The organism is Mesorhizobium sp. M0854, from assembly GCF_040319815.1.
Lineage (GTDB): Bacteria > Pseudomonadota > Alphaproteobacteria > Rhizobiales > Rhizobiaceae > Mesorhizobium.
In genome coordinates, this window is record NZ_JAMYOL010000020.1 from 1 (window position 1) to 57,671 (window position 57,671).

47 protein-coding genes and 1 pseudogene (1 of these 48 running past the window's edge) are annotated in these 57,671 nt (G+C 61.2%); 24 read left to right on the plus strand and 24 right to left on the minus strand.

Annotation, left to right across the window (positions count from 1 at the left end; all coding sequences use genetic code 11):
• Positions 1-148: 148 nt before the first annotated feature.
• On the minus strand, positions 149-2,233 hold the full coding sequence (locus NKH99_RS24020; RefSeq protein WP_352541688.1) for an ABC transporter substrate-binding protein: 2,085 nt from the start codon (positions 2,231-2,233) through the stop codon (positions 149-151).
• Between the two features lie 119 nt (positions 2,234-2,352).
• A complete protein-coding gene (locus NKH99_RS24025) occupies positions 2,353-3,819 on the minus strand; it encodes an alpha-glucosidase/alpha-galactosidase (RefSeq protein ID WP_352541689.1) in 1,467 nt (488 codons plus the stop codon).
• Between the two features lie 198 nt (positions 3,820-4,017).
• Between NKH99_RS24025 and NKH99_RS24030 the strand changes: the two genes are divergently transcribed.
• The 5 genes from NKH99_RS24030 to NKH99_RS24050 all read left to right on the plus strand — a co-directional run bounded on the left by NKH99_RS24030 (position 4,018) and on the right by NKH99_RS24050 (position 7,618).
• Entirely contained in the window at positions 4,018-4,893 is an 876-nt protein-coding gene (locus NKH99_RS24030; RefSeq protein WP_502896436.1) for an AraC family ligand binding domain-containing protein, read from the plus strand.
• A gap of 375 nt (positions 4,894-5,268) precedes the next feature.
• The gene (locus NKH99_RS24035) at positions 5,269-5,403 is read left to right on the plus strand and encodes a hypothetical protein (protein ID WP_352501351.1); all 135 of its coding nucleotides are present in this window, start codon (positions 5,269-5,271) and stop codon (positions 5,401-5,403) included.
• Positions 5,400-5,837 carry a CBS domain-containing protein gene (locus NKH99_RS24040; protein ID WP_352472517.1) on the plus strand — a complete coding sequence of 146 codons (438 nt, stop codon included), beginning with the start codon at positions 5,400-5,402 and terminating at the stop codon, positions 5,835-5,837. Before NKH99_RS24035 ends, NKH99_RS24040 begins: the two co-directional genes overlap by 4 nt.
• A 113-nt stretch (positions 5,838-5,950) precedes the next feature.
• Positions 5,951-6,877, plus strand: coding sequence for an NADP-dependent oxidoreductase (locus tag NKH99_RS24045; protein ID WP_352449638.1), 927 nt, complete (start codon positions 5,951-5,953; stop codon positions 6,875-6,877).
• Positions 6,878-7,306: 429 nt separating this feature from the next.
• Positions 7,307-7,618: a UBP-type zinc finger domain-containing protein gene (locus NKH99_RS24050; protein WP_352501352.1), complete on the plus strand. Its 312-nt coding sequence runs from the start codon at positions 7,307-7,309 to the stop codon at positions 7,616-7,618.
• Positions 7,619-7,762: 144 nt separating this feature from the next.
• Here the strand turns inward: NKH99_RS24050 and NKH99_RS24055 are convergent, their stop codons facing one another.
• From NKH99_RS24055 to NKH99_RS24065, 3 genes are all read right to left on the minus strand, one after another.
• Positions 7,763-8,932, minus strand: coding sequence for a GNAT family N-acetyltransferase (locus NKH99_RS24055; protein WP_353015897.1), 1,170 nt, complete (start codon positions 8,930-8,932; stop codon positions 7,763-7,765).
• The gene (locus NKH99_RS24060) at positions 8,929-9,924 is read right to left on the minus strand and encodes a sterol desaturase family protein (protein ID WP_353015898.1); all 996 of its coding nucleotides are present in this window, start codon (positions 9,922-9,924) and stop codon (positions 8,929-8,931) included. The genes NKH99_RS24055 and NKH99_RS24060 overlap by 4 nt, the downstream gene beginning before the upstream one ends.
• 239 nt (positions 9,925-10,163) lie before the next feature.
• Positions 10,164-12,092 (minus strand): heparinase II/III family protein, encoded by a 1,929-nt coding sequence (locus NKH99_RS24065; protein WP_353015900.1) that lies wholly within the window; start codon positions 12,090-12,092, stop codon positions 10,164-10,166.
• A gap of 116 nt (positions 12,093-12,208) precedes the next feature.
• On the opposite strand from NKH99_RS24065, the gene NKH99_RS24070 reads away from it, so the two are divergent.
• Both NKH99_RS24070 and asnB (NKH99_RS24075) read left to right on the plus strand, forming a co-directional pair.
• On the plus strand, positions 12,209-13,450 hold the full coding sequence (locus NKH99_RS24070; protein ID WP_353015902.1) for a glycoside hydrolase family 5 protein: 1,242 nt from the start codon (positions 12,209-12,211) through the stop codon (positions 13,448-13,450).
• A 168-nt stretch (positions 13,451-13,618) separates the two neighbouring features.
• Positions 13,619-15,544 carry an asparagine synthase (glutamine-hydrolyzing) gene (gene asnB, locus NKH99_RS24075; protein ID WP_353015904.1) on the plus strand — a complete coding sequence of 642 codons (1,926 nt, stop codon included), beginning with the start codon at positions 13,619-13,621 and terminating at the stop codon, positions 15,542-15,544.
• Here asnB (NKH99_RS24075) and NKH99_RS24080 read toward each other — a convergent pair.
• Positions 15,518-16,636, minus strand: a complete 1,119-nt coding sequence (locus tag NKH99_RS24080) for a glycosyltransferase family 4 protein (RefSeq protein WP_353015906.1) — start codon at positions 16,634-16,636, stop codon at positions 15,518-15,520. The two genes, asnB (NKH99_RS24075) and NKH99_RS24080, sit on opposite strands and share 27 nt — an antisense overlap.
• Positions 16,637-16,805: 169 nt before the next feature.
• Here NKH99_RS24080 and NKH99_RS24085 point away from each other — a divergent pair, with 169 nt between their 5' ends.
• Positions 16,806-18,245, plus strand: a complete 1,440-nt coding sequence (locus NKH99_RS24085) for a lipopolysaccharide biosynthesis protein (RefSeq protein WP_352501358.1) — start codon at positions 16,806-16,808, stop codon at positions 18,243-18,245.
• Positions 18,246-18,290: 45 nt separating this feature from the next.
• Here the strand turns inward: NKH99_RS24085 and NKH99_RS24090 are convergent, their stop codons facing one another.
• From NKH99_RS24090 to wecB, 3 genes are read right to left on the minus strand one after another with little or no spacing between them, the layout of a single operon-like run.
• A complete protein-coding gene (locus NKH99_RS24090) occupies positions 18,291-19,094 on the minus strand; it encodes a WecB/TagA/CpsF family glycosyltransferase (RefSeq protein WP_031211886.1) in 804 nt (267 codons plus the stop codon).
• A complete protein-coding gene (gene wecC / locus NKH99_RS24095) occupies positions 19,091-20,422 on the minus strand; it encodes a UDP-N-acetyl-D-mannosamine dehydrogenase (protein ID WP_352569040.1) in 1,332 nt (443 codons plus the stop codon). The genes NKH99_RS24090 and wecC overlap by 4 nt, the downstream gene beginning before the upstream one ends.
• Positions 20,415-21,569, minus strand: coding sequence for a non-hydrolyzing UDP-N-acetylglucosamine 2-epimerase (wecB, locus tag NKH99_RS24100; RefSeq protein ID WP_352769429.1), 1,155 nt, complete (start codon positions 21,567-21,569; stop codon positions 20,415-20,417). The genes wecC and wecB overlap by 8 nt, the downstream gene beginning before the upstream one ends.
• Before the next feature lie 201 nt (positions 21,570-21,770).
• Here wecB and NKH99_RS24105 point away from each other — a divergent pair, with 201 nt between their 5' ends.
• A complete protein-coding gene (locus NKH99_RS24105; RefSeq protein WP_352472505.1) occupies positions 21,771-23,213 on the plus strand; it encodes a glucosamine inositolphosphorylceramide transferase family protein in 1,443 nt (480 codons plus the stop codon).
• 18 nt (positions 23,214-23,231) lie between these two features.
• On the opposite strand, the gene NKH99_RS24110 is transcribed toward NKH99_RS24105, so the two are convergent.
• A complete protein-coding gene (locus NKH99_RS24110) occupies positions 23,232-24,545 on the minus strand; it encodes a VpsF family polysaccharide biosynthesis protein (RefSeq protein WP_352472504.1) in 1,314 nt (437 codons plus the stop codon).
• A gap of 167 nt (positions 24,546-24,712) precedes the next feature.
• Here NKH99_RS24110 and NKH99_RS24115 point away from each other — a divergent pair, with 167 nt between their 5' ends.
• Positions 24,713-26,263: a GumC family protein gene (locus NKH99_RS24115; protein WP_352472503.1), complete on the plus strand. Its 1,551-nt coding sequence runs from the start codon at positions 24,713-24,715 to the stop codon at positions 26,261-26,263.
• An 8-nt stretch (positions 26,264-26,271) separates the two neighbouring features.
• Positions 26,272-27,378: a glycosyltransferase gene (locus NKH99_RS24120; protein WP_352472502.1), complete on the plus strand. Its 1,107-nt coding sequence runs from the start codon at positions 26,272-26,274 to the stop codon at positions 27,376-27,378.
• A gap of 94 nt (positions 27,379-27,472) precedes the next feature.
• On the opposite strand, the gene NKH99_RS24125 is transcribed toward NKH99_RS24120, so the two are convergent.
• Positions 27,473-28,333, minus strand: coding sequence for an alpha/beta hydrolase (locus tag NKH99_RS24125; RefSeq protein WP_352472501.1), 861 nt, complete (start codon positions 28,331-28,333; stop codon positions 27,473-27,475).
• 238 nt (positions 28,334-28,571) lie between these two features.
• On the opposite strand from NKH99_RS24125, the gene minC reads away from it, so the two are divergent.
• Genes minC through minE form a run of 3 tightly spaced genes read left to right on the plus strand, consistent with a single transcriptional unit; the run spans position 28,572 to position 30,395 of the window.
• Positions 28,572-29,291: a septum site-determining protein MinC gene (gene minC / locus NKH99_RS24130; RefSeq protein ID WP_352472500.1), complete on the plus strand. Its 720-nt coding sequence runs from the start codon at positions 28,572-28,574 to the stop codon at positions 29,289-29,291.
• Positions 29,292-29,310: 19 nt separating this feature from the next.
• The gene (minD, locus tag NKH99_RS24135) at positions 29,311-30,126 is read left to right on the plus strand and encodes a septum site-determining protein MinD (protein ID WP_352472499.1); all 816 of its coding nucleotides are present in this window, start codon (positions 29,311-29,313) and stop codon (positions 30,124-30,126) included.
• Complete coding sequence (gene minE, locus NKH99_RS24140) at positions 30,123-30,395, plus strand: cell division topological specificity factor MinE (protein ID WP_353015909.1); 273 nt, start codon at positions 30,123-30,125, stop codon at positions 30,393-30,395. The genes minD and minE overlap by 4 nt, the downstream gene beginning before the upstream one ends.
• A gap of 284 nt (positions 30,396-30,679) precedes the next feature.
• On the opposite strand, the gene NKH99_RS24145 is transcribed toward minE, so the two are convergent.
• From NKH99_RS24145 to NKH99_RS24170, 6 genes are all read right to left on the minus strand, one after another.
• Entirely contained in the window at positions 30,680-31,999 is a 1,320-nt protein-coding gene (locus NKH99_RS24145; protein ID WP_353015911.1) for an ABC transporter substrate-binding protein, read from the minus strand.
• 94 nt (positions 32,000-32,093) lie between these two features.
• Positions 32,094-32,942: a carbohydrate ABC transporter permease gene (locus NKH99_RS24150; RefSeq protein WP_352541703.1), complete on the minus strand. Its 849-nt coding sequence runs from the start codon at positions 32,940-32,942 to the stop codon at positions 32,094-32,096.
• A complete protein-coding gene (locus NKH99_RS24155; protein WP_502895679.1) occupies positions 32,939-33,856 on the minus strand; it encodes a carbohydrate ABC transporter permease in 918 nt (305 codons plus the stop codon). Before NKH99_RS24155 ends, NKH99_RS24150 begins: the two co-directional genes overlap by 4 nt.
• Before the next feature lie 19 nt (positions 33,857-33,875).
• Entirely contained in the window at positions 33,876-34,967 is a 1,092-nt protein-coding gene (locus NKH99_RS24160) for an ABC transporter ATP-binding protein (protein WP_352449658.1), read from the minus strand.
• 49 nt (positions 34,968-35,016) lie between these two features.
• On the minus strand, positions 35,017-36,528 hold the full coding sequence (arfA, locus tag NKH99_RS24165) for an arabinosylfuranosidase ArfA (protein ID WP_353015913.1): 1,512 nt from the start codon (positions 36,526-36,528) through the stop codon (positions 35,017-35,019).
• Positions 36,529-36,712: 184 nt separating this feature from the next.
• Positions 36,713-37,639: an ArsR/SmtB family transcription factor gene (locus NKH99_RS24170; protein WP_353015915.1), complete on the minus strand. Its 927-nt coding sequence runs from the start codon at positions 37,637-37,639 to the stop codon at positions 36,713-36,715.
• A 250-nt stretch (positions 37,640-37,889) separates the two neighbouring features.
• On the opposite strand from NKH99_RS24170, the gene NKH99_RS24175 reads away from it, so the two are divergent.
• From NKH99_RS24175 to NKH99_RS24190, 4 genes are read left to right on the plus strand one after another with little or no spacing between them, the layout of a single operon-like run.
• Positions 37,890-38,768, plus strand: coding sequence for an ABC transporter permease (locus tag NKH99_RS24175; RefSeq protein WP_352501364.1), 879 nt, complete (start codon positions 37,890-37,892; stop codon positions 38,766-38,768).
• Entirely contained in the window at positions 38,765-39,586 is an 822-nt protein-coding gene (locus NKH99_RS24180) for an ABC transporter permease (RefSeq protein ID WP_352821405.1), read from the plus strand. Before NKH99_RS24175 ends, NKH99_RS24180 begins: the two co-directional genes overlap by 4 nt.
• A gap of 22 nt (positions 39,587-39,608) precedes the next feature.
• Positions 39,609-40,751, plus strand: a complete 1,143-nt coding sequence (locus tag NKH99_RS24185) for an extracellular solute-binding protein (RefSeq protein WP_023675643.1) — start codon at positions 39,609-39,611, stop codon at positions 40,749-40,751.
• A complete protein-coding gene (locus tag NKH99_RS24190) occupies positions 40,744-41,919 on the plus strand; it encodes an ABC transporter ATP-binding protein (protein WP_352472489.1) in 1,176 nt (391 codons plus the stop codon). Before NKH99_RS24185 ends, NKH99_RS24190 begins: the two co-directional genes overlap by 8 nt.
• A 19-nt stretch (positions 41,920-41,938) precedes the next feature.
• Here NKH99_RS24190 and NKH99_RS24195 read toward each other — a convergent pair.
• The 7 genes and pseudogenes from NKH99_RS24195 to NKH99_RS24225 form a co-directional block, all read right to left on the minus strand.
• Positions 41,939-42,915 (minus strand): annotated as a pseudogene (locus tag NKH99_RS24195) (branched-chain amino acid ABC transporter permease).
• 1 nt (position 42,916) lies between these two features.
• The gene (locus NKH99_RS24200; protein ID WP_352501369.1) at positions 42,917-43,804 is read right to left on the minus strand and encodes a branched-chain amino acid ABC transporter permease; all 888 of its coding nucleotides are present in this window, start codon (positions 43,802-43,804) and stop codon (positions 42,917-42,919) included.
• Between the two features lie 102 nt (positions 43,805-43,906).
• Positions 43,907-44,899 carry an ABC transporter ATP-binding protein gene (locus NKH99_RS24205; protein WP_352449665.1) on the minus strand — a complete coding sequence of 331 codons (993 nt, stop codon included), beginning with the start codon at positions 44,897-44,899 and terminating at the stop codon, positions 43,907-43,909.
• Complete coding sequence (locus tag NKH99_RS24210; RefSeq protein WP_353015919.1) at positions 44,896-45,921, minus strand: ABC transporter ATP-binding protein; 1,026 nt, start codon at positions 45,919-45,921, stop codon at positions 44,896-44,898. The genes NKH99_RS24205 and NKH99_RS24210 overlap by 4 nt, the downstream gene beginning before the upstream one ends.
• Complete coding sequence (locus NKH99_RS24215; protein WP_353015922.1) at positions 45,911-46,885, minus strand: ABC transporter permease; 975 nt, start codon at positions 46,883-46,885, stop codon at positions 45,911-45,913. Before NKH99_RS24215 ends, NKH99_RS24210 begins: the two co-directional genes overlap by 11 nt.
• A complete protein-coding gene (locus tag NKH99_RS24220; RefSeq protein WP_352449667.1) occupies positions 46,885-47,913 on the minus strand; it encodes an ABC transporter permease in 1,029 nt (342 codons plus the stop codon). Before NKH99_RS24220 ends, NKH99_RS24215 begins: the two co-directional genes overlap by 1 nt.
• A gap of 107 nt (positions 47,914-48,020) precedes the next feature.
• Positions 48,021-49,664, minus strand: a complete 1,644-nt coding sequence (locus NKH99_RS24225; RefSeq protein ID WP_353015924.1) for an ABC transporter substrate-binding protein — start codon at positions 49,662-49,664, stop codon at positions 48,021-48,023.
• A 329-nt stretch (positions 49,665-49,993) separates the two neighbouring features.
• Between NKH99_RS24225 and NKH99_RS24230 the strand changes: the two genes are divergently transcribed.
• The 6 genes from NKH99_RS24230 to asnB (NKH99_RS24255) all read left to right on the plus strand — a co-directional run.
• Positions 49,994-50,719 (plus strand): LuxR family transcriptional regulator, encoded by a 726-nt coding sequence (locus NKH99_RS24230; RefSeq protein ID WP_352683165.1) that lies wholly within the window; start codon positions 49,994-49,996, stop codon positions 50,717-50,719.
• Positions 50,720-50,892: 173 nt separating this feature from the next.
• Positions 50,893-51,792 (plus strand): proline iminopeptidase-family hydrolase, encoded by a 900-nt coding sequence (locus NKH99_RS24235; protein ID WP_353015927.1) that lies wholly within the window; start codon positions 50,893-50,895, stop codon positions 51,790-51,792.
• A 486-nt stretch (positions 51,793-52,278) separates the two neighbouring features.
• Entirely contained in the window at positions 52,279-52,527 is a 249-nt protein-coding gene (locus NKH99_RS24240; protein WP_353015929.1) for a hypothetical protein, read from the plus strand.
• A gap of 252 nt (positions 52,528-52,779) precedes the next feature.
• Positions 52,780-55,518: an AMP-binding protein gene (locus tag NKH99_RS24245; RefSeq protein ID WP_502900101.1), complete on the plus strand. Its 2,739-nt coding sequence runs from the start codon at positions 52,780-52,782 to the stop codon at positions 55,516-55,518.
• Complete coding sequence (gene nadE, locus NKH99_RS24250) at positions 55,515-56,498, plus strand: NAD(+) synthase (protein WP_353015947.1); 984 nt, start codon at positions 55,515-55,517, stop codon at positions 56,496-56,498. Before NKH99_RS24245 ends, nadE begins: the two co-directional genes overlap by 4 nt.
• A 3-nt stretch (positions 56,499-56,501) precedes the next feature.
• Positions 56,502-57,671 carry the 5' portion of an asparagine synthase (glutamine-hydrolyzing) gene (asnB, locus tag NKH99_RS24255; RefSeq protein WP_353015933.1) on the plus strand. The gene runs 852 nt beyond the window's last position, so the window shows 1,170 of its 2,022 coding nt (coding positions 1-1,170); the start codon lies at positions 56,502-56,504; its stop codon lies off the right edge, out of view.

Genomic DNA, 57,671 nt, shown 5'->3' on the forward strand with positions numbered 1-57,671 from the left:
TTTTTTTAATATACACGGGCCCAGAAATACCAACCGGGGGGGGGCGGTCGGTTTGGGGGCGTGGCCGCTTTTTTTGTGGTTCGGTTGGTTGGTTTGCGGGGGCCGCGCAACGTGGGGGGGCCGGAGTTCTCAGTCAGGGGAGGTAAACCTAGTTCATCGGGCCCTTGTCTCCGGGCTTGCCGGGAAGCTCTTCGGGGAACAGCTCGTACTTGGCCTGCTTGTCGGCAGCGACAAAGACCCGCTCGCGGACGATCGAATCCTCGGCCCAGTTGAACATGAAGATCGGCGTGCCCTGCGGGATGTTGGAGAAGCGTTTGTTGATGATCAGCGCGCCGGGATATTCCGTCAGGCCGACATTGTAGACGTGCTCGGTCGAGATCTTCTGGAACTTTCTCATCAGGCTGGCGCGCTCGTCATTGTCCGCGGACGAGACAAACTTGTTGACGATGTCGACGAGGTCCTTCTCGAAAGGCATCATATCGACCTCGCCGTTTTCCGGCGCACGATGGTCCCAGCTGGTTCGTGGACCGACCGGGGCCAGCTGATCGGTATTCTGGACGACGGAAGTCAGCTCCTGATCGTTGCGCCGTACCAGCCAGTCGAAGCGGCCGGAGTATTGCGAGGCATCGCGCTGGGTGCCGTTGAGTCCGTTCAGCACGATCCGCAGCCCTAGCTTTTCCATCTGGGCGACGACACCTTCGGCAAGGCTCTTGTCGGTGGTGTAGTCGTTGTTGACGAGCATCACGATCTCGACATTCTTGCCGCCGGCGGTACCTGCAGGAAAATTGACGAAGCCGTCGCCATCCGTGTCCTTCAGGCCTGCCTTGGCGAGTTCCGCCTTGGCGCCTTCGAGATCGAAGGGGTAGTAGACCGTCGACTTCCGGTCGTAGAAGCTCGTGCCCGAGGATAAGCCGCCCGGATAGATGGCAGTGAACGGACCCTTGACCAGCGAGTCGCCGAGCGCCTTGCGGTTGAGCGCCATGGTGACGCCTTTGCGGAAGTCCTCGTTGCGGTTCAGCTCGCGTATCGCCTGTCCGCGCTCGTCGGGGTTGCCCCAGCCATTGGCTGAGAAATTCATGCGCAGATTATAGCCGATCAGCCGCGCGCCGAACGCAAGCCGTGCCGGTGCGTCTTTTTGCGCCGCGCGCTTCAGCGAGGCGACGAAGTTCTCTGGCTGCTCCAGATTGGAGAAGTCGCCCGCCCCCGATACCGCCTGAACGTCGCGGTCGGCCCAGGTCGACAATTTGTAGTGCAGTTCATTGAGATACGGCAGCTGGTTGCCCTTCTCGTCGACCTTCCAATAGTACGGATTGCGACGCATGACGATGATGTCGTCGGGGCGGTATGCCACCGGCACCCAGGCACCCATCACCGGCATGTTCATATATTCCGGCGGGAACGCGTTCTTGAACTGCTCGTAGGTGTTCTTCGAATATTTCGGATGCTGCGGCTTCAGGATATGCGACGGGCCCGGACAAAAGGTGCCGTAAGCCATGGCGTAAAGGTATTGTTTCGGAAAGGCGTCCTTGAACGTCCACTCGACGGTGTAGTCGTCGATTTTCTTCAACGTCGTGCCGACGCCGAAGGTCTCCTGCGTCGCGCCGTTCAGCGGCGACACATTGGGGTCGATCACCTCGTCGTCCCAGTAGAACATCACATCGTCGGCGTTGAACGGAACGCCGTCCGACCATTTGGCGCCTTCGACCAGATGCATCGTCAGCGTGTGGCCGTCCTTCGACCAGTCCCAGCTCTTGGCGAGGTTCGGCAGCGGCTCCGTGTCCTTGGCCTCGACCTGGAACAGCGGCGCGGTGCGCGTCAGGCATTCGGAAAGGCCGATGTCGATACCGCCCCAGCCTTGCGTCTGGCCGGCGCCGTAGTTCCAGCCCTCCGGCCGGCCGCCGATGACATGACGCATCGTATCACCGTAGACACCGACGCCGTCCGGCATATTGCCGGTCTTGAAGACCAGCGGCTCCTTCGGCAGCCGGTCCTTGACCGGCGGCAGCTTGCCTGCCTTGACGTATTTGTCGGTGACCCAATCGGGTTCGTGGTATTCCGGAAGTGCCTTGAACTCCAGGATGGAGTCGCGCGCGACGTATTTGATCTTTCCCTCGGCGGGAAATTGCGCGGGCACCGGCGGCACGGTCGGCTCGGATGCATACGCGTTCAGCGCCGAGGCCGAGACGCTAAGCGCCAGCCCGGCGAGAATGCCAATGTTTCGAAAATTCCTCATCGTCTCTCCTCCCTGTTGTTCAGGAGCGCGTTGACGCCGCTCCATTTCTCCTCGAACGAATGTACAGACGGGTGCGGAAAATCCTCCCGAAAGCTTGCCGCGATCCGTTCTGGCGAAATTCAGACGGCCTGCTTGAGAGCCGTTTTTTCCGCACGCAATTCCTCGATCGAACGGACGTCGCGCCTTGCCGCACCGGCCCATTCGCGGGTCTTGATCCTGGATTTCGAAAGCCGTTCCTTCGCGGCCGGCACCGCATCGGCATATTGCGGCAGCCAGCGAGCCTGGGCGACGACCATTTCGTCCACCATTTGCCAAACCTCTTCCGGCGTCGAAACCGCGCCGACCAGCGGGTCGTGCAGGACCGCGAGCTTCAGCAGGTCGACATCGCCGGAGATCGCCGCATGAACCGACATGCGCTGGACGTTGATCGAGGAAATGCAAGTGGCGGCGCAGGCCTCCGGCAGCGTGATGCCGGAGGCCATGTTGATACCGAAGCGGTCGACGAAGCCGGGCGACTCGATGATCGCGTCCTGCGGCAGGTTGGTGATGATGCCGTTGTTCTTGACGTTGAAATGGCCGCGGTAAACGCGGTTCGTCTCCAGCGCCTCGAGAATGTGGCTGGCATGCTCGTTGGAGCGCTTGGCGGGGTCTATCGGCCTGGCGGCGGATTCCAGAAATTGCGGGAACTCCGTTTCGAACCAGTTGCGTGTTTCGGTCGAATAACGAAGGTAGCCGCCGGTCTCGCCGTGAATCCAGTCGGACATGTCGATCCAGCGGGTGATTTCGTCCGGCCGCTTGCGATACCAGGGCAGGTATTCGGAAAGATGGCCGTTGCTTTCGGTCGAATAGACGCCGAAGCGCTTCAGGACATCGATGCGCAGCTTTTCCTGCTGCGAATAGACCGGATGCGCCTCGAAGGCGGCAACCAGCTCGTCCTTACCGATCTTGCGGCCGTTGAGACGCAGGTCGATGAACCAGGTCTGGTGATTGATGCCGGAGCAGACGTAGTCGAGATCGGTGCGCGACTTGGCGCCGAGCACTTCGGCGATCTGGTCGGCGCCATGCTGGACGCCGTGGCAGAGGCCGACGGTATCGACCCTGCCATATTCGATCGCCGCCCAGGTGTTCATGGCCATCGGATTGGCGTAGTTCAGGAATTTCGCCCCGGGCTCGGCGACTTCGAGGATATCCTTGCAGAAATCGAGGATCACCGGAATGTTGCGCTGGCCATAGAGGATGCCGCCGGCGCAGATCGTGTCGCCGACGCACTGGTCGATGCCATACTTCAAGGGAATGCGGATGTCGTCCGCATAGGCTTCGAGACCGCCGACGCGAACGCAGCTGATGATGTAGCGTGCGCCCTCGAGGGCAGCACGGCGGTCTGTCGTTGCCGTAACCTTGGTCGGCAGCCTGTTGAATTCGACGACCCTGTCGAGGATCGACTTGATCATCTGGAGGTTGCGCTCGCTGAGATCGGTCAATGCGAATTCGACATCCCTGAATTCAGGAACGCACAAAATGTCGGTGAAGAGCTTCTTGGTGAACCCGACGCTTCCCGCACCGATGATAGCGATCTTGAAACTCATCAGCCTCACCTCGACCTGATCGAACGCTAGGGCAAAGGCGGCGAAAAGAGGCTGGCCCGCCTGCGACGCTATGCAGGCTGGAATCCAGCACTTCCTCCCATCCGCTCTTTGACCGCGGTTTCTTTTGCTTTTCTCGAGGGATTATGCGCCTTATTCGGCACGCGACCAGAGAAGGATTATGCTTTTAGGGGTAATTTTGTGCTGCGGAACTTGATCGACATCGGGCCGGCGGGCAGGACGGTATCGCTGCCGCGCGGGCGCCAGCGCCTACACACCATGCCGACAAGCACCGGCTATGAAGTGCGCGAGAACGAGGTCTACGACTGGGATGGGCGCAAGCGCGGCCTGACGCCGTTTACCGTGCTCCAGCATACGATCAGCGGCACCGGCCGATTGCGCTACGAGAACCGGAACTACCGCCTGCAAAAGGGCGACACTTTGCTGGTTCTCGTGCCGCACAACCACCGTTACTGGCTGGCCAAGGGCGAACGCTGGGAGTTCTTCTGGATATCGATGAACGGCGAGGAGGCACTGCGCATCCACAGGTCGATCCTTGCCGCCGTCGGTCCGGTGCTGCGGCTGCAGCCCTCGACGATCGATCATCTGGCTGATTGCAGTGTGCGCCTGATCACGGGCGCGGTCTCGCCGGGAGCCGCCTCGGCCGTCGCCTATGAAGCAGCCATGGCGCTCTACGACGATGTCTTCGGCTCGCATGCCGTCACCGACGACAAGAGCGCCATGCAGCCGGTCATCGATCACATCAGGGCCAATCTCGACAGGCCGCTCCGCGTTGCCGATCTCGCTGAGATCAGCGGCCTGAGCCGCGCGCATTTCTCGCGCTGCTTCGCCGAGAGCGAGGGACTTCCGCCCGCCGAATTCGTGCTGCAGCAGCGACTGCAGCTCGCGGCGAAGTTGCTGACGAAGGCCGATTTCCTGCCGGTCAAGGAAGTCGCCATCATGTGCGGCTTCGAGGATGCCAATTATTTTTCGAAGGTCTTCCGCCGCCTCTACGGCATCAACCCGACGCAGTTCCGCACCAACGGGATGTATGCCAGCCTGGGAACCGCCCGATAGCCCGATAGATTGGCACCGCGCTTGGCATCGGATGCGGGAACGCTTTTGCTTCCCCTCGGTTTAGGACAAGAGAGCCTGCTCGCCGCTGCGGCACCCCCGCTCTGGCGGAGATCAGGCCACAGATGTCAGGGAGTGATCGATGAACAACCCCGATCCGAACAACCCGAATCCACTGCCGGACAATCCCAATCCGGAGCCGGCCCGGCCGCCTGCCCCGCCGGAGACTCCGCCGGGAGAACCTCCAGGCGTACCCCCGCCCTCGCCGGATCCAATTCCGACGCCGGACCAGGAGCCGATCGGAGTTCCTCCCGGCACGCCTTCCGAAATTCCTTCGGAACCGACCTTTCCCGGGCCGACCGCCTGAAGGGCAGTCGGGTGGAGGATGGCAAGGGTGATTTCGGCGAAGCGCTCGAAACGGGTCTTGCCATGGAACGTTTTGCGCTGGCGCTCATTCACCCTTTCATCCTGGAAACCGGCGGCGGGCCCTGCAACCAAGGGAGGTTAAAATGAAAGTTGGCAACTGCATGACAAAGGACGTCGAGATCGCCAGTCCGCAGCAAACCCTGCGCGATGCGGCTGAAATGATGGGTCGCCTCGACGCCGGCGCAATGCCGGTGGGCGAGAACGATCGGCTTGTCGGCATGGTAACCGATCGCGACATCGCAATCCGCGGCGTCGCCCAAGGCAAGACACCTGACGCCAAGGTACGGGAAGTGATGAGCACCGAGGTCAGGTATTGCTTCGAAGACGAAGACGCAGAGGATGTTCTGCGTAACATGGCTGACCTGAAAGTGCGCCGCTTGCCGGTGCTGAACCGCGACAAGCGCCTGGTCGGCATCGTTTCGCTGGGCGACCTCGCCACCAACAGCGAGACGGCGACAGCAGGTGAAGCGCTGAGCGGCATCTCGCAACCCGGCGGCGAGCATTCGCAAACGATACACTGACGGCGCACCACCGGCCGGCCTTTGCTACGACCGAACCGCCGGCTGGATAGACGCCGGCCTGCCGGCGAAACTGTTCAGAGCGAACTGGACTGCAACCCGACGAGGAGCAAGCCATGATTACGATGAAGGCCGTCCGTATCCACGATTTTGGTGGACCGGAGGTTCTTTCGCTGGACGCGGTTCCGTTGCCTCAGCCGCATGACGACGAGGTCACGCTCAAGGTCTACGCGGCAAGCGTCAATCCCGTCGACTACAAGGTTCGCGAGGGCTCTTCGGGCGCGGATCTGCCCGTCACGCTCGGCCGCGACGTATCCGGCGTGGTGGAACTGTGCGGCACGCGGGCCCATACGCTGAAGAAGGGCGATCCGCTATATGCCATGCTCGGCAACGACCGCGGCGGCAACGCCGAATATGTCGTCGTGAAGGCAACGGAGGCGGCGGCGAAGCCGCAACGCTTAAGCCACGCCGAAGCCGCCGCCGTGCCACTTGCGGGCCTTACCGCGTGGCAAGGCCTTTTCGATCACGGCGGCCTCAAATCCGGGCAGCGGGTCCTTATCCATGGCGGCGCCGGCGGCGTCGGTCATCTGGCGGTGCAGTTCGCAAAGGCCGCGGGCGCGTTTGTCGCGACGACTGTGTCCGCGCAGGATTTCGATTTCGTCCGCGCGCTTGGCGCCGACCAGGCGGTCGATTACAAGAACCAGCGCTTCGAGGAGCTTGTCGAGGACGTCGACCTCGTCTTCGACCTGGTAGCGGGTGAAACACAGGACCGCTCGTGGGACGTGCTCAAGCCCGGCGGGACGCTCGTCTCAACGCTTTCCGAACCGTCGGCGGAGAAGGCCCGCCTGCATCGGGCTCGCGGCGTTTCCTATTTGACCAAGCCGAACGCGGCGCAGCTTGCCGAGATCAGCCGCCTCATCGACGCCGGGAAGGTCAGGCCATTCGTGCAGGCAATCTATCCTCTTGAGGAAGTCGCCAGGGCCGAGGAACAGCTCGAGAAGCAGCACACGCGCGGCAAGATTGTGCTTCAGGTAGCTGCCTGAGCACTCGCCGAACAACAGGCCGCGGGCCAGTTTGCGGAGTGCTCGGACACAGGCCGTTTTCTGCTGTCCAGAAGCCCGGCGGCCGAGAGTTTGACACAGGACGGCCCGCCGGGCCTGGCCGGCTTAGGCAGGTGCCGGCTAAAGCAGCATGCGCCGGGTTTGCCGGGATGCGCAAATCAAACAAATCAAGGAGATGCAACGGATCGTGAGGCACGTCGCGACGACACCGTCGCACGGCTGCGATCAGTTAACTGCGAAGCGAAGGACATAGCGTTTTCCGACAGGCGGGCCAGGTTCCTACCGGCCGCAAGCCGCAAAAACCGCTTCAAACTGTCGGAAACCGGCGATAGGTTCGAACCATGTCTCAACCCGCCAATATCTCGCGCGAAACGGCAGTCTCGCCGTGGCGCCACAACTGGTCAGGAGCGTATGATGGCAGACGAATGCAGGCACGCCGGGGACATTCGCGGCGTGACACCGAGCGCGCTCGGCTGCGAGGAATGCCTGAAGAGCGGTTCGCAGTGGGTGCATCTGCGGCTCTGCCGCACATGCGGCCATGTCGGCTGCTGCGACGACTCGCCCAACCGTCATGCCACCAAGCATTTTCGGGCAACCGGCCATCCTGTCATCGAAGGCTACGATCCGCCGGAAGGTTGGGGATGGTGCTACATCGACGAAATCTTCCTCGACCTCGGCGACCGCACCACGCCGCAAAACGGTCCGATACCGCGCTTCATTTGAGCTTTTTGCGAGCGGGCCGTTTCCGTGAAACGATGAACCGTTCTAAAGCATGTCGCGCAAAAGTGTGCAGCGGTTTTGCGATAACGACATGTTAAAACAAGAATCTAAAGCGCGTTGCATGAGGCCGATCGAACGCGACGCGCTTTAGTCCAAGGCTGCTTCGGCTTGAGCGGGCGCATCGCGTCCCTCTGGTGGTGCCGATGACCGCTCGCGCATATGCCTGACCGTCTGGAGAACACGATCGGCAAGAAGTGCAAGCGCGCCCTGTGCCGTGCGCGTCCCGATGACGGATTCCAGCGTAACCGCCTGCGTTGAGAATTTGTGTTTGAACGACTCTGCGCCACAGAGGAAATCGACCATGCTCAAACCGTGATCTATCGACCACTGCACGTAATCCATCAACAGGATCACACCCGGCGACGCCCGGCCGAAATCCGGATCGAACGTCGTCACGAAGGCCATCATCACGTCGTGCTGGACGAAATTGATCGACACCGCGACCATCACGCCATTGCATTCGAGGACGAAGATATGCAGCACGCCGGCGCGCGCCAACGCACCGACGAGCGCGGCGAGTACCGGGACGCCCTCTTCGAACAGGTCTGACTCACGCATGCGCTCGGTCAGCCATTTCCGCTTCAAGGCCGCGAGGCGCTCCAGTACCGGTTGCAGCGGCTCGTCGGGGGCAAGCAGGCGAAATCTCACCTGTCCGGTTTCTTCCAGCGCTTTGATGCCGCGCCGATAGTTCTGGCGCGTCTTTTTCGACTGGCCCGCGAACCATGCCGCTCCGCTTTCCCATTGTCCGGCAACGCGATAGCTGACTTCCGTTCGGTGAAACGGACGAAGCCTGATGCCGCCGGAAGCTCCTGGCGTGAAAATTTTGCGGGCCGCCGCATCCGGTGAGAGACGATTGATCAAGGCAAGGTCGAAGCCGCCGGCATCGCAGAGTTGGGTCCATAGCTCCTGCAGCGCCGATAACGAGCATTCCGGAGCAACGAGAATATCCCCATAGTCGGTATAGCTGCCGGCCGCCCATTCGAGAAACCGCAGCCCCCTGCGCCTGCCGATCGCCAGCGGAACGACAGCAACGAGTCTCTCGCCCTTCCAGACCAGGCCGATCCGCAACGCGCGCTGGTCACGGCGTTGTACGGTACTCCACCATGCCGAAATCCAGGCATGGCTTTGAAAGATCAGCCCGTCGGTACGATGCCAAAGCTCCATCCAAGCGGCTTCGACCGCAGCCAGGCGATCCGCCGAACGGACGATTTCCAGGCGCTCCGCGCCTAGGACGTCGATGGAAACAGCGGTGTTCATGAAGGAGAACTGTCCTGTGGCTGCGCGACCACATTGGGCCGTCTGTGAAACAGTCGCATGACATGCCTTGCCATCTTCTTGAGCGGCAGGATGTAGAGCCCAAAGAGCGACTGGTAATCGCGCACATCGCGATCGACCAGGCCAAATTTCAGGTCTTCATCGGGCTCCGGGACAAATTGCGTTCCGAACAGACGATCCCAGAACGAAAAAAGCAGGCCGAAATTCTTGTCATAATGACGAGGGTCGATGCTGTGATGCACCTGGTGCCAGTGCGGACACAGGATGATGTTGTTCAACGGGCCGAACGATATCTTGAGATGCGTATGGCGAACAAAGTCCATCATCAGGATGTTGCGGATGACGTAGACGTTGATGCCGAAGATAGCGACCTCTACCGGATCGAGTGCGATCAGGCTCCAGATCCCGAAGCAGATGCCCGGGATGACGCCATCCCACATACGGTTCATCAGATCGTCCAGCGGATGAACCCGGTCCTTGGTGATCCCCACCATCACCTCGGCCGAATGATGTACCTTGTGCAATTCCCACAGGAACGGGAAACGGTGCTGGGCGACGTGGTAGAGGTAGTATGAAATATCATAGGCGACCAGCATGGTTGCGGTGAAGATGACGATCGTCACCGGTCCCGCCCGGCCGCCGAGAAGCGGCGCGTGGATGTTAAGGAGCCAGCCAATTGCCTCGCGTGTGCCATAGCCCACCGCGACGACGAAGGTGACGCCGGCAGGAATAAGCAGGAAAGGCATCATCGCCCGTTTCGTGATCCAGAACATGGCGTCGGCTCGCGCCGACGGGTGCAGGATGACTTCCTGTGGGAAGGCGAAGTCGAAAAAGTCCCTGAGGGACTTATGTTCGGCAGTTCGCCAGTAGGCGATCACCGCGCTGCCCAGTGCGGTGAGGAGAAGCAGGCCGAGCGTGGTCAGATTGACGTTCGAAAGCTTTTCCACAATCGCTCTGGCAAATTCGGAAAACATTGATGCAGCGGCTCCTGGTCGTAAGAAGGCAGTCTGGGGGTCGTAAGAAGGCGATCTGGCGAATAGCAAAGCACAAAATTCCCGCCAAACTCGCTACGCCGCCTGCAACCAGTGGCTGTTGCGGGGCGCAGCGGGCAAAGCAGGCTGGATGGTGCGAGACTAGCAGATCAACGGTAACGAAACCGCTAAATGTCCAAACGTAATTAATGTCGAATACGGCTGGAACTCACGCGGCAACTCTACGTTGGCACCGGTTTTTGCTGTCGCGGCGGGTGAATTGGGGCAAGATGGATATCGATCCCGGCTTCGCCCACTTCACCGTGCCAGGCGAGGCGTTCGGCTTGCTGCCTGCTGCCAAAACGCAGTGAAACCCAACCGCCTTGGCCCGGCATGTCACCGCCGGCGCCGATATCGAGCACAGCATCAGGAAAGCGGATGGCCAACAGTACCTCGTCGCCGCGCAATACCGTGACCGTATCTTCGTGCCGCTCGGCATGGAGGCCGGCGGCCAGTTGGAAGACGATCTCGGACTGGCGCCTGCCGCCGAGCAGTTGGTCGGTGATGAGGATGCCATCGGCCTGGCGCGCCAAAGTGCGCTGATGCACGACGCCGAAGCGGCTTCTATAGCCGTCATGCCGGGCGCTCAGCCTCCAGTGCGGTTCCGGTTCGCTCTCCACCAGCGCTGCGACTGCCTTGTGCGACCAGTTGAAATTTCCAGCGATGGTGCTTTGACTCTTGCCCTCGATGTTCAGCGTGTTGTGCGCCGGTGTGGAGCGGAACCAGTCGCGCCATGCGCCTCCCGAACCGTAGAGCCAAGTGCCGGGATCGACCAGCACCGGCTCATCGTCGATGCACAGGGTGAGCGACAGCGCGTCGGCATGGCCGTGCGCCGCTATCGAGAGATAGCCGAGCGGTCCATGGTCGAACGTCAGTTCGACATTGCGGCCATTCATTGCTCCGCGCCAGACGGAGAGCCCGCCTTGCGTGAATGTCTGCAAGCCATGCACCGTGGGCGCCGGGCCTGACGGCGCACCAAAGAAAAGCGAACGAAAATCGTCAGGCTCCGGCGCGTTGCCCGGCGTCCCCAGTAAGCCGTGGATGGCGGCCGCGACGGATCGGATATAGTTCGGCTCGTCGCCCAGCTTCAGCACATGGCCCTCATCGTCGTCGCCGAAGCGGGCGGCTTTCTGTGGCAGCCAGCCGACGAAATTGGCGAAGGCGCCCAGACGCGCTTCGACGGCCGAGGGAAACGGCGTTCCCGCCTGGCGCGCCGCGGCGGCGCACAGCAAGATGAGTTCGGCGCTGAAGGCTGCATAGGTCGGCGTTTGCTCGGCACCGGCGCCGTCGGCAAGAATCTGCTTGTGCGTCTCATTTAAGAGCGCGCTGCGGGCAATTTCGGATTCGGCCCCGAGCGCCAGGCCAACCAGATATTCGCCAGCCAACTCTGCGACGAGATGGTTGTTGGCGGAGGAATATCGCGACGGAAACCGCGGCAGCCAATAGGCGCTTGCCGCGAGTATCTCACCGGCTTTCCGCAGCGTCGCCGGGTCAAGCCGGTCACCGATAAGGTCCAGGGTGACGATCAGGCTGATGGCTCGCAGCGCTACTTCGATGCCGGAAGCCCAGCCAATGCCTCGGTACGGCGGATTGGCGGAATGCCAACTGCCGATTGCCGCCTCAATGGCACTCCGGGATCGATTGTCCTCGCTGAGGAGCAGGTGTGCAGCCAGTACTGGCAATTGCTGCAGCCGGTTGATCTCCCAGACATATTTTATATCGCCAAGGTCGCCGCCATCGCGAAAATCGATATCGAAAGTATGAGCCTCGGCGCCAGGCCAAAGCCTGCCGGTTACCGGATCAAGACGCCAAAGCTCAGCAGGAAACAAACGATCGGGCTCACGCTTTGGCCATGTCCGCCCGAGTGCCGAAAACCGGCCATGAAGCATCTCTTGCGCGGCCGCCGCTATGGCCTGCCGTTGAGCGTCGGTCGCTGCCAGCGCAGCATGGCGAAATCCGGGCAGCACTGGGTGCAACTGCGGCGATGGATAGCGCTCCCACCCATCATCGCGGCGGCGCGACGCGATCCTTCGACGTTGCTCGCCCAGCCGGTGCAACACCTCGGCCGGTCCCATGCTGCGCAATCGGTTGATGTACCAGCCGATTCTCATGCACGCCCCGTCAACGTTTCGGTCCTTGTATACCATGCCGTCGAAAAGCTGCGGGCCGGCAATCTTCTTTCCCGTTCGTTGCGGTTAATATCTCCCGCGAGCATGCGGAGGGAGCGATGCGAAAAGCGGTGTATTTTGTTGCCTGGGTGCTCGCCTTGCTTGTGGCGGCCGAGGCAGAGCCCATCCCTCTCAAGCGCGGCGTTGGCGTGCATCAGTGGCTCAACTGGTCGCCGGTGGCGAAAGACGGAACCTACGTTTGGCCGCCCTATCGCAGCGAAAAGGAGTGGCTTGCGGAAAGCAGGCCGCTCACCGACTGGCCGGCCGGGGAGGTGTTTGCCCACATCCGATCGATGGGCTTCGACTTCGTCCGGCTGAGCGTCGATCCCGGCCCGCTGCTTGCCAGCGGGGACGCCAGGCGGCAGCAGGCGCTGGACATACTTGCCGCCGCCGTCGAGCGGATCACGTCGACCGGCCTCAAGGTGGTTTTCGACCTGCATGGCGTCACTCAGGTTCCCGACTACAGCATGGAGATGATCTATGGCGGCGCCGACAGCGAGGGCGTTGCCCGCTATCGTCAAATGGTTGTGGCGGTCGCCGCCATGCTGGTCAAGATAGGCACCGACAAAGTCGCCCTCGAACCTTACAACGAGCCCGCATACTACCCTTGCGATGCGAGCGGCAGCGATCACTGGCAGCGGATCATGGCAGGGACCGTCCACGACATTCGAGCGGTCAGCAGCGAACTTACCATCGTTGCAACCGGCGCCTGCGGCGGCAGCATTGCCGGATTGGTCAACCTCAGCCCCGGCTTTGATGACCCAAACCTCTATTACAGCTTCCATATGTATGAGCCGCACAGCTTCACCCACCAGCGGCCCGATGACACGATCAGCTTTGCTTCGGGACTTCCCTGGCCGGCCGACAGCAGTACACCCGAAGTGGTGACCGAAACCCTTAGAGCGCGGATGGAAGCTGCCGGCTTGAGCAGGGTCGAGCAGGTCATGAACATGGCCACCGCGCGCCAAGCAATCGCGAACTATTTCGAGCAGAACTGGGGCCAGAGCCAACTGGAGGCCAGCTTTCGCCAGGCTGTCGACTGGGCTGAAGGCCATGGCATTCCCAGCCGGCGGCTCTTCATGGGCGAATTCGGCGCTATCCTCATGTCCGCGGACGGCCGCATGGGCGCCTTTGAGGCCGACCGTTCGCGCTATCTCAAGGCAGTGCGCCGAGAGGCCGAACGCTTCGCGATCCCATGGTCTGTCTGGGAGTTCTCCAATCCCTATGGGATGAGCCTCATCCCGCCCGATGGTCCCCCGGTTCCCGACCCGGAGATGCTGCAGGCATTGGGCCTGCCATAGGTGCCATCACTCGCCCTCACCAGCGAACAACCGGTGGCAACCCCTGACGGCCAGGCTCGATCGAGGAACGGCCCATGGCAGCTTTCTCCCGGTTGGGTTGTATTGGCACGAAGTGTTTAACACATTTGTTGTACTGAGTGGGGAATGCGCGCGCCTAGGGGGGGAACAATGTGTGGAATTGCCGGATGGATCGGGCGAAGGGCTAAAAATCCACAAGAGCGGGCCGCCAGAATGTCAAACGCATTGCGGCATCGCGGTCCCGATGCCGAAGGCACCGAGATATTGGACCTGAATACCGGCGAGCAACAATTGGCATTGGTTCATCGCCGCCTGGCGATCATTGACCTAGCGCCCGAGTCGAATCAGCCGATGCAGATTGAGGACGGTCGTCTCAAAATAATTTTCAACGGCGAGATATATAACTACATCGAGCTGCGCCAGGAACTGATCGGCCTTGGCCATCATTTTCGAACGCGCTCCGATACCGAGGTGCTGCTCCGAGCCTACGATCAGTGGCGCTTGTCAATGTTCGACCGGCTGAGCGGCATGTTCGCCTTTGCACTCTGGGATGCTCAGAGGCAAGAATTGATCCTCGGCCGGGATCCCTTCGGGGAAAAGCCGCTTTACCTCATGCAAAGCGAAAGATTGCTGCTGTTTGCCTCGGAGATCAACGCATTGTTGTCGGCGCAGCAAGATGCGCAGCAACTCGATCTGGATGCGGTGGACGAGTATCTGAACTGGCGTTATGTGCCGGGACCACGCACGCTTTTTAAACAGATCCGCAAGCTCAATCCCGGAAGCTATGCTGTCTGGTCGCAAGGGGTGGTCAAGGAAACGCGCTACTATACGCCTCCGGATCAGGTGGCCCTGACCGAGCGGATCGACGGAAAAACCGCCAAGAAGCGATTTCTGGAACTGCTCGACCATTCCGTCGAGATCAGGATGCGCAGCGATGCACCTTTTGGGGCCTTTCTCTCCGGAGGACTCGACTCCTCGGCTATCGTCGCCCTGATGGCCAGGCACAGCGCCACGCCCATTCGCACGTTTTCCGTCGGGTTCGACGACGCAGCCTATAGCGAACTTGCATTCGCCCGGCGCGTTGCCGATCATTTCAAGACCGATCATTGCGAACTTGTCATCCAGCCAGGCGATCTGATGGATCACCTGCCCGCGATGGTTCGCCAACGCGGGGGACCTGTTTCGCAAAGCAGCGATATTCCAATTTACCTGATGTCGGAGCGCGCCTCGCAGGACGTCAAGATGGTGCTCACCGGAGAAGGAGCCGACGAGATTCTCGGCGGCTATCCCAAGCATCGCGCGGAATCACTGGCCGGGATCTACCAGTCGCTTGTTCCAGCCTCGCTGCACGATAACGTCCTTTCCCCTTTGGTACGCGCCATGCCGGGCGCGTCGGCCAAGGTCGATACGTTTGCCCGCACCGCGGGCGAAAGGGACTTTGCCGCCCGGATGGTCTCCTGGTTTGGAGCCGTTTCGGCGCAGCAGCGCGCTTGCCTGATCGGCGCGTCCGCAAATCGCCGTTATGAGCGCAACGACTTTCCGTTCTCGTCAAGCGCTGCGGCTTCCCATCTTCGCCGCGTGCTGTTTTTCGATCAGACATCGTGGCTGCCTGACAATCTCCTGGAACGAGGCGACCACATGATGATGGCCGGCTCAATCGAAGGAAGAATGCCGTTCCTCGATCGAGACCTGGTTTCATTCGTCAGCAAATTGCCCGATCGCTACAGGCTGGGTTGGTTGCACAGCAAGCAGATCCTGCGCGACAGCATGGCCAATATCCTCCCGGAGGAAATTCTCAGCCGCCGCAAGGTCGGGTTCAAGGTACCGGTCGCCGAATGGTTTCGCGGATCGATGAGGAACTACGTGCATGACCATCTTTGCTCGCCTCACTCCGTCATTCGCAGCTATCTGAGTCCGAAACAGCTAGATCAAATCGTCTCGGAACACACCACGCGTGCCGCAGACCACGAAAAGCTGATATGGGCGCTGTTGAATTTGGAGATATTCCACCGCGAATTCAGGCTCGACGCGCCGCCGCGATCGTCGGCCTCAGCGCTTGACCGGTTGACGGCTTGACGCGGCCGACCGCCAGACATCGCAGATTGCGCCGACAAACGGGGCGAGCTCAAGCCGTTCCCGATGCACTGCCATGGCACCGGCACCAAGCTTTGCCCGCAGTGCCGGGTTCTCCGCGAGGCGGCTCAGCGCCTCGGTCAACGCTGTAACATCGCCTGGCGGCACCAGCAGCCCGGATTGCCCGTCGGTGATTATGTCTTCGACGGCGCCAACCGGGGTCGCCACCACCGCCAAACCGGCTGCCATGCCTTCGATCACCGACATCGGCAGATTTTCGGCGAAGGATGGAAGAACCAGAATATCGGCCGAAGAAATCAGCGATGCGACATCGTCCGGTCCCACCCAACCCGGAAAGGCGATCCGGTCTGCAATCCCCAGCGCGGCCGATTTTGCCCGTGCCGCCTCGACTTCGCCATCGCCGGCAATCGTGGCGCGCCAATTCTTGACAGGGCTCATGCGGTGCAGCGCGTCTAACAATTGCGGTACGCCCTTGCGGTCGCCGATGCGGCCCAGGAACAGGATATGCACATGGTCGCCGCCGCCGACATGCGCCAGCGACGGGACTTCGGTCGCATTGGGCACGATCACGATATTGCCGGCTGCGCCCGGCGCCCGGCTGGCGACGAAATCGCGCCAAAGCCTGCCCAAAACGATCACCCGATCGGCATGCTCGAACAGAGCTTTGATACGGCGGCTAATGAAACCGCGGTCGGCTTTCCAGAATGTCTGATACTGCGCCCCGTGCAAATGCAGGACATAGGGTATCGACAGCAGCCGTGCGCAGGCGGCGATCACCATCTTGCGGTAGGTGCTGCCGGAAACTGAGATGTTGATATGAATGACATCGGCGCGTCCAGCCAGACGCGCTTTAAGCATCCGTAAGCAAAAACCGAGCATATAGAAGATCGAAAGTCCGACATGCCCCGGGCCACGACTGGCAAGGAAGCACACATCGATGTCGGCGATTTCTTGCCGTTCGAACTCCTGCTTCAGCGCGCCCATGATGCGGTCGATGCCGCCCTGCCCCGAAACGCCCGAGGGCGTCGCGACCAGGACATGTATTTTTCGATCGGATATGAGGCGCTGCAACATGATGGTACTCTAAATAACACAGACCGGGTAACTGCAAAGCAAACGTTCCCGATAAGTTTTACGGCAAATCTTTTAGTTCAAACTGAATCTGTTCACCCTTCGGCGTCATCGGGCTGGATTTTCCGCCAGTCGGCGGCTAGTCGAAGGTGAGTTTTCCAGGGACACGCCCTTGCTGCTCCGTTCCACGCTCATTTATGCTCCGGCGATCCTGCTGACGCGAATTTCGGCGCTGCTCCTGCTGGTCGTCGTGACGCGTTTGATCGACCAGACCGAGTATGGCCTGCTCACCCTGGTGGTGACCGTCGGGGAAATGACCGACATTGCCGTCACCAACTGGCTGCGCATCGCCTTGCTCAGGCTTGGCGGCAAGGGCGAAGTCAGCCGCGGCAGCCTGATGCTGGCCGGGCAGGTGTTGCTTGCCACCACGGCACTGGCGCTGGTCATATCGGTAGGCGCGTCGGCGGTGATCGTGCCTGAACGCTGGATCGAGTTCGCGATCGCAGTCTGCGGCTATCTGGTCGCCGGGTCCATCAGCCGCTTCGCGTTGACGGTGCTGCAGATGCAGCAGCGCCATTCGGTCTATTCGATGCTAGAAGCCCTGCGTGCCCTGCTGCAACTCGCGTTACCGATCGGCGCTATCCTTGTCTTTCAGGATAGCTTTCTGACGGTGTCGCTCGGCTCGAGCCTCGGCGCCTTGATTGCCGGCATCGTGGCGGGCATCATGGCATCGCGACGGCTCGTTGCCGGTCCGCCGCGTTTCACCCACAGGGACTTCTTTGCGCTCGGTGTGCCGCTGATCATCATGGCGCTGGTTGGCTTCGGGCTCAACAGCGCGGAGCGTCTGTTCCTCAAGTTCTATTACGATGCCAGCGCCGTGGCGATCTTCGCGGCAGCCTATGCGCTGGCCCGCCAGCCTATCGATATGGTCGCCAACGCCATCAACATGGGCGCCTTTCCCGAGGTGGTTAGCCGGTTCGACGAGGATGGGCCCGCGGCATCGGGTCGGTTGCTGTCGCAGTTAATGGCCTTGATGATGCGGCTTTGCCTGCCGATTGCAGCGATGCTGGTCGCGCTCAGCAGCGATATCACCGAGCTCATGCTGCCCTCGCAATATCACGGCCGCTTCGGCCTGCTGTTTCCGATCATTGCCTTCAGCGTGCTGTGCGCCAACCTCACCAGCTTCGTCTATGGCGTCGTGGTGCACGCGCACAAGCGGCCGTGGCTGCTGATCATCGCCAATCTCTTCGGCTCGGTGGCAACAATCGCATTGTCCCTGCTGTTGATCCCCCCGATGGCGGAGATCGGCGCCGCTTTGGCGCTGGCGGGGGGCTCGGTGGTGGGCTCCGTAACCTGCATCATCATCAGCGAGCGGCTCACACCGGTGCCGGTGCCGTGGCGCGACATCGGTGTTTCGGTAATCATCTCGCTCAGCACGGGGGTGGCCGCCAAGCTTGCCAGCATGGTGGCCGGCGACGTGCCGGCGATCTTCTCGCTTGTCGCCGGCGGCACCACCGGCGCCGCGGTTTTCTTCGGGCTGACCTCGTTGTTCCACCCCGTGGCAGCGACGCAATTCGTCGCCCAGCTGCGAGCGCGGCTACGGATCGCGTAAAGCGAAGTCCAGGGGCAACGCCTGTTTTGTGGGGGGAACGCGAAACTATAAACCGGCGTTTCGGCGCCAGCGACGCTCCCAGAACTCCCGGCACAGCAGTCCCGCATAGGCAGTGTTGGTGTCGTAGTAGCGGCGCCACAAGCGTCGCGGCTCCTGGACGACGCGGAACAGCCACTCCAGGCCGGCCGCTTGTATCAGCTTCGGCGCACGGGCAACCTTGCCCCCATAGACGTCGAAACTGCCGCCTACGCCCATCACGAAGCTTGAGGCGAGTTCATCGCGGTAGCGTTTGAGAAAGCGTTCCTTGCGCGGTGTCGGCATGGCCACCAGCAGGCAGTCGGCGCCCGAGGCGTTGATCGCCGCGACGATCCCGGCCTCGTCCTCCGGCTTGAAATAGCCGTTGCGCATTCCCGCTATGACGAGGCTCGGATGGTCCTTGGCAAGTCTCACTACAACCGCGTCGAGAACGTGCTGTTCGGCCCCCAGCAGATACGGCCTGAATCCACGCTTCGCGCAGAGGCTCAGCAGATTGATCATGATGTCGACGCCCGCCACCCGCTCGGGCAGCGCGACGCCGCACAGACGTGCACCCCAAAGCACGCCGATGCCGTCGACATTGACCACGTCCGCCCCGGCCACGTCCTCGCGCAGCTCGGCATTCTGGCGCATGGTCACCAGCTTGGCGACGTTCACGACCACATGATGCAGCGGCCGCCCCAGGGTCATCGCCTCGTCGGCGATGGCCAGTGTCTCGGCCATGGTCAGCGCATGGATCGGTGCACCAAGGAACTCCCGGCGCCGTGATGCCAACAGGGAATGCTGCGCCCATGCCGGGGCGTGCGCGTTCATGCGGCCTGCTCCCTTGCAAGCGTCACTTGTGCGACCTCTGGTTTCTTGCCTTCGATGCGGGCGTCGGGCTTGCGTGCCTTGCGCCACGTCCACAGACCCCTCGTATCGACGAGCTTCTTGTCCTTGAGCGCTTCGGGGTCGACCAGATTGAACTGCCGATGGTCGACCAGGAGGACGACGATATCGGACTTGTCGATGGCCGAAAGTGCGTCGGTGAACACGATGCCCCTGCCCTCGAGCTCATGCGGCAGCGCATTTGTGTTGGGTTCAGCCGCAATGATCTTCACATTGGGGTTATCGGACAGAAGCTTCACCACCTCGACGGCCGGGCTCTCGCGCAGATCGTCGATATTGGCTTTGAAGCTGAGGCCAAGACAGGCGATCGTTTGCTTGCGGGAGGGGTCGAGCAAGGCCTCGATATCCCTGACCACCGACATGGGCCGTTCGGAATTGATCCGGCGTGCCGAAGCCATCAGCCGCGTGCTGTTGGGTGCGGCGTCGATGATAAAATATGGATCGACCGCAATGCAGTGACCGCCAACGCCCGGGCTCGGCTGGAGGATGTTCACGCGAGGGTGTCGATTGGCGAGATCGATCACTTCCCATACATTGAGCGACAGATCTTGACACACGGCGGCAAGCTCGTTGGCAAAGGCGATGTTGACGTCGCGGAACGCGTTCTCCGTCAGTTTCACCAGCTCAGCACTTTCGGCCGTTGTCATGAACAGGTCGCCGGTGACGAAGGTCGAATAGAGTGCCGCGGTCCGCTCCGACGATTTGCGGGACAATCCGCCGATCGAGCGATCGTTGTTGATCAGCTCGGTCAGCACCTTTCCCGGCAGCACACGCTCGGGCGAATAGGCGACCAGCACATCGGCGTCTTCGCCATGCTGGACAGGAAATTTGAGATCAGGCCGCAACTCGGCAAGCAGCCCGGTCATGATACGCGTGGTTCCAACCGGCGATGTCGATTCCAATACCACAAGGTCTCCGCGCTTCAGCACGGGGGCGATGCTTCGTGCCGCCGCGAGCACGTAGGTCACGTCCGGCTTATGATCGTGGGTCATCGGGGTCGGCACGGCGATGATATAGGCGTCCGCCGGCTGCGGCGTGCTGTAGGCCATGAGCTTGCCGTTCGCCACGACCTTCTGGATCAGACCGTCAAGGTCCGGCTCGACGATGTGGATTTCGCCGCGATTGACCTTCTCGACCACCGCTCCGTTGACATCGACGCCAATGACGTTGAGCCCGCGGCTGGCGAAAATGGCGCAGGTCGGCAGGCCGATATATCCCATGCCGATTACGGAAACGGTTTTGATTTCAGCCATGATGCAGCAGTTCCTCAACAATCCGGTTACTGGCCCGGCCATCGCCATATGGGTTGTGTCGTTCCGCCATGCCACGATAGGCAGCCTGATCGTCGAGCAGGCGATTGGCGTTGAACAGGATTTTTTCGACATCGGTGCCGACAAGGCGGGCGGTGCCGGCCACGATCCCCTCGGGTCGCTCGGTATTCTCGCGCATCACCAGCACCGGCTTGCCGAGCGACGGCGCTTCTTCCTGAACGCCGCCGCTATCGGTAAGCACCAGATAGCTCTGCTTCTGCAGGTACAGAAACGGCAGATAGTCCTGCGGCTCGACCAGATGGATGTTCGGCACGCCTTCCAGCTCTGCGTTGACCACCGAGCGCACATTGGGGTTTGGATGGACAGGGTAGACGACCTGCACGTCTCCGCGCGCGGCCAATCCCTTCAACGCCGTACAGATGCGCTGGATGCCGCCGTCGAAATTCTCGCGGCGATGTCCGGTGACGAGGATCATCTTCTTGGAAGGATCGAGGAAGGGAAAGCTGGCAGCGAGCTTCGCGTTCATCAGCCTGTCGGCATCGATCGCGCTTGAAAAATGCAACAGCGTGTCGATCACCGTGTTGCCGGTCACGAAAATGGTGCTTTCGGCCTTTCCTTCGGCGATGAGATTGTCGCGCGCTTGAACGGTCGGCGCAAAATGCCAGGTGGCGATGTCGCCGGCAATCTTGCGGTTCAGTTCTTCAGGAAACGGCGAGTTGATGTTGTGGCTGCGCAATCCTGCTTCGACATGAGCGACGGGGATACGCTTGTAGAAGGCAGCAAGAGCCGCCGCCATTGCCGTGGTGGTGTCGCCCTGTACCATGACGATATCGGGCTTCGCCTTGTCCAACACCTCGGCCATGCCCAGGAGCACGCGCGAGGTCACATCGAACAGCGACTGGCCGGGTTGCATGATGTTGAGATCGTGGTGCACAGGCAAGCCGGTCAGCTCGACAACCTGGTCGACCATTTCACGATGCTGGGCGGTTATGCATATTTCGGTGATGAAGCCTGGATGAGCGAGGGCGGCACGCGCCACTGGAAAGCATTTGAGTGCCTCCGGCCTAGTGCCGAACACGATCAGCAGTTTCTGCCTGGATGGCAGTTTTGGACGTGAAAGGACGTTCATCGCTGATCCTGGTCGCCTGCAGCCTTCGGGACATGCCGACTATTGCCCGCAAGAGTCATAATAGCGCCGGAAAGCGCCTTCGTGATCTCAATTCTTAATATATGATTAACAACCAAGGCCGCGTTCTCCCGGTTTAACTCTTGTGAAAGGTTGGGCTGACAAGTAGTCTATGGCAGTAGTCTTGAAAAAGAATATATTGGATTGACTAATATTTTAATCATCGGCCACGCCGACCCATCCCGGCGCTGGGAAAATGAGCTTCTGGCGCGGTTGAGTGCGGCTGGACATGCGGTTTCGAGTTGCCGCGCGCCGACGCCTGAACCCAATGCGCGCACGATGGATAATGTGCTGGCGCTCGAGGGCCGGCGCTTCGGCCCCTCACTGGCAAGCCGTTCCCGGCCGTTGCCGTCCGGCGACACCGGCCCAGTCGATCTTATAGTCGATCTCACGGCTACCGCCGCACGACGCGGCACGCCTGTCCTGACGCTCGAATTTTGCGGCCAAAGCAGCTTTGCCGCAGGCATGACCGAGATGCTGGCGAGCGGGCGGCTGCCCGAACTCACCGCGCGCCTCGACGGCGTTGCCGTCGCCAGGGCGCGGCCGATGATCAGCGACCGGTTGTGGCTGTCCCGAACCAGCAACGACCTGCTCGCCGGCGCCATCTCCCTGATTGCCCAATGTGTCGCCCGCTTTTCCGCGGGCAAACTTGCGCCGATTGCCGAGAGCCCGGCGCCGCCCCTGCAGAAAGGCGGATTTATCGGGCACTATCTGCCCTTTTTCGGCAGGGGGTTAGTCGACCGCGCCGTGCAAAAACTGCGACGTGGTCGGCGTCCCTTCTATTGGCAGGTTGCTTATCGGCTGATCGACGGTCCAGGCGTCGCCGAAACCGGACTGCTGGATGGTAAGCCCTTCACCGTGCTTGCCGATGACGGGCAGCGCTTCTACGCCGATCCGTTCGTTCTCGAGCGCGACGGCCGTCATTTTCTGTTTGTCGAGGAGTTTCCCTACTCCACCGGCCGCGGGGTGATTTCTGTCGCTGAACTTGGCACCGACGGCACTTTCGGCGTGCCGAAAGTGGTGCTGGACGAAGCGCATCACCTGTCATATCCGCAGGTGTTCGCTCACTCCGGCGAGATTTTCATGATCCCTGAAAGCGCTACGGCGCGAGAACTGGTGCTCTACCGTGCCGTGCAGTTTCCGGATCGCTGGGTACGCGATACGGTGCTGATGACGGACAGGGATTTCAACGACGCCACGCTGCTCGAATCCGACGGCCGTTTCTGGCTGTTGGGGACGGAGCGGTTCGGTTACGGCAGCGCGTCCGACACGATGGCCGTCTATTCCGCCCCGGCGCTGCGTGGGCCGTGGGCTGCGCACGCGCTCAATCCCGTCGCCGTCGATCACTCGGCCACTCGGCCGGGCGGCGCTTTCATCCGCCAGGGCGACGCTTTGCTGCTGCCGGTGCAAAACGGGTCTAGAGCCTATGGCGGCGGCCTGGGATTGATGCGGCTGGATCGGCTTGATGATTTCGATGTCCTGTTTGCACCGCCCCACCCGATCGGCCCAGGACCGGCATGGGCGCGGGCGGGCATCCACACGCTCAATCGCGCAGGCAATGTCGAGGTTGTGGATAGCGCCGGCTGATGCGTCTGGAGCCTGCGCTTATCCAAGCCGATCCAGTTTCGGCTCGGATGCGACAGCGGTCGAAGACGTGCTCTTCGGCTGGTTTCTATACGGCACGTTTCTATAGGCAAGCAGCAACACCACGATAGTCGTAATATCCGGCGCTTTTGACGAGAGCGCGTTGTTCGACAGCGCAGCAAGCAGGAAGGTCATGGTGCCGATCCATGCCGGCAGCGGCGCCGCGCGCAGCAGCCGAAAAATGAACCAGAATACCAGCACTATGAAGAGCACAGCTATCGGCAAGCCGAAGAGCATGGTGATGACCACCGGAGCGCTCTCGATATAGGGCAGATGCAGCTTCTCTTTGACGATCGCCAGGAGGTCGTCGACGTTCATGCCAAACAGGATGTCTTTCCAGCTAACAAGTCCGAATATCTGGTAGATCGTCACCCGCGCCATGAAATTCTCGTCAAAGATCGTGTTGCCGAATCGATTCAGCAGCCCGCCCGAAAATAGTATGGCCACCAGCACTGCGCCGCTCACCAGGGCGAACAGCAGCACGACGGACTTGGCCTGCCGCTGGTGCTTGAGAGTCAGGCGCGGCCAAGGCACGAACAGCAGCAGAATGAGGGTTTCTCCCGCAGCGAGCATCAGGGCGGCGCGGGCGCCTGACGCAGCACAACCGACGAGCAACACGAGAATCGATGCCACCCGCACCCATATGCGCCAGCGCGTCAGCGGCACGAATCCGATGGCTGTGGCGCAGAGCGCGCCTAGCGCCAGCGGGTGCGCCGATAGGCCAATTGGCCTGAACTGCAGTTCGTTGAGACCGTAAGGCATAAATCGATGTTGAGTCACCGCTTCGATCGTGCCGAGCACAGCGCTGAGGATCACCATTCCAAGCACGACGTCGCCCAACGCCCGCCGCACTTCCGCGTTCAAGGCCAGCATCAACAGGCCTGCGGCGCCGGCCACCAGATAAGAATCGATGATGAACCCGGAGGAGCCCGCACGGCCGGTGACGAACAGATAGGGCACCAGCGCGAACATCAGCACCGAAAAGCGAATCAACGCTTTGAATATCCCAATTTCGTCGCCCTGCAGCAGAAACGGTCGGCTGAAAAGAACGACGGCAAGGACCAGGAAGATCGCATAGGTGCCGAAATGCAGCTTCTCGTAGAACGAGCCCCCCTGGGCCGTATAGTCGACGACCATGTTCATCACCTGCGGCGACACCGTAAAGCGAAGCAGGAGCGCGAAGGCGGCGCATAGGAAAAACAGCAGCGACAGCGCGTTCTCACGGCGCGCTCGACTGGGCAACAATCGTTCCGATGCGGCAGCGGGATAGCTCATGGCCCATCCAGGTGAAGGTATTCAAACAGCATTCCGGGCAACGAGACCCCTTCAACGTCCGCCGGACGGACAGCGAGAGCGGTAAAATGGGCCAACTTGGAAAATAAGATGTTAACGATGTTTCTGTAGAGCAGGCCAAGCGTAATGATTTAACAAGGGTTGTCACCATGTCTGCCGGTTCCGGCACACCCCCTATCTCCGCGACGGCTTCCAATAACAGTGCATTCGAGCGTATCGCCAATGCACGGCGGAGGGCATTGCTGCAACAGCATGGCCCAGTCGCGGGGCTAAGCTCCGCGCCGGTGACGCCGCAACCTCCAGAGCCTGTCGCAACGGTGACCCTGGACAAGATCGGCGATTTCCTTGAGCTCGATTTTCGGCGTCTGTTCGTCTGGCTGCGGGCCGGCCTCGCCCTGGCCTTCATGCTGGCGGTAGTCGGCGGCATTGTCGGCGGCGCCTATGCATTGCTGAGCAAGCAGCGTTACACCGTCACGACCGAGGTCCTCATCAACCCATCCAATTTGCAGGTTGTGGAAAACGACCTCTACTCGCAACCGGGCCAGGTCGATAGCCAGTTGCTCAGCACGCGCAGCAAGCAGCGCATCCTGACCTCGGGCAACGTGCTTTCCCGTGTGGTGGACGAACTGAACCTGACTCACGATCCGGAGTTTTTCGATCCGGACCGGAGCACATCCTCGTCCGGCGCTGTGGCGAAGCCCGACCCGAGGCTCATCGCCTTGAAGAACCTGGCGGACCGGGTAGACGCCATCGCGGATCCGACCTCGTTTGTCACAACCCTCTCGGTATCTGCGGAAACCACCGCCAAGGCGATCCTGATCTCGCAGGCCATAGTCAAAAACTTCCAGGAAGAACTGGCTAAGGCCGAAGCTGCCGGCGCCAGCCGTGCCGCGGCTGCCCTTGACAGCCGGCTTGGCCAACTCAAGAGCGACGTGCAGGCAGCCGAAGAGAAGGTCGAGAGCTACAGGCGCAGCCACAACCTGTCGTCCAGCAATGGCCAGCTCGTCAGTTCGCAGACGCTGACGCAGCTCAATGGCGAAATCGTCGATGCGCAATCGCGTGTCATCGCCGCGCAGGCAAGCTACGACGCCCTGGTTGCCTCCGGTATCAACGGGGCCAATCCCGACCCCACGGTTTCGGAAGCGCTCGCTGCGCTGCGCGACAGGTCAAACAGCCTGCGGCAGCAGATCGACTCACAGTCGATGACCTTCGGTCCGCGCCACCCGACGATTGTCAGGCTCAGGACGGAACTCGAGACCGTCAACTCGCAACTCCGGGCCGAGTTCTCCCGCACCGTCGGCACGGCAAAGGCCAGCCTGGACAAGGCCCGGGCCTCGTTGGCTTCTCTCAACGCCAGGATGAACGATCTGAAGGGCAATGTATTCACCGACAGCGAATCCGAAGTCGCCCTGCGAGAACTTGAACGCGATGCCGCGTCCAAGAGAGCGGTCTATGAGAGCTTCCTGTCACGTGCGCGCCAAATCAGCGAGCGCGAGCAGATCGACACCACAAACGTACAGGTGATTTCGACCGCGGTGCCCCCGCCCGCGCGCTCATGGCCCCCGCGCACTGCCCTGGTGGCAGGCGCCGGAGCGTTCGCAGGCTTTGCCCTGGGGATGCTGCTGGCCATCGGCATGGGCATCATCCGCGACATGCGCCGGCCGCCGAACCGATCAGGCGTTGCCGCCAGCCGAGCCTGAAGCAAGGCATGGTGAAGCGCATCGTTTTCCACATCGCCAGCCTGAGGGGCGGCGGCGCCGAACGTGTTTTCGTCCTGATGGCAAATGAACTGGCATCGCGTGGCCACGAGGTCACGCTTTTTACCTGGAACGCGGAAGGCCCTAACGCCGCGCTGCGTTCCGCTGCCGTGCATCTGGTCGACTTCGGCCTTCCCTTGCGCGGCGAGGGTTACGCCAAGTCGGCGACGCTGAAAGGCATCGTGCGAAGCGCAAATTTGTTCCGCCGCCTTGATCCTGATGCGGTCTATAGCGCCCCGGAATTCGCCAATCTGGTGATGGCGCTGTCACTCATGTTGGCCAGAAGCCGGGCAAAATTCTTTCCAAGCTTCCATGCCGCGGCCTCGCTGCCTGCCAGCGGCCTCGGCGCCAGGCTGGCGATCTGGCTTTCCGCGCTGGTTGCAGCGCGCGCAACCAAAGCCATCGCCGTTTCGGCGGGTGTCGGCCGTGACATCATCGCCCGAGGCTTCCCCGAATCGAAGGTTGTCGTCATCAATAACCCGCTGCCGCCAGCTGTAGCACCGCAGAGGAATTCCTATGCCTGGCAGGCAGCGTTGGCGGCGATGGGCGATGGCCCGGTCATCGCCACCGCGGGACGCCTGGTGCCGGTCAAGGACCACCGGACTTTGCTGCGGGCCTTCGCTGCCCTGCGCGCCGGCCGCCCTGCCCGGCTTGTCATCTTCGGCGAAGGTCCGCTGGCTGCCGAATTGCACGCCTGTGCCGAGCAGATCGGCATTGGCCAGGACGTACTCTTTGCCGGCTACGTCAACGATCCCGCAGCCTGTTACGCCGCAGCCGATCTGTTCGTCCTTACATCCACGAGCGAAGGCTTTGGCAACGTCTTGGTCGAGGCCATGGCCGCCGGTGTCCCCGTAATCTCCACCGATGCTCCGCACGGCCCGCGCGAAATACTCGGTGACGGCCGCTTCGGCACCTTGGTGCCGATCGGTGACGCCGCGGCCCTGGCGAAGGCGATGGCCGAGACGCTGGACCACCCCACCCCTGCTGCCGTGCTGAAAAACAGGGCGGTGGATTTCACAGTCGACAAGATTGGCAATCAATACGAAGCGTTGCTCTAGTCGTTACGCACTGGCAGCAAATCGGCGTTGGATGCGGTCGACGTAGTCGGGCTTTGATTGCGATAATCTCTTCACGGGCTGGGGCGCAACGAATTCATCGTGAGACGTTTCCTCGTTCCTTGAGTTGTTGGGCAAGGAAATCCTTGACCGAATCGAGAACCGCGTCCCGTTCATGAGATATGCCTGGCAGCAAATCGAAGCGCACGCGCGCCCCCGCCTCCTCGAACGATCGACACAATGCCACGAGGCGTTCCGGCCGTGTTCGCCCGGCATCGTTGGCGCCTGGCATCCAATGGGTGCTGCCTTGGACATGAGTGATTTCCCAAGTCTCCAGGTCAGCGCCGCCGACGATCATCTGGAAAGGCACTTTTGCCAGCGCTGCGGCATCGAAGGTGATGCCGAACTTCTCCGGCAGATCGCGAATGCCCACCCACCAGTCATGCGTCGGATCGAGCAAGGTCACCGAGCCTGGCGCGCCGATTGAGGCCGCCCAGAGCCTGTCGGGATGCAGGATAGCAAAACGATGCGTGAAATGTCCGCCGCCGGAAAATCCGAACATGGCAAAGCGGCTCCAATCCTGACTGTATTTGGCGCTGACCTCCTCAACCATGGCGAGCAGCACCTGATCGTAGCGTATGTTGCCCTCGAGCAAATATTTGTACCCGCTGCGGGCATCATCCCCGAGAACGCCGATTGGAAACAGCGGACACAAAACGGCGCAGCCGTTCCAGCGTCCGAACTCGGAAAACGCGTCGCGGAATCCAAGAAAAGAGGTGCGGCCGGTGCCATGGACAGCGACCATCAGATCGACTTTGGCCCCTTCCCCAACCGCGGGAGGCACATACAGGCAATAGTGAAAGCGCGCGTCTGATTTGGAAGCAAAGATGGCGGTCGCGCCAAGGTCATAGGTAGCGCGACCGCGATCCGCGACAGGCCCCTTGGCAACACTTGTCAAATCGATAACTCCTTAATAGGCCCGGCGTTCCGACAACAATATACCGGTCGGCCGACCTCGTGAACTGGAGGCGCCTCCAGGCAGCCGCGAGGAGGACCTCGTCGTGCACCGGAAGCAGGGCGCCGCCGGGACGATCGGGGACAAAAAGAATGCCTCCGCCAACGCCTCGGGAAGCCGCCATTAACTTTTCGTTAACCATGCCGGGCTAGCCTTAACCAATCAGTAAGGACTCGCCTCTGTGACCTGCGTCGCTCCCATCCAAAACAAGTCCATACGCTTTCGAGCGCGCTCGTTTGTAGCCTTCACCCTCACCCCTGAGGCTCCGCTAGGGGAATGGCTGCAAAGCCTCGATCACTGGACCGAAAACTCCCCCGGCTTCTTTGCCGGCCGCCCGGTCGTGCTCGATCTGAATATACTCAAGCCCGAGGTGGGCGAGATGCGGGATCTGGTCTTACAGCTCGCGGAGCGCGGGATTCGCATCTACGCGATCGAGGCCGATGGCAATGTAGCGCTCGATGCCGATCTGCCGCCGCTCCTCGTTGGCGCCAAGGAGGCCACCGCTGATGCGCTTTACGTGCAGCCGGACCCGAAGGCCGCCGCTGAGGCCAAGACGGAAGAACCGCAGGCGCCGAACTCATTGATGATCAAGGCACCGATCCGCTCCGGCCAGTCGATCTTTCATCCCGATGGCGATGTGGTCATTGTCGGCTCCGTCAGTTCCGGTTCCGAGATCGTCGCCGGAGGATCAATCCACGTCTACGGCACGCTGCGTGGACGTGCGTTCGCCGGCGCCACGGGAAATTCCGCGGCTCGCATCTTTTGCCGGAAAAACGAAGCCGAACTTCTGGCGGTGGACGGCTGGTACCGCACTGCCGAGGAGATGGACGCCTCCTCGCGAGGAAGGCCGGTACAGGCCTTTCTCGAGGACGGCGCACTTTGCGTCGCACCGCTCAACTAACAACATTGGAGGCACAAATATGGGCAAGGTAGTGGTTGTCACATCCGGCAAAGGGGGTGTCGGCAAGACGACCTCGACGGCCGCTCTCGGCGCCGCGGTCGCGAAAACCGGCAAGCGGGTGGCTCTCGTCGATTTCGACGTCGGCCTGCGCAACCTCGATCTGATCATGGGTGCCGAGCGGCGCGTTGTTTTCGATATCGTCAACGTCATTCAGGGAACCGCCAAGCTTTCGCAGGCGCTGATCCGTGACAAGCGACTCGACACGCTGTTCCTGCTGCCGGCCTCACAAACGCGCGACAAGGATGCTCTCACCGAGGAAGGCGTCGCCGATGTCATCGACAAGCTGCGCTCGGTTTTCGACTACGTCTTCTGCGACAGTCCCGCCGGCATAGAGCGGGGCGCGCAACTTGCCATGCGCTTTGCCGACGAGGCGGTAATCGTCACCAACCCGGAAGTGAGCTCGGTCCGCGATTCCGATCGCATCATCGGCCTGCTCGACTCCAGAACGATGAAAGCCGAGCAGGGTGAATCGATTGCCAAACACGTGCTCGTCACGCGCTACGATGCTGCGCGCGCTGCCCGCGGCGAGATGCTCAGCATCGATGACGTGCTCGAGATCCTGTCGACGCCCTTGCTGGGAATAATTCCCGAGAGCCAGGACGTGCTGCGCGCATCCAATGTGGGCGCGCCGGTTACGCTCAGCGAAAACACCAACCCCGCCGCACGCGCCTATATCGACGCGGCGAGAAGACTCGAGGGCGAGGACCTGCCGGTCATTCTGCCTTTCGAGCGGAGGGGCCTCCTCGACCGGCTGTTGGGAAGGAGGGCAGCATGAACCTGCTCGATATCTTCAAGCGCCGCGGCAGCGCGCCGGTGGCGCGCGAGCGCTTGCAACTGCTGTTGGCTTACGAGCGTCGAAGCCGCAACCAGCCCGATCTCGTCTCGGTGTTGCGCGAGGAGATCATGGCGGTGATCACCCGGCATGTTCAGGTCGACCAGGATTTCCTGCAGGTGAGCATGGATCACGGCGAAACGACGTCGAGATTGGAGATCGACATCCAGATCCCCAACAAGGTCGCAATGCCCATAGCCGCGGCGTTCTAGAGCGGAATGCATTTGGATCGAATCGGGCATTCCGCTCTATCTGTTTGTTTCAGCCGCATTTGTGCGACGCCAAGTGGTTCCACTTGGCTGCAAAATGCTTAGCGGAATCCTCCAGTCAGGGCTTGCGTCGGCTGCTGCCGAGGTTGCGGCGCCGTGGTTGGCGTGTTTGACCCGGTCGCCACCGGCAAGTCGCGCAATTCGAGGACAATAATCACTGCCTCACTAAAAACCCGCGGCCGTTTCCAGCCGCGGGGGGCCTTGGGAGGGCCTTTCGAAACCGGTGGTCAGATGTTGGCGAGCAATTCGTTGACGCGGCTTTCCATGTCGGCAAGGGCGGTGTCGATGTCCTTCTGGCCACTGATTGCTGCACTCATCTCTTCGCCGATAATGTCCTGGATCGCAAACTGACGCTGTACGGCGGACGGCAGCGGCTTGCCGAGATCAGCGACCGCAGAGATCGTGTTGCGATGCGGCAGGGCCTTGAAGGCGTCCGAGGTGATGACGGCCTTATAGGCCGGCAGGTGACCGGTGCGCGACCATTCGAAGTCGTTGTCGGCGAAGAACTTCAGGAATTTACCGATGGCCGCGATCTGTTCGGGCGTGCGGTCTTTCTGCGAAACGGCCCAGGTGTGGCCGTCGGCATACTGCGCGTGGGCGCCGCCAAACAGCTGCGGATACGGATAGACCGCATAGCCGCCCTTGTTGAGCGCCGTACCCTTGGTCTCGGACTGCGCGTTGTAATCGCCGACCACCCAGGTGCCGTTAAGGTGGACGCCACCCTCGCCGGCAAGGAAGGCGTTGATCGACCCGCCATAATCGAGATCCTTGGTGGTGTAGCCCTTCTCGAAGATCGCCTTGTACATCTCGATGACCTTCTTGGCTTCCGGCGTATTCAACTTCACATGCTTCGGATCGGCGAAGAAATCGGAATCCTGCTGGAAAAGATAGGTATAGAGGTTGCGTGTGTAGAGTGCAGTCTCATTGGTCAGGTTCTGGACGAAATAAGGCTTGCCCGTCTTCTGCTTGAACTGTTCGGCCTGGGCGAGCAGTTCCTCGGGCGACTTTGGAAAAATCGGCGTGCCGTCGGCATTGACGAGGCCGGCTTGTTTGAAAAGATCCATGTTGACGTGATAGAGCATCGTCCAGCTGTCGATCGGCAGGCCATAGACCTTGCCGTCTTTGGTGGCGCCATTGCGCGCCGCGTCGGTGAAGGCGTCGGGTGTCACGCCGACCGACTTCAAGAGATCGTCGAGCGGCATCAACAGGCCCTTCGACTGATAATCCGACAGTACGGATTCATGGATCGTGACGATGTCCGGAGCGTCGCCTGAAGCGAACTGCGCGGTCAGCTGATCATAGCCGGGCCATTCCACGGTGGTGACGTTGACATGGACATCGGGATTGTCGGCGTTGAACTTGTTGATTAGCGAGGTGATGATGCCGCATTCGCCAACGGCCTTGGTGGCATCGGTGTTGGTGCCGAAATCGGCATCGCAGGCGCCGAAAAAGCGCTGCACGCTCAGCTCCGTGGCCGCGAAGCTTGGACTTGCGAGCATCATTGCGCCCGCAGAGACTGCGGCAAACAGTATTTTCTTCAGTTTCATATCAGTTCCTCCTACTGAGTTTCCGCCGCTCCACCCTGGATTGGCTTTCGTGCTTCAATTGCTGCGCATTCCCCCGGCCGTCAGGCAATCTTCGTTATCTCACCGCAGCGCCGGAGACCGCCGTGACGATGTATTTCTGGAAGAACAGGTAGACGATCAGGATCGGTGCACCGGCGAACACCGCCTGCGCCATCAGGAAGCCGATGCCTTCGGACTGGGCGAAGTTGGTCTGGGTCGAGGCCATGCCGACCGTCAGCGTGAACATGTCCTTCTTCGTCGCCGAAATCAGCGGCCAGAAGTAGTCGTTCCACGCGCCGAGAAAGGTGAAGATGCCGAGCGTCGCCTGCGCAGGCAGCGTGAGCGGCAGAAGCACCTTCCAGAAAATCCTGAGCCGGCTGGCGTTATCGAGCATGGCGGCTTCGTCCAGCTCCTTCGGGATGGCCTTGAAATACTGGGTCATCAGGAAGACGCCGAACGGAGCTGAAAGGCCCGGCAGGATGAGCCCTTGATAGGTGTTGTGGAACTTCAGCATGCTGAAGATCTGGTGACGGGCGACAAGCACGGCCTGTTCCGGGACCGCCAAGCCGAACAGCACGATCACGAACAGCACGTCTCGGCCGGGGAAATTCAGCCGTGCAAAGCCGTAGCCGGCGAGCGATGACAGGATCAACGTGCCGAGCGTCAATCCGCCCGAGACGATGATGCTGTTGCGCACCCAGATGAACACCGACGAGGTGCCGACGGTGTTGATGTAGTTCTTCAGCGTATAGGGCGCGTGAAACACCGAGTTCGGATCGGCCATCAGCTCCGTATTGTCCTTGAGTGATAGACCGACGACCCACAGAACCGGCGCGATCATGACGATCGAAAGCAGGATGACCAGGGCCAATAACAAATGGTCGCCAAATGCCCGGCCCTTGATGGAAGCTGCTGGGGCGCTCATGCCTGGTCTCCCCTGCTGCGTGTCACCAGGTACTGGGCCATGGCCGCGACCAGGATGAGGATGAACAGGATTTCCGATGCGGCGGCGCCCAGGCCGAGATCCCAGCGACGGAATGCGGTATCGTAGATATAGAGCACGATCGGCTTGGTCAGATTGTTCGGACCGCCGCGCGTCATTAGCCAGGCCTGGCCGAACAGCTGGAATTGCAGCACGATCTGGATGATGATCACCAGGATGAAGGTCCGCTTGATCGACGGCAGCGTGATCGACCGCAGCGTTTGCCAGCGATTGGCATTGTCCAGCGCTGCCGCCTCGTAAATGTCCTGCGGGATCTGCTGGAGTGCTGAGAGAAAGAGCATCATCGGCAGGCCGATGCACCACCAGATGGTGGCAATGGCGATGCCGGCCATCGCCAGGCTGGGATCGGAAATGAAGGCCGGAGCCGTTGCGCCGAACCATCCGTAAATCGTCGACAACAGCCCGACATTCGGAATGAAGACGATGCGCCAGATCAGCGTGACGATGGTGACCGATAGCACCGACGAGGAAAAGAACAGCGTCCGCAAAACCGCGGCAGCGCGCGTGCGGCGGTTGAGGCAAAGCGCCAGGAAAAGGCCGATCAGCGCCAGCGTCGGCACCGTCAGAAGCACGAAATAGAAGGTGTTCCAGATCGATTGCAGGAAGACCTTGTCGTGATACAGCCTGGCGTAATTGCCGAGACCGACAAAATTTCCGGACGAGAACGTGTCGGCCTTGTGGAAACTCAGCCACATCCCCCAGAGCAGCGGGAAGAGCAGCAGCGTGGTGAAGAAGAACAAGAATGGCGCAACGAAAATGACGTTTCGCCATTGCGGCGCATAGATGTCGGCGGTAGGGGCTCTGACGCCGACAGCAAGCGTCGCGGTCGGGGACATCGCCAGCCGGTCAGCCATCTCAGGCCTCTCTCGCATGCCAGGCGCGGCCGGTCTCGTTGAACAGATGCGATTTCTGGCCGTCAAAGGCGAGCCCGATTCTGTCGCCGACGGCGACGCGGCTGTTGCCGGCATCCGAGCCGACGATCTGCTGGCCATCGCCCAGCCGCGCGTAGATCAGGGTGCGTTCGCCGAGCCGCTCGAGCACATCGACCACGCCGCCGGCATTGCCCTGTCCGGCGGCAACGATGCGCACGTCTTCAGAACGGATGCCGAAAGTGTACTTGCCATCGGTCAGTTGGCTGGAGGCGATCTCGGTCTGCACCGAGACGCCGTCCGCAAACCTGGCCGTGGCGTTCTCGCCGGATCTGTCAAGCGTCGCATCGACGAAGTTCATCGCCGGCGCGCCGACGAAACCCGCGACGAATTTGGTCGCCGGGCGTTCGTAGATCTCCATCGGGGTACCGATCTGGTCGATCTTGCGATTGTTCATGACGACGATGCGGTCGGCCAGCGTCATTGCCTCGACCTGGTCATGGGTGACGAAGATCATCGTCGATTGCAGCCGCTGGTGAAGCTGGGCAAGCTCGATGCGGGTGCGGGTGCGCAACGCCGCATCGAGATTGGAAAGCGGCTCGTCGAACAGAAAGGCCTTCGGCTCCTTGACGATCGCACGGCCGATGGCGACGCGCTGGCGCTGACCACCGGAGAGCTGGCCCGGCTTGCGATCGAGCAGATGCGGCATTTCGAGGATGCGGGCGGCTTCGTTGATGCGCGCCTCGATGACCTTGCCTGGAACGCCGATATTCGCAAGCCCGAAGGCCATGTTGTCGCGCACCGTCATGTGCGGATAAAGCGCATAGGACTGGAACACCATGGCAATGCCGCGCTTGCCCGGTGGCAGATGATCGATGCGCTCGTTGTTGATGGCAATCTCGCCGCTATCGACAGCTTCGAGCCCGGCAATCATTCGAAGAAGCGTCGATTTTCCGCAGCCGGACGGGCCCAGGAACACGATGAATTCGCGTGCCCTTATGGAGAGCGACAGATGATCCAGCACCGTCATGGCACCGAACTGCTTGCTCACATTCCTGATCTCGATATCGGCCGTCACGTCGACGCTCCTCCTCAGCGTTTGCGCTTTCTCGATGATCCGCCTGAACTCAGAGCCTCAGGCGTATGACCTGGTAGGAATAGGGCGGCAGTGACAGGCTCAGCTTGCCGCTGGCGAGCGAGGCGCCCTCGCCCTTCCTGGGGCCGACATTGCCAGGGTTTTCGGCCGAATTGACGGCTTTCAGATCGGCGTGTGCCATCACCTGGTGATCGACGATCTCCGCCGCGCCGAAGCCGGTGAGGTCGACCACTGTTTCGATTGCCTCGCTCGAATGGCGGTTGACCGCGAAGAAGGTGACGTGGCCGGTTTGCCTGTCGTGCACGCCCGCAACATCGACATAAGCGACGTCGCCCGCAACGCTGGATTTGTAGGTCGGGCTTTCCACCTTGAGATCCAGCGCATTGCCGCGACCATAGTTAGAAGCAAACAGATAGGGATAAAAAATCGTCTGCCGCCATGCCGGGCCATTCGGAACGGTCATGATCGGCGCGATGACATTGACCAGTTGTGCCAGGCAGGCGATCTTGACGACATCGGAACGGCGGATGAAGGTGTTGAGGATCAGGCCGACCTGCAGCACATCCTCGAAATTATAGATGTCTTCGAGCAACGGCGGGGCGAACGGCCAGCCGTTGCTGCCGCCGAGTATCTTCCTGTCCTGCTCCTTGGAATGGTACCAGACGTTCCATTCGTCGAACGAGATGTAGACCTGCTTGTTGGAGCGCTTCTTGGCCTTGATATACTCGATGACGCCGGCGACCGAGACAATGTAGTCGTCGAGCTTTTCGCTCATGGCGAGATAGTTCGGAGCGTCCTTGGCTTCGTTGTCGAAATACATGTGCAGCGAGATGTAGTCGACCTCGTTGTAGGTATGGTCGAGAACCGTCGCTTCCCATTCAGGGTAGGTCGGCATCTTGGCATTCGAAGAGCCGCAGACCACCAGCTCAAGTGACTTGGAGAAGGCACGCATGGCCTTGGCCGTCTCATGCGCCAGCCGGCCATACTCGTCCGCGGTCTTGTGGCCGATCTGCCAGGGGCCATCCATTTCATTGCCGAGGCACCAGAGCTTGACGTCGAACGGCTCCTTGCGGCCGTTGGCGATGCGCCTGTCGCTCCATTTGCTGCCGCCGGGATGGTTGGCGTACTCCAGCAGGTTGCGGGCTTCATCGAGGCCGCGCGAGCCGAGATTGACGGCAAGCATCATCTCGGTGTTGGCGGAGGTGCACCAATCGGCAAATTCATGCAGGCCGACTTCGTTGCTTTCCGACGTGTGCCAGGCGAGGTCGAGGCGCACTGGGCGCTGTTCCTTGGGGCCAATGCCGTCTTCCCAATTGTAGGCCGAGACGAAATTGCCGCCGGGGTAGCGGACGATCGGAACATTGAGTTCCCTGACGAGGTCGATGACGTCCTGACGCATGCCGTTGGCATCCGCTGTCGGATGGCCGGGCTCATAGATGCCAGTGTAAACTGCCCGCCCCAGATGCTCGATGAAGGATCCGTAGAGCCTCGGATCGATTTCCGAGACAACATAGTGCGGATGAGCCGTAACGGCTGCCTTCATGCATTCCTCCCATCGATATCACAAACGATGATTTAAATCATCTTGCCCGATATCAAAGAGGAATTGGCAGCCCTTCGTCAAGCCAAAATACCCAAATGTAGGACAATTAGACGAACGCTTTGGCACAGCAGAAAGCCAGATAGTTGAAATTGCTGCGTTATCTTCAGAACCCGGTTTCATGATATCAACCAGTTTTGATCCTGAGCAGGATGTCCTGGTCGTAATTTCCAAAGCCCTTGCCGAAAATATTGATCCCGCCGGGGCGCTTGGCGTCGTCCTTGACGCCGATACGGACGCGGATTGACTGATGGCTCTTCAGATCGAGTGCGGCGAGGCCGGTTTCGGAAATCCTGAGGCCGTCGACATGGGTGCCGTCATTGGCAATTCGCCAGTTCTTCATCTTACCGTATTGCGAGCCCTTGAGCTTCCACCAGGAGGGCGTGAAGACGCCGCGCTTGTCGCCGAAATCCCCCGGCGACGTCCAGGTGCCGACATCGACGCCATTGATCGTCAGCGTGATGTCCGAGGGCCAATCGGCGCTGGTGCCCGGCACTTCCGAAGACAGCTCTATCGCAACTTCGAGTCCGGTGATCTCGGCATTGGCGAGCTTGGCATTGTTGGGGAACTGGTATTCGACAAAACCGCGCGTGAACCATAGCAGACCGGCCTTCATGCGGTCCGGATCGAGGAAAGTGTTCGGCACATCGAGCAGACCGATGATGCCGTCCGGCGAACAAAGGCCGCAGGGCGCGGTAACCTCGAAGCCGGTATAAAGCCCGATCGGCATCGACACTTCGATCGCGTCGTTCTTGACCGCACGATATTCGCTCTTGAACACGACGAGCACTTCTTCCGCCATCGGATAACAGATTTTCTGACTGCCTTTCTTCGCTTTCAGGTTCTCGGTGCGGATCAGCCCCGCATCCTCCAGCACCTGGATGTTGGTCGAGACGGTCGACTGCGGAAGCGACAGCACGGCGGCGATTTCGTTGACATTCATCGGCCCCTTCTCATGCAGCAATTTCAGCATCGAGATCCGCGCCGAGGAGGCAAGCCCCTTGAGCACGGCAATGCCTTCCTCAGGTTCAATCACCAGAAAATTGCGACTCATGAAATTGCCCGGCCCATGTAAAATCCCATATCCGAAATTACCCTGTATATCGGGATATCTGATTTAATCAATGTGCAGGCGGAACGTCGGGCAATTTGTTGAATCCGGCAGGGCGAGGGTCGCGCGGGGGCCCTGCACAGAATTTGTGCAGGAGCCATATGCAGAGTGGACACCTGAACGCCGATCGCCCAATCTAGTCCGGAGCCGAGCCCGGTGATGGCGGCTTGCACATAAAGCGGTTGGACGGGTCGTGACCAAAGGGTGGAAATTATACGATCAGCGACTGGCCTGGGTCCTCGTCGCGCCTGTGCTTTTACTGCTTACCCTGCTTCTGCTGCTGCCGATCGCGATGATGACGGTCTACACGTTTTTCACCTTCGTCACCGCGGGGGTGGAGTCGGCGGTGCTGACCTTCGACAACTGGAAGGAATTCCTCACCGACAGCTACTATCACGGTTTTCTTTGGAAGACCGTTCGCGTCGGCGCCATCACCGCTGTGATCTGCGCGATCCTTGGCTATTTCCCCGCCTATTTCATCTGGGCCACGACCTTCAGGCACAAATGGCTGTTGTTGCTGCTGCTCATTGTGCCGTTCTGGATCAGCTTCACCATCCGGACATTCTCGTGGATCCATATTCTCGGCGAACAGGGGCTGATCAACGTCGTGCTCATCGGGCTGGGGATTATCAACGAGCCGTTGCCGATGCTCTACACCGAGGGCGCCGTCATCATGGGGCTGCTGCATTTTCTGCTGCCCTATATGATCCTGAACGTCTATGTCAGCCTGGAAAGCATCGACCGCACGCTGATCGCCGCCGCCCGCTCGATGGGCTGTACCAGCGCGCAGGCGTTTCGCGAAGTGACCCTGCCGCTATCGATGCCGGGGCTGGGCGCCGGGCTGCTGCTCTGCTTCGTGCTGGCGGCCGGCTCCTATGTGACGCCGCAGCTGCTCGGTGGCAGCCGCGATGCGCTGTTCGGCAACTTGATCTACGACACCATCATGGGGCAGCTCAATTGGCCGATGGGCGCCACGCTTTCCATCGTCCTGTTCGTCCTGCTCGGCGCGGCCGCGGCCGCCTATAGCCGCTATATGGGCCTATCGCAGATCATGAAGGGCCTCAGTGCATGAGAGCGGATCATCCCGATCGCGAAGGCAGATGGGTGTGGCGGCTGACCGGCGCGATCACGGTGTGCGTCTACGTCTTCATGTTTGCGCCGATCCTCGCCACGGTCGTGCTTTCCTTCAATGCCTCGATGTTCGGCGGCTTTCCCCTCACCGGCTTCAGCCTGCGATGGTACGAAAAGCTGCTCACCAACGAGCCGGTTCTCGACGCCTTCCGGACATCGATGTGGATTGCCCTGGTGACGGCAACGGTGACGACGCTGCTCGGCATCATGGCGGCATTGGCGCTGGTGCGCTTCGAGTTCCGTGGCAAGCAGGCGATCAACACGCTTGTCATTCTTCCCGCGCTGGTCCCCGAAACGATACTCGGCGTCGGCCTGCTGGTCATGATCAAAGCCGTCGACCAGCCGCGCAGCATGACGCTGCTGGTGCTCGGCCACATTATGCTCACGCTCCCCTACGTGGTGCTGATCGTCCAGGCGCGCATGGTCGGCATAAAACGTTCCTATGAGGAGGCGGCGCTTTCGCTCGGGGCGCCGCGCGTGTCGACATTCCGCGAAATCACGCTGCCGCTGCTCATTCCCGCAGTGCTTGCCAGTGTTCTGCTCGCTTTCACCATTTCGTTCGACAACACCTCGGCCAGCCTGTTCTGGCGGCCGGCCGGCGTCGAGACCATGCCGACGCAAATCCTTTCGATGCTGAAGATCTCGATCAGCCCTGAGGTGAACGCGCTCGGAACCGTCATGATCCTTTTGACGGTCGGCATTCCCTTGGCAGGCGGGCTCATCCTGCAAAGCCTCACCTGGTTCAAGGCAGGCAAGTGAAAATGAAAATGGGAGAATGGAAATGAAACTGACAACCACCAAACGACTGGAACGGCTCAACGAACGCTATGCCAATGGCGACATCAGCCGACGATCATTCCTGACGCTGACGGCCGCCGCTGCCGCCGCCACCGGGCTTTCCATGCCTTGGATGGGACGGGCGCTGGCCGCGGTTTCGGAAGTGCGCTTCGACGGATGGGGCGGCGTGGTGCAGGAGGCGATCGATAAGTACGCGTTCCAGCCTTATACCGCCAAGTCCAAGGTCAAGGTCGTCCAGGGCACCTTTGGCGACGAGAACGAGATCATCACCAAGATCAAGACGTCGAAACCAGGCGACTTCCAGATCGTCCATTCTTCCGGCGTCAACTACTACATCAAATACGTCAATGGCGGTTTCAATTCGGAGATCAACGAGGCAAACATTCCGAACATGGCGAATGTCCTGACCGCCATGATCGAGCCGTTCCGCAAGATCACGCCGAAGCTGTCGGCAGTGCCATATGATTACGGCACCACCGGCATCGCCTACAACAACAAGGTCATCTCGCCGGAGGAAGCCAAGGAAAAGGGCGCCAACCTGCTTACCGACACGAAATATGCCGGCAAGATCGGCGGCTATGCCGATATGACGACGCGCGTCTGGTATGCGGCACTGCAGACGAAACAGGACCCCAACAACATCCAGGACATGGATGCGGTCTGGGCCAAGGTTCGCGAGACCCGCGACCTGGCCAAGAAGTTCTGGAGTTCCGGCGCGGAACTCATGGACCTCCTGTCGCGAAACGAGATCGTTGTCACCGACGCCTGGTCAGGACGTGTCGCCGCCCTGCAGCAGCAGGGCCAGCCGATCGGCTATCTCGACCCTGCCGGCTCATACGCGTGGATGGAGGACATGCTGGTCCTCAAGGGTTCGCCGATGGCCGAATGCGAGGAACTGATCAACTTCATGCTGGATCCTGCCACCTCGATCGCCGTCGCCGAGGGCCAGAACTATCCGCCATCGCTTGACCCCACCAAGGTGAAGCTGACCGACAAGATCGCGGCGCTTCCGGCCTTCGACCCGACTGGATCGATGAAATCGCTGACCTTCGCCGATCCGCTCTACTGGGCGAAGAACGAAGACGCCTGGACCAAGCAATGGGACAGGGTGTCGAAAGGTGCATGACGACAACAGCCACGACCAGCAGCCCCGGCCGGCTTCGGCCGGGGCTGATGGCGACCCGCTCGCCCAGAGCGAGCGGCAGCCGATAGGAAAGCCTGCGGTCGAGTTTCGCGACATCGATATTTTCTACGGCAAGTTCGCCGCTGTGCGCGATTTTTCACTGGCAATCCGCAAAGGTAGTTTCGTCACCTTGCTGGGGCCGTCCGGGTGCGGCAAAACGACGATCCTGCGCTCGATCGCGGGCCTGGTCGACATCTCCAGTGGCCAGATCTCGATCGGCGGAAAGCGGGTCGACGACATCCCGATCTATAAGCGCAACATTGGTCTGGTGTTCCAGAACTACGCGCTCTTTCCGCACAAGAACGTCTTCGACAACGTCGCATTCGGCCTGAAATACCGAAACGTGCCGAAACCGGAAATCGTGCGCCGGGTCAAGAAGGCGCTGGATATGGTGCGGCTGCCCGGCAGTGAGACAAAGCTGCCGTCACAGCTCTCGGGCGGCCAGCAGCAACGCATCGCACTGGCCCGCGCCATCGTCTTCGAGCCGGAAGTGCTGCTGCTGGACGAGCCCTTGTCGGCGCTCGACGCCAATATGCGCGAGGACATGCGCGTCGAGATCAAGAAAATCCAGAGGGAGACGGGCATCACTGCTATCTTCGTGACGCACGACCAGGAAGAAGCCTTGTCGATGTCCGACCACATCGTCGTGATGAACGCCGGCCTGATCGAGCAGATCGGCTCCCCCGCGCAGGTCTATGACCAGCCGGCCACCGCATTCGTCGCCAATTTCCTGGGCAAGGCCAACATGCTGCCCGGCAGCGTGACCGTGATGGACGGCAAGATGGCGACGATCGCGCTGGCCACCGGCCATATCGTAAAGGCGGCCGCGCCGAAGGCGCTCGAGACCGGCAGCGTGGTCACCGTCGTCGTTCGCCCGCAGAAGCTTACCGTCGGTACCGCCGGTGCTGCCAACAGGCTGGCGGGACGGATCGCCTCGACCTCCTATCTCGGCGGCAATGCGGTCTACGAGATCGACATCGGCGCCGGCACGCTGGTGCGCGCCAACACGTTGATCGACGGCCAGCCGCTGCGTGAAGGCGAAGCGGTCGATGTCTGCTTCGACCCGCTGGGCTGCGTGCTTCTCGACGCGCAAGGCTTACGCATCGCCTAGCGAGGCGGAACTGAGCCGTTCAGTCTTTCGCGTCACCCTTTGGCCCGAGAAACCGCGCATAGACCTCACCGACAATACCGCGCCGGAAAACCAGCACGCAGACCATGAAGGTCAGGCCGGTGGCGATGGTCACCGGAAAGTTCGAGGTGGCGAGCATGTTTTCCAGGCCGACGACCAGACTGGCGCCGATGATCGGCCCGGCCATGGTGCCGATGCCGCCGAGGAGCGTCATCAGGATCACCTCGCCCGACATCTGCCAGGTGACGTCGGTGAGCGTGGCAAACTGAAAAACGATCGCCTTGAGCGCGCCGGCCAGCCCGGCCAATGTTGCCGACATGACGAAAGCCGCCAGCTGTAGTTGGCGACGGAATAGCCCAGCGAAATGGCCCGGCTCTCGTTTTCCCGGATAGAACGCAGGATCATGCCGAAAGGCGAGTTGATGATGCGCCAGATGGCGAACACGCCGATCAGGAAGACCGCCAGCACGAAATAATAGATGTTCATCGGGACGTTCAGGTCGAGCATTCCAAGCAGCCTGCCGCGCGGCACGCCCTGGATGCCGTCCTCACCTCCGGTGAACGGCGCCTGCACGCAGAAGAAGAAGAACATCTGCGACAGCGCCAGCGTGATCATGGCGAAATAGATGCCTTGCCGGCGGATGGCAAAGAAGCCCATCACAAGGCCGAGCAGCGCGGCACCTAGGACACCGAGCAGGATGCCCGCTTCCGGTGGCCAGCCCCAGACCTTGACCGCGTATGCGGTGAAATAGGCCGCCCCGCCGAAGAATGTCGCATGGCCGAAGGACAACAGCCCGGTGTAGCCGAGCAGAAGGTTGAACGCGCAGGCAAACAGCGCAAAGCACAGCATCTTCATCAGGAAGATCGGATAGACGAAGAAAGGCGCCACCAGCAGCGCCAGGATGCCGAGCCCGACCAGCGCCCATTCAAGCCGTGCCGAATTCTTGGCACGCGTCTCGCGAAGTGTCAGTTCGGCCATCTCAGGCATCCCTTCCGAACAGGCCGGCTGGCCGGACCAGAAGCACGATTGCCATGATGACGAAGACCACCAGATTGGAGGCTTCGGGATAGAAGACCTTGGTCAGGCCTTCGGCGAGGCCAAGCATGTAACCGGTGACGATCGCCCCGAGGATCGATCCCATGCCGCCGACCACGACGACGGCGAAGACGACGATGATGAGGTCAGATCCCATCAGCGGGCTCACCTGATAGATCGGCGCGGCGAGAACCCCTGCAAGTCCGGCAAGAGCGGCGCCGAGGCCGTAGGTGAGGGTCAGCAGCAACGGCACGTTGACGCCGAAAGCCTGCACCAGGCCGGGGTTCTCCGTCGCCGCGCGCAGATAGGAGCCCAGCCTGGTCTTCTCGATCAGCGCCCAGGTGCCGAAACAGACGATCATCGAGGCGACCACCACCCAGCCGCGATAATTGGGCAGGAACATGAAGCCGAGATTGGTTCCCCCTGAGAGCAGCGGCGGCACGGAATAAGGACTTCCCGATACGCCATAGTAGTAACGGAACACCCCTTCGAGCACGAGCGCGAGGCCAAAGGTGAAAAGCAGCCCGTAAAGCGGGTCGATGTCGTAAAGCCTCGACAGCGCCAGGCGCTCGACCACGACGCCGAAGCCGCCGACGATCAGCGGCGACAGGATCAGAGCCGGCCAGTAGCCGATGCCGAAGCGGGTGAGAAGCAGGTACCCGACGAAGGCGCCGAGCATATAGAGCGCGCCGTGGGCAAAATTGATGACGCGCAACAGGCCGAATATGACAGCCAGGCCCAGGCTCAACATTGCGTAGAACGAGCCGTTGATGAGGCCGACCAGCAATTGGCCGAGGAATGCCTGAACGGGTATTCCGAAGATCATCGTCATAGCGTCGGATCGTGCGGCGTCCAGATCGGCCTCTATTCTCGCCGAAGCGACGATTACGGCTGAACGGTCCTGATCCGATATCGCTGAACGAGAATTCCCTCGTCAACCGCCGGCTGGATGATGGCAAGCAACCAGGCGGCCCTCGCCAATGCTTTGGAGAAGCGGACGGTCGCTGCGGCAGATCGGGGTGGCAGCTGGGCAACGGGTGTGGAACCGGCACCCTGAGGGTGGGCTCATCGGGCTGGGCAGGTCACCCTTGAGCACTAGCCGGCCGCGCCGCGCCCGGTCGATGCTGGGTATCGGCACGGCGGAACGCAGCGCCGCGGTGTAATGATGTCTGGGCGCCGCAAAGACCTCGTCGGTCGGCCCGCTCTCCACGATCGATCCCAGATACATCACCGCCACACGGCTCGAGATCTGACGCACCACGGAAAGGTCGTGAGCGATGAACACATAAGTCAGGTTGTACTCCTCGCGCAGGTCGGCGAGCAGATTGACGATCTGCGCCTGGATCGACACGTCGAGCGCCGAGACCGGCTCGTCGGCCACGATCAGCCGTGGCCGCAGCGCCAGCGCGCGGGCGATGCCGATACGCTGGCGCTGGCCGCCGGAGAATTCGTGCGGGTAGCGCGATGCGTGCTGGGGCGACAAGTCGACCCGGCGCAGGAGCTCGGCCACGCGGTCCGCCATTTCCGATGCCGAGAGGCGTTCATGGATGCGGAACGGATCGGCCAGCAGATCGCCGACCCGCCGGCGCGGATTGAGCGAAGCGCTGGGATCCTGAAAGACCATCTGCATCTGCCGCCGCAACGGACGAAGCTGGCGCTGGGAGGCGTCGCTGATGTCGCGGCCCTCGAATTCCAGCGACCCCGAGCTGATTTCGGTCAGACGCACCAGACACCGGCCAAGCGTGGATTTGCCGCAACCGGACTCGCCGACGATGCCGAGGGTCTCCCCGGGCCAGATGTCGAGCGACACCGTATCAACCGCATGCACGGTCCGGCGCTGCGCCGGGAAGATCGAGCGGCCGACGCTATAGCGCTTCGACAGGTCGCCGGCACGAAGCAGCGGACGTTCGCGTGGCATGGCATTCATCGTTGCATCTCCACCACGCCGCCAGGCCTCTGGGCAGCGAATTGTCTGCGCGTAGGCTCCGGCAACAGGCACGCGGCGCGATGGCTCTCGCCTTGCATGATCGGCAGTTGAACCAGACAGGCGTCGTGGCGAAAGGCGCAGCGGGGGCTGAAGGCGCAGCCTTTCGGCAGGTTGGAGGGCGACGGCGGAATTCCCGGAATGGCAGCGAGCCGGGCTGGACGTGGTCCCTCCATCGGCGGGATCGAGCCGAACAAGCCCCATGTGTAGGGATGCAGCGGCGCCCGGAACACGCTGCTCTTGCCGCCCTCCTCGACAAAGCGTCCGCCATACATAACCAGTACCCGGTCCGCGACTTCGGCGACGACGCCAAGATCATGCGTGACCAGGATCACAGCGGAACCGAACTGGTCGCGCAATAGTCCGATCAGTTCGAGGATCTGCGCCTGCACGGTAACATCGAGGGCTGTAGTCGGTTCATCCGCGACGAGCAGCGCCGGGTTGCACGAGAGCGCCATGGCAATCACCGCGCGCTGGCGCATACCGCCGGAAAGCTGGTGCGGGTAGCTGTCGATGACCCGATCCGGATTTGCGATGCCGACCGCATCCAGCAATTGCACGGCCCTCGCCCGTGCCGCTTTCGCCGACACCTTTTCATGCGCGCGGACCTGCTCGCCGATCTGGTTGCCGATCGTATGCACCGGGGTGAGCGCAGACATCGGATCCTGGAAGATCATCGCGATTTGGCGGCCGCGGATGGCATCGAGCGCACGCCGCTTGAGCCCGATCAGCTCCTGTCCCATGAAACGGATGGAACCGGAGACGATAGCGTTGGGGCTGTCGATCAACCCCATAATGGCGAGCAAGGTCTGGCTTTTGCCCGAACCGGATTCGCCGACCACACCGACGATCTCGCGCTGCTCGACGGAGAACGAAACACCTCCCACCGCCCGCACCAGGCCTTCGTCGCTGCGGAAGGAGACAGTGAGGTCCTTGACCACCAGAAGGGGAGCATCAGCCGACATTGCGCGCCCTCGGGTCGATTATGACGAAGACGACGTCGACGACGAAGTTTGCCATCACCACGAAGAAGGCGGCGTAAATCACCGTGGCCAGGATCATCGGCAGATCGAGGGTCTGCAGCGCCTCATACGTCAGTTTTCCGACACCCTGCAATCCGAAGACCACTTCGGTCAACAGCGCGCCGCCGCCGACCAAGGCACCGAAATCGAGGCCGAACATGGTGACGAATGCGACCAAAGAGGTCCTGAGGCCATGATGCAGCAGCACCCGGCGTTCGCCGATCCCCTTGGCCCGGGCGGTGCGGATGAAATCCTCCTGCATCATTTCGATCAGGCTTGCCCGCAGCACCCGGCCGTAGAGGCCGACATAAAGGGTTGCCAGCGTGAACCACGGAATGACGAGCGCCTTGAACCAGTCCCAGGGATTCTCGGTCAGGGGGATGTAGCCGAGCGGAGGAACCCAGGAAAACAGCCAGTTGTCGTGCCAGCGGCTTTGCGTCAGCAGGTTGGCGACCTCGCCCAGCCAGAAGACCGGGATCGACACACCTACCAGGCTCACGATCATCAGCGCGCGATCAATGAATGTACCGCGCGTTGCGCCTGCGATCACACCGACGATCAATCCGCCGAGCACCCACAGCACTGCCGCGCCGCCGACCAGCGACAGCGTCACGGGAATGGCGCTTATCACGGTCGGAATGACGCGCTGCCCGCGATTGACGAAAGAGGTGAGATCGCGGCTGACGAAAAGCCGGTTCATCATCAGCCCATATTGCACCGGCAATGGCCGGTCGAGACCGAAATCGTGACGCACCTGGATCAGCGTCTCTTGCGAAGCATTGCGGCCAGCAATGCGCGCCGATGGATCAGCGCCAGGCGTCGCAAAGAAGATCAGGAAAGCGACGACGCTGATACCGAACATAACCAGCACCATCTGGCCAAGCCGGAAGCCGAGCGCGGCAACCACTAGACGCCCCTCGGCGAGGATTTCGGATCGAGCGCGTCGCGCACGCCGTCGCCCAGAATGTTTAGAGCCAGCACCGTGATCACAATGGCTAGCCCCGGCGCCAGTGCCACGACCGGCCGCGAATAGAGCAGGCCCTGGCCGTCCTGGATGATCGTGCCCCAGCTGGCATCCGGCGGCTGCACGCCGATCGACAGGAACGACAGCGAGGATTCCGTCATCATGTTGAGCGCCAGGATCAACGGCACGAAAACGATGATGCGGGTCACCACATTGGGCATGATGTCGCGCAAAAGGATGCGCCAGGGCGATGCGCCAAGGCCGATCGCAGCGGTGACGAATTCGGCATGCATTAAGGTCAGGACATGGCCGCGGATCGGCCGCGCCACATAGGGCACATAGACGATGCCGATGATGAAGACCGGTAGCCACAGGCTGCCGGAGCGGATTTCGAACGGACCGATCTGGATACTCTGCGCAATCAGCACGATCGACAATGAAATTGCCAACAGGAAAATCGGAAAAGCCCAGAGCACGTCGAGAATGCGCGACAGGCCGATGTCGACGATGCCGCCGAAGAAGCCGGAAACGACCCCAAGGAATGTCGCGAGGACAAGGCACAGCACGGCTGCAGCACCCGAGATCAACAGCGAATCCCGTCCGCCGTAAAGCAGCCGCGCCGCGACGTCACGGCCCTGGTTGTCGGCACCCAGCATATAGGGTCCGATGCGCCAGGTCGGCCCGACCGGCGTCATGCCGAGGCCAAGGCCTTCGGTGGAGGGCTGCAGCACCGGCTGGGTCACCCCATCGACGACGATCTCGCCATTGAGATTGGTCACAAATGGATCGGTGCCGGAGACGTACCGCGCATAAAGCGGCGCCGCGAGCGAGGCGATCACAATGACGACGAGCACGGCGAAGGCAGATATTGCCGAACGATCGCCTTTCAGCTTGCGCCATGCGGTGCGCCACGGGCCATCGGTGGCCCGGCGAACCGGGATGGCAGGCTGGTCCGCAATGACATTGACCATGAACAGGATTGCCTGGGAAAAATCGCGGCCTGGAAGATGCGCTGATCCGCCGGAAAAGGAAATGCGACGGAGAGCCAGCGGCACTCCGTCGCATTGGCTCCGGTCGGCTATTCCACCCAGGACTGGCTGACAATCCAGTAGAATTGCGGGCTGAAGGTGAAGTTCTTCAGCCTGGAAGAGATCACATCGACGCGCTTTGGCGTGAACAGGACAGCGACCGGAGCCTTGTCCGTCACAGCCTTGTCGATGGCGGTCCAGAGTGTCGCGCCCTTGGCCGGATCGGCGATGGTGGCTGCCTCTGCCTCGTCCATCGATGCGTCGATCGACTTGTCGCAGAACCCCGAAATATTGACCGAGGCGTCGGAGCCCGGCGTAAACGAGGCACAGCTGAACAAGACCTGCAGGAAATTCGATGGCGCCGGGTAATCCTGGAACCATTGCGAGATCGAAATCTGCACCTTGTTATTGGTGTTCTGGATGTAGGTGAACTGTATGTTCTGCGAGATCGGCTTGACCGACGTCTTGTAGCCAAGCTGGTTGAGCACATCCTGCAGGTAGACGCCGATCGCTTTGGAGACCGTGGTGTCCTCGGTGATGATCGTCACCTCCTGACCTGCGGTTCCCGATTCAGCGACCAATTGCTTGGCCTTGTCCATATCCGGTGCTGACCACTTCTCGCCCGGATTGGCGGTGAACGGGCAATAGGCCACAAATGACGGGAAGCCCGGTGGCAGGATCTGGCAGGCCGGTTGCGCCAGATTGCTGCCGCCGAACAGCTTGACCATCGCGGCGCGGTCGATCGCGAAGTTCACTGCCTGGCGAACGCGGATGTCGTTGAACGGCGCCAGATTGGTGTTCATCGGCGCGTACCACATCGCTGTCAGCGGATGAACCGTGACCTGCTTGGCATATTTGGTGCCGAGTTCGGCGAGACGGTCGGACGGCGGCGGGTCGAACATCCAGTCCGCCTGGCCGTTCTCGACAGCGGTCACCGCCGCCTCGTCGGTTAGGCCGAATTCGTAGTCGATCTCGTCCGGATATCCGGCCGGCTGCGCTTCCTTGCTCCATTCCTTGAAATGAGGGTTGCGCACAATCTTCATCAGCTTGTTGGGATCGTAACTGGCGATCATGTAGGGTCCGGTGCCCGGGATCGGATCGGTGCCGGCGTCCTTCAGCGGCGCGCTCGCCGGCAGGATCGACGCATGCGGAACAGCCAGCTTCTGCAGGAACTCGGCATCCGGCTGGACCAGGTTGAAGGTAATGTTTCCGGCGGCGTCGTCGACCGACAGGCCACCTTCGAGGGTACACGTCGCAGGCGTCTTCAAGCACGCATCCGCGCCGACGATGCCTTTGTAGAAGGTCCCGGCCGTCGGCCCGCTGATCTTGAAGATGCGTTGGAACGAAGCCACCACGTCCTTCGTGGTGACATCCGACCCATCCGCGAATTTGATGCCCTTGCGCAGCTTGAAGACGTAGGTCTTGCCGCCGTTCTCGACCTGCGGGAGGCTTTCCGCCAGGTCCGCGACGACTTCGAAGCCGGTCTTGTCCCCGGCCTTCTTGTAGGTCACCAGGCCATCGTAGAGGACATAATTGATCTGGAAATACTGCAGCGTGTAGTTGATGTGCGGATCGGCGGTGCCTGCCGCGGCATTGGCCAGCAGTCGGAGTGTGCCGCCTGGCTTGCCCTCGGTGGCCAAGGCACTGCTTGCCGGCGACATCATGGTCACGCCGAGCAGAGCCAGGCAGGGCATCAACGCTGCAAATGCTTTTTGGGGTCGCATATTTGTTCCCTCATGGAGGCGTGTCGGCTTTTGCCGCGCTGAACCCGGTCGATCGACCATTGCGCGGCTGAAACAGTCTGGGTTTGCGAACGGTGTCCGCTACTTGGCCCAATCGCAAAAGACTACGGCGAGCGAAGCCGGACGGGATAGCTATTAAGATAGATAGGGTCGGACGGGCTTATCCCCGCCTATTTGTTGAGCAGCCGGCCGACATGGCTATTTGACAAGCAACCATCAGCGGGTAAGCTTGCCCGATGCAGAGCCTTCCAGGCGATCTAGAGAGCCGGTTCCAAACCGGAATGAGCATCGACGCTGCCATGGCGGTGGCAACGGAGGTGCTGGAGCCCATCGGTTTCACCGCATTCATCTACGACTATACGCCCGTGCCGGTCAGTCACAAGGGCGAGCTTATCACGCCCTCGTTGATGGCTCTGCGCAACGTGCCGCGCGATATGCAGGATCTCTGGTGCAAGGGCGGATATTATCAGCTTGACCCGGTGCAGGAGGCCGCGCTCACCGTATCCAGACCGTTTCTCTGGTCGCACAGCGGCGTTCAGAGCACCGTCATGCAGCGCGTGCTCCAGTCCAAGCACGATCCTGTGGTCAGCTATTTGCTTGACACCAGGATGACCTGCGGCGTCACCGTTCCCATTCGCCTTGCCGGCGGCGATCTCGCCACCTTCACCGCGATCCGTACCGATCCGGAGGCCGGGTTCGAGCTCGAAGCCAGACCCTTGATCGCCGAGATCGGAGATCTGGGTCATCTGCTGCATGACTCCGCCTACGCCGGTTTCGACGCCGGAATCCGCACCTGCCAACATGTCCATCTGACGTCGCGCGAACGTCAGTGCCTGCGCCTGGCCGCTGCCGGACTGACGGCCAAGCAGGTCGCGCGTGAGATTGGCCGCGCGGTGCCTACCGCAACGCTGCACCTCAACGCGGCGACGCGAAAGCTTGGCGCGCGCAACCGCTTCCATGCCATCGCGCTCGCCGCCCATTACCGGCTGCTCGAACCGGAGCATTGAGGCTCGCGACCTGCTGGCGATCGGCCTTGCCTCGGGCGAACCCATAACCGGCGAACCTATAAATAGTGCTAGCTGTAAATGCGCTGGGCCGCTTAGTACCGTCGGCCGCAAACAAGGCTTGGGAGGGGTGCACCAAAGCGGCTCCTGCCGCGCCATGATGCGGAGCTTGGACTGTGACGGCACATGCGATCACCGAAGGATTTAGCGACTACAAGGACTATCGCACCTGGTACCGTGTGACTGGGGACCTCGGGTCGGGCAAGCTGCCCCTGGTCGTCGCTCATGGTGGACCGGGCTGCACCCACGACTATGTGGACTCATTCAAGGAGCTTGCCGGAACCGGGCGAGCCGTCATCCACTACGATCAGATCGGCAACGGCAAATCGACCCATCTGCCGGACAAGGGCGTCGACTTCTGGACCGTCGATTTCTTCCTGGGCGAACTCGATGCGTTGCTCGCCCATCTCAGCATTGCCAGCCATTATGCCCTGCTCGGCCAGTCCTGGGGCGGCATACTCTCGGCCGAGCACGCCGTGCGCCGTCCTGAGGGGCTTAAGGCATTGATCCTGGCCAATTCGCTGGCCTCGATGGCGCTGTGGGTGGAAGGAGCCCGGCAATTGCGCGCCGAGTTGCCAGCCAATGTGCAAAGTGCGCTCGACCGGCACGAAGCGGCGAGAACCACCGATCACCCCGAATATGTTGCGGCGACGAAGGCTTTCTACGACCGTCATGTCTGTCGCGTCGTTCCGATGCCGCCAGAGGTCGCCCGGACATTTGCGGCAATCGAGGAAGATCCGACCGTCTATCACACCATGAACGGTCCCAATGAGTTCCACGTCATCGGCACGATGCGGAACTGGACCATCGTCGACCGCCTGCATCGGATCGAGGCGCCGACCCTGGTTTTCCGCGGCTTCTACGACGAAGCGACCGAGGCCTGCGTCCAGCCCTTTCTGGATCTTATCCCGTGCGTTGAAGGCCTGGTCTTCCCGAATTCCAGCCACATGCCGCATGTGGAGGAAAAGCACGACTGCCTCAGCGCCGTCGGGCGTTTCCTGGCCAAATACGATTAACGTTCCAGCACCAGGCCTTCTGTTCCAACGGATCGTCGACACGACGCAGTCGTCGTGAGGCAGGTTCAGAAAACCACGAACCGTCCCATTTCTCCGCCGACGCACATTGCTATGCCTCGGTGATGGCGACGCCACGCTATGTGGATGTCCCGCAAAGGCCTGCAGGGTCGTCCGATGAGGCCAAATCACGGGCAGAATGCCAGATCACGGACAGCATAAAGGAGCCCATTCGAGCGCCTTTTCCATTGCCCGCGGAGGCGAAGGCCTAACGTTGCGGCGCAGATTGGCATGTCGCCGGCATGGCCGCAATCAGCCTGCCTTCCCCTGAACTGGCATCCCGTCGCTGAAAAACCTGACGAATACGGAGGACCAAGTTGCCGGTGGGTACGGAAAGTATCGGACCCAAAGTTTCGCCAAGCAGTTGCAACCGAATTCATTAGCCGGCGTTAAAGTGCGGGTGATCTAGCGGGGCATGGGGAGGCTTTCGTGCAGACGTATCTCGTCGAGCGTATGGACGGCGACGATGTTATCTCGGTGCGCGTTGTCAACGCGCCGAGTCCGTTCAGAGCCGCAGCTATGATGACGGGCGGGCGTATTACCTTCCGAACGTGGGAAAAGGATTGGATCCGCGTGACCGACGAAAATCGGGGACAGATCTATGCATATTGTTTCGTCCCCGGCAGCTATTCCGATACCGAAGCATCGCCGGTATCGCGCGGGAGAACCACCGAATAGGCAATATGCCTGAATAGCGGCAATTCCATCTTCGACCCCACCGTGGTCTTCGAGCCCGCCTTGGCATGTGTCCGTGTCATGCGCACCACAACAGCCAGCGAGCCCGGCATGATTGGTTCGGCCGGTGGCTTGCGAAACACGCGAAGTGACTAACCAAGCGTCCTTGAGGAAGATCGGGGCATCATCAGAATGATCGATGAAAAGATTGGGGCGGGGGGCGATAAGTGACCCTAATCTTAGCGTAGGCAACTCATGTCTTCGGCATATTTGGGATCAGAAGTCGCGGATCAGGATCTAGCGGTGGATTGTCAGACAACGACCTCCGATAATTGGTCAAGTGTCCCACAATACGCACTGGATCAGGGTGGTCCCGTACTGCGTCCATTTCAAAGATTGGGCGTCGATTTTACCAACATTGCGGCCTTCGATCACCTGAGAAATGTCGTCCGCCAGTACCCCGACAAGCTTGCAATCAGCGACGGCGCCAATCGTCTGACCTATTCCCAGCTCCTCCGGTCAGTCGAGACGCTGTCCCACCAGATCGCGGCGGCCGTCCCAGACGGACAGGCGATAGGGATTCTTCAGGCCAACTCGGCCTGGTATCCCATTGCCATGCTGGCAAGCATGACGGCTGGGCGGCCTTCGGTGCCACTCAACGCGCGAGATCCTAGCTCGCGTATCCTTGAAATCGTGGCCGGGGCGCGGCTCTCGGCTGTCCTGGGCGAGGGCAATGTCCGACCCGATGGTTTGCCTCACCTGGTCAGTTGGATCGATGTGTCGACCAGTGCGGCCTCGCAGGCTGGGCAAGTGCCTCGTTCTTATTCCGTCTCGGTCGATGCGCCCGCCATCGTGCTTTATACGTCAGGGAGTACGGGCCGGCCCAAAGGCATCGTTAACAGCCAGCGCAGCTTGCTGTGCCGGGTCCAGCAATATGTCGATGCGTGCCACATCAACTCGGATGACGTTTTCCTGCCATTGACAGGACCGGCCACAATCGCCGGGTGCCGGGAGATTCTTGCTGCTCTTCTCACCGGCGCCACCTTGCATCTGGTCGAAGTCGAAGCGGTCGGCTTGCGCGCCGTTCAACGCCTGGTGCGATCCGAAGACGTGACAATCACCTATCTGGTGCCGGCACTGCTTCGCGCGCTTATGGCAGACGGACCTGCAGAAGCGTTCCATTCACTCAGAGTCGCCCGGATCGGTGGCGAGAAGGTGCCCTGGACCGACATCGCCCTGCTGCGCAAGGCCGTCTCCGATACGTGCCTTATCCAGATCGGTTATTCGTCAACCGAGACCACCGGCTCGCAATGGTTCCTGCCGCGAGACTGGCCAGAGCATGGAGATTCGGTTCCAGTTGGCTGGCTGCTGCCTGGAATCACCTTCGCAATTGTCGACGAAGCGGGCCGCCGCGTTCAACCGGGCCGCAGCGGAGAGCTTCTGATCAGGAGCCCGTATGTCCTGCTTGGCCATTGGGAGGACGGGGCGGTTGTGCCGGCAACATCAGACCCGCACGATCCAGGCCTTCGGATTTTCGCGACAGGTGACCTCGTTCGACTTGATGATCAAGGCCTACTGCACATCGTCGGTCGCAAGGGGCGCCAGGTAAAAATCAACGGTCGACGCGTCGAGCCAGCCGAACTCGAACGGGTGCTGCGTTGTGCACCCTCTGTCGCGGATGCCGTGGCAATCGTGACGGCCGCGAATGAGCTTGTCGCCTTTGCTGTTCCTCGGCGCTCGGCCGAAGCGACCTTTTCGGACGAGCTTCGCCAGCTTGTCAGGACCAATCTGCCGCCGCCGCTGCGTCCCTTGCGGTTGCACACGATCGCCGAGATTCCGCGTCTGCCGAGCGGCAAAGTCGACATCACGACACTTGCAGAGATGGATCTTTCAGCCAGAGAGACAGCGGCGACCGCGCATCCGCTCGAGCCGCGAGGCAAGCTGACCGCGCAGCAGGTTGTCCAGCGGGCATGGACCAGCATTCTCAATACGCGCGTGGCGGCAGGACGCTGGGATGACGCCGGAGGAGATTCGCTGAAGCTGCTGCACTGCGTCATGGAAATAGAAAGCGCCATCGGGCAGGAACTCGGCCTTGAAGCCTTCACCGTCGGGATGAGCCTGGAGCAAATGGTCAAGGCGGTCGTGTCCGCCCAGGCAGGCGATCAAAGCGCGCGCGCCCAGAAGCACGACCCTCCCATTCTTTTTCTGTTCCCCGGGTCCGTCGGCTATGGCCCGAGCCTTGCTGCCTTTGCAGCAGCGATGGGCAAGGTGACCCGTGTTGCCCCGATCAGGTATCCGGCCCTGGCTATGATACTGCGCGGACAAGACAGCCTCGCCGATATGGCCGACGCCGCCGTCGACCAGATCCGCCGCGCCCAACCCTCGGGCCACGTACGACTTCTCGGCCATTCGCTCGGCGGCGCTGTTGCCTTCGAAGTTGCGGCGCGGCTGCTGGCAGCGGGGCGAACCGTAAAGTTCCTCGGCATCCTCGACACCAGCCTCGTCGGGGAGCGAAGCGCCCGCTGGGAGACGTTTACGCGCACAGTCAATCGAATCCGAACCAACCGCGTGTCCGCTTACCGGATGGCTTGCCGCGCCCTCGCGAAAGTTGCCGTGGCAATGAAGCGCGAGGCACAACTGGTCCAGTTTCTCGACCGCTTCGCTCAAGGACAGTTCAACGCGACGAGCTTTAGAACCAAACTAGAACTGCAAGAGGTTTTGCGCGCGCAAGCCTTCTTCCAGTGGGTGGCCGAGCCAAAGCCGGCTCTGCCGATCACAGGCACCCTGTTCCGCTGTGCTCGACCCGGAATGCCTCTGGCAATCGGCTGGGATAACGTCTTCGCCCATCTGGACGTGATTCCGATCGTCGGCAGCCACATCGATCTGGTTGTAGAGCCTCACCTTACCATCAATCGTCCCCTTATCGAGAAAGCGGTGGCGAAAACCTATTCGCCAATCGAGTCTCGCAAACTGGAGTACAAGCCATCGACCTGATCTCATCATTCGGCAACGACGCCCTGGTGCTCGACGCTGGCGCGGAAGTCGATCGCATCGTCCAGATCTTGCGCCAGCAGGTCCTTGGCACGCTGCGACGTCGAGGCGTGGTTGTCGGCCTCTCAGGCGGCATCGACAGCTCCGTCGTTGCGGCGTTGTGTGTTCGCGCCTTTGGGAAAGGCAAGGTCCTCGGGATATTCATGCCGGAGCGCCATTCCTCCGGCGACTCACTGAGGCTCGGCCGCATTGTCGCCGCACACCTTGGTATCGAAACGATCCTGGAGGATATAACGCCGGCCCTGGAAGCGACCGGCGCCTATAGACGGCAGACCGAAGCAATCCAGACCGTCGTTCCCGAATATGGGGACGGCTGGAAATGCAAGCTGGTGCTCGCCTCGGTTCTCGAGAGCAACGGTCTCAACATCACGCGCCTCACGGTTCAGGACCCCGAGGGCAGGACCGACACAGTGCGCCTGCCGTCGGCAGCCTATCTGCAGATCGTCGCTGCAACCAACTACAAGCAGCGCCTGCGCAAGATGACCGAATACTACCATGCCGACCGCCTCAACTACGCAGTAGCGGGCACGCCGAACCGCCTGGAGTACGACCAGGGCTTCTTTGTCAAGCAGGGCGACGGAATTGCCGACCTGATGCCAATCGTCCACCTCTACAAGACCCAGGTCTACCAATTGGCCGAATATCTCGGGGTGGACGAAGAGGTCCGGCGCAGACCGCCCACCACGGACACCTTCTCGATGGCGCAGAGTCAGGAGGAGTTCTACTTCGCGCTTCCTTATTATCTGATGGATCTGTGCCTCTACGGCTTGAACCATGGGATCGCCGACGAAGACGTCGCTGAGGCAACCAGCCTCACGGTGATGCAGGTCCAGAAGGTTTTCAAGGATATCGACAGCAAGCGGCGCGCCGCACGTTATCTTCACGCGCGGCCGTTGGTGTCCTCTTCAATGGGCGAGGGCTAGGCGATGTGCGGCATCGCCGGAATTGTGTCGCTGAGCGCCGCAGCGGCGCCCCCTTCCCGGGATGCGCTGATACGTATGGCGGGGGCGCTGGCGCATCGCGGCCCGGACGAGCGCGGGCTTTACCGGGACAGATGTGCAGGATTGGCGCATGCCCGCCTGTCCGTCATCGATCTCGCAAGCGGCCAGCAGCCACTCGCCGGCGCGGGCGACACGATGTGGATCGTCTTCAACGGCGAAATCTTCAATTACGTCGAGCTGCGACAAGATCTGGTCGCGCTCGGTTATCGCTTCCGCACACGCAGCGACACCGAGGTCATCGTCCATGCCTATCATGCCTGGGGCGAGGCCGCCTTCGAACGAATGAATGGGCAGTGGGCAGTCGCCATCTGGGACTCTGTGGCAGGTCGTCTCGTCTTGTCTCGGGATCGGTTCGGCATCTGCCCGCTGCACTTTTGCGAGCATGGCGGGCGGCTTTACTTCGCCAGCGAGGTGAAGGCCATTTTCGCGGCCGATGCGGATATACCCCGCGCCTTCGATCCAGCCGGCATCGATCAGACTTTCACACTCTGGACTGTCGCGCCGCCACAGGGCGTGTTTGGAGGAGTAAGCGAACTCACGCCGGGGCATATCCGCATTTATGACAGCGGCGTCGTCCGGGAGCGGGCTTTTTGGAAGCCTGACTATCCAGAGGTTGACGGACCCGGCGATGATGAATTCACCGGCTCGCTTGATGACGCGGTGGAGGAAGTGCGCAGCGCCCTGGAAGCCGCGACGGCGCTCAGGATAGTACGCGCCGACGTGCCGGTCGGCTGCTATTTGTCCGGCGGGCTCGACAGCTCGCTGGTCGCCACGCTGGGGAGACGCTTCGCGGGCGAGCGCTTCCAGACCTTCTCGCTGCGTTTTGCCGACGCCGAGTATGATGAGACGCATTTCCAGCGCCTGGTTGCCGGCGTGGCCGGCAGTGACCATCATGAGGTGGTTGTTTCGCGCAGCGATATCGCTGGCATCTTCCCTGAGGTGATCTACCACACTGAGCGGCCAATCCTCAGGACCGCGCCGGCGCCGCTGTTCCTGCTCTCGAGACTGGTGCGCCAGCATGGCATCAAGGTCGTGCTGACCGGCGAAGGGGCCGACGAAATGTTCGCCGGCTACGATTTGTTCCGCGAAGGCAAG

What these genes read in the sequence shown, in the direction of transcription:
- NKH99_RS24020 (WP_352541688.1), bottom strand. Translation starts at nt 2,233, where the DNA reads ATGAGGAATTTTCGAAACATTGGCATTCTCGCCGGGCTGGCGCTTAGC.
- NKH99_RS24025 (WP_352541689.1), bottom strand. Translation starts at nt 3,819, where the DNA reads ATGAGTTTCAAGATCGCTATCATCGGTGCGGGAAGCGTCGGGTTCACC.
- NKH99_RS24040 (WP_352472517.1), top strand. Translation starts at nt 5,400, where the DNA reads ATGAAAGTTGGCAACTGCATGACAAAGGACGTCGAGATCGCCAGTCCG.
- NKH99_RS24045 (WP_352449638.1), top strand. Translation starts at nt 5,951, where the DNA reads ATGATTACGATGAAGGCCGTCCGTATCCACGATTTTGGTGGACCGGAG.
- NKH99_RS24050 (WP_352501352.1), top strand. Translation starts at nt 7,307, where the DNA reads ATGATGGCAGACGAATGCAGGCACGCCGGGGACATTCGCGGCGTGACA.
- NKH99_RS24055 (WP_353015897.1), bottom strand. Translation starts at nt 8,932, where the DNA reads ATGAACACCGCTGTTTCCATCGACGTCCTAGGCGCGGAGCGCCTGGAA.
- NKH99_RS24060 (WP_353015898.1), bottom strand. Translation starts at nt 9,924, where the DNA reads ATGTTTTCCGAATTTGCCAGAGCGATTGTGGAAAAGCTTTCGAACGTC.
- NKH99_RS24065 (WP_353015900.1), bottom strand. Translation starts at nt 12,092, where the DNA reads ATGAGAATCGGCTGGTACATCAACCGATTGCGCAGCATGGGACCGGCC.
- NKH99_RS24070 (WP_353015902.1), top strand. Translation starts at nt 12,209, where the DNA reads ATGCGAAAAGCGGTGTATTTTGTTGCCTGGGTGCTCGCCTTGCTTGTG.
- asnB (WP_353015904.1), top strand. Translation starts at nt 13,619, where the DNA reads ATGTGTGGAATTGCCGGATGGATCGGGCGAAGGGCTAAAAATCCACAA.
- NKH99_RS24080 (WP_353015906.1), bottom strand. Translation starts at nt 16,636, where the DNA reads ATGTTGCAGCGCCTCATATCCGATCGAAAAATACATGTCCTGGTCGCG.
- NKH99_RS24090 (WP_031211886.1), bottom strand. Translation starts at nt 19,094, where the DNA reads ATGAACGCGCACGCCCCGGCATGGGCGCAGCATTCCCTGTTGGCATCA.
- wecC (WP_352569040.1), bottom strand. Translation starts at nt 20,422, where the DNA reads ATGGCTGAAATCAAAACCGTTTCCGTAATCGGCATGGGATATATCGGC.
- wecB (WP_352769429.1), bottom strand. Translation starts at nt 21,569, where the DNA reads ATGAACGTCCTTTCACGTCCAAAACTGCCATCCAGGCAGAAACTGCTG.
- NKH99_RS24110 (WP_352472504.1), bottom strand. Translation starts at nt 24,545, where the DNA reads ATGAGCTATCCCGCTGCCGCATCGGAACGATTGTTGCCCAGTCGAGCG.
- NKH99_RS24115 (WP_352472503.1), top strand. Translation starts at nt 24,713, where the DNA reads ATGTCTGCCGGTTCCGGCACACCCCCTATCTCCGCGACGGCTTCCAAT.
- NKH99_RS24120 (WP_352472502.1), top strand. Translation starts at nt 26,272, where the DNA reads ATGGTGAAGCGCATCGTTTTCCACATCGCCAGCCTGAGGGGCGGCGGC.
- minD (WP_352472499.1), top strand. Translation starts at nt 29,311, where the DNA reads ATGGGCAAGGTAGTGGTTGTCACATCCGGCAAAGGGGGTGTCGGCAAG.
- minE (WP_353015909.1), top strand. Translation starts at nt 30,123, where the DNA reads ATGAACCTGCTCGATATCTTCAAGCGCCGCGGCAGCGCGCCGGTGGCG.
- NKH99_RS24145 (WP_353015911.1), bottom strand. Translation starts at nt 31,999, where the DNA reads ATGAAACTGAAGAAAATACTGTTTGCCGCAGTCTCTGCGGGCGCAATG.
- NKH99_RS24150 (WP_352541703.1), bottom strand. Translation starts at nt 32,942, where the DNA reads ATGAGCGCCCCAGCAGCTTCCATCAAGGGCCGGGCATTTGGCGACCAT.
- NKH99_RS24155 (WP_502895679.1), bottom strand. Translation starts at nt 33,856, where the DNA reads ATGTCCCCGACCGCGACGCTTGCTGTCGGCGTCAGAGCCCCTACCGCC.
- arfA (WP_353015913.1), bottom strand. Translation starts at nt 36,528, where the DNA reads ATGAAGGCAGCCGTTACGGCTCATCCGCACTATGTTGTCTCGGAAATC.
- NKH99_RS24170 (WP_353015915.1), bottom strand. Translation starts at nt 37,639, where the DNA reads ATGAGTCGCAATTTTCTGGTGATTGAACCTGAGGAAGGCATTGCCGTG.
- NKH99_RS24180 (WP_352821405.1), top strand. Translation starts at nt 38,765, where the DNA reads ATGAGAGCGGATCATCCCGATCGCGAAGGCAGATGGGTGTGGCGGCTG.
- NKH99_RS24185 (WP_023675643.1), top strand. Translation starts at nt 39,609, where the DNA reads ATGAAACTGACAACCACCAAACGACTGGAACGGCTCAACGAACGCTAT.
- NKH99_RS24200 (WP_352501369.1), bottom strand. Translation starts at nt 43,804, where the DNA reads ATGACGATGATCTTCGGAATACCCGTTCAGGCATTCCTCGGCCAATTG.
- NKH99_RS24205 (WP_352449665.1), bottom strand. Translation starts at nt 44,899, where the DNA reads ATGAATGCCATGCCACGCGAACGTCCGCTGCTTCGTGCCGGCGACCTG.
- NKH99_RS24210 (WP_353015919.1), bottom strand. Translation starts at nt 45,921, where the DNA reads ATGTCGGCTGATGCTCCCCTTCTGGTGGTCAAGGACCTCACTGTCTCC.
- NKH99_RS24220 (WP_352449667.1), bottom strand. Translation starts at nt 47,913, where the DNA reads ATGGTCAATGTCATTGCGGACCAGCCTGCCATCCCGGTTCGCCGGGCC.
- NKH99_RS24225 (WP_353015924.1), bottom strand. Translation starts at nt 49,664, where the DNA reads ATGCCCTGCCTGGCTCTGCTCGGCGTGACCATGATGTCGCCGGCAAGC.
- NKH99_RS24230 (WP_352683165.1), top strand. Translation starts at nt 49,994, where the DNA reads ATGAGCATCGACGCTGCCATGGCGGTGGCAACGGAGGTGCTGGAGCCC.
- NKH99_RS24245 (WP_502900101.1), top strand. Translation starts at nt 52,780, where the DNA reads ATGTCTTCGGCATATTTGGGATCAGAAGTCGCGGATCAGGATCTAGCG.